34 protein-coding genes are annotated in these 43,062 nt (G+C 71.9%); 18 read left to right on the top strand and 16 right to left on the bottom strand.

Going from position 1 to position 43,062, the window contains the following annotated elements; all coding sequences use genetic code 11:
• From MKK69_RS09425 to MKK69_RS09415, 3 genes are all read right to left on the bottom strand, one after another.
• Positions 1–334, bottom strand: a 334-nt coding sequence (locus MKK69_RS09425) for a CsbD family protein (protein ID WP_243967498.1), incomplete at its 3' end; no start/stop codon positions are given.
• 67 nt (positions 335–401) lie between these two features.
• The gene (locus tag MKK69_RS09420; protein ID WP_243967497.1) at positions 402–575 is read right to left on the bottom strand and encodes a CsbD family protein; all 174 of its coding nucleotides are present in this window, start codon (positions 573–575) and stop codon (positions 402–404) included.
• 95 nt (positions 576–670) lie between these two features.
• Positions 671–2,131, bottom strand: a complete 1,461-nt coding sequence (locus MKK69_RS09415; RefSeq protein WP_243967502.1) for a PAS domain S-box protein — start codon at positions 2,129–2,131, stop codon at positions 671–673.
• Between the two features lie 259 nt (positions 2,132–2,390).
• Here MKK69_RS09415 and MKK69_RS09410 point away from each other — a divergent pair, with 259 nt between their 5' ends.
• The 3 genes from MKK69_RS09410 to MKK69_RS09400 all read left to right on the top strand — a co-directional run bounded on the left by MKK69_RS09410 (position 2,391) and on the right by MKK69_RS09400 (position 3,933).
• The gene (locus MKK69_RS09410) at positions 2,391–3,053 is read left to right on the top strand and encodes a sigma-70 family RNA polymerase sigma factor (protein WP_243967496.1); all 663 of its coding nucleotides are present in this window, start codon (positions 2,391–2,393) and stop codon (positions 3,051–3,053) included.
• Positions 3,054–3,275: 222 nt separating this feature from the next.
• Positions 3,276–3,476, top strand: a complete 201-nt coding sequence (locus MKK69_RS09405; protein ID WP_243967495.1) for a hypothetical protein — start codon at positions 3,276–3,278, stop codon at positions 3,474–3,476.
• 82 nt (positions 3,477–3,558) lie between these two features.
• Positions 3,559–3,933, top strand: a complete 375-nt coding sequence (locus tag MKK69_RS09400) for a hypothetical protein (RefSeq protein WP_243967494.1) — start codon at positions 3,559–3,561, stop codon at positions 3,931–3,933.
• Between the two features lie 48 nt (positions 3,934–3,981).
• Here MKK69_RS09400 and MKK69_RS09395 read toward each other — a convergent pair whose 3' ends face one another.
• Together MKK69_RS09395 and MKK69_RS09390 are read right to left on the bottom strand one after the other, a co-directional pair.
• Positions 3,982–5,349: an ATP-binding protein gene (locus tag MKK69_RS09395; RefSeq protein WP_243967493.1), complete on the bottom strand. Its 1,368-nt coding sequence runs from the start codon at positions 5,347–5,349 to the stop codon at positions 3,982–3,984.
• A 6-nt stretch (positions 5,350–5,355) separates the two neighbouring features.
• Positions 5,356–6,033, bottom strand: coding sequence for a response regulator transcription factor (locus MKK69_RS09390; protein WP_243967492.1), 678 nt, complete (start codon positions 6,031–6,033; stop codon positions 5,356–5,358).
• 341 nt (positions 6,034–6,374) lie between these two features.
• Between MKK69_RS09390 and MKK69_RS09385 the strand changes: the two genes are divergently transcribed.
• The 3 genes from MKK69_RS09385 to MKK69_RS09375 are packed head-to-tail and all read left to right on the top strand — an operon-like array spanning position 6,375 to position 11,159.
• The gene (locus tag MKK69_RS09385) at positions 6,375–6,572 is read left to right on the top strand and encodes a polyhydroxyalkanoate synthesis regulator DNA-binding domain-containing protein (protein ID WP_243967491.1); all 198 of its coding nucleotides are present in this window, start codon (positions 6,375–6,377) and stop codon (positions 6,570–6,572) included.
• A gap of 55 nt (positions 6,573–6,627) precedes the next feature.
• On the top strand, positions 6,628–7,974 hold the full coding sequence (locus MKK69_RS09380; protein WP_243967490.1) for an efflux RND transporter periplasmic adaptor subunit: 1,347 nt from the start codon (positions 6,628–6,630) through the stop codon (positions 7,972–7,974).
• 8 nt (positions 7,975–7,982) lie between these two features.
• On the top strand, positions 7,983–11,159 hold the full coding sequence (locus MKK69_RS09375) for an efflux RND transporter permease subunit (RefSeq protein WP_243967489.1): 3,177 nt from the start codon (positions 7,983–7,985) through the stop codon (positions 11,157–11,159).
• Here the strand turns inward: MKK69_RS09375 and MKK69_RS09370 are convergent.
• The 4 genes from MKK69_RS09370 to MKK69_RS09355 form a co-directional block, all read right to left on the bottom strand.
• Entirely contained in the window at positions 11,045–11,848 is an 804-nt protein-coding gene (locus MKK69_RS09370) for a hypothetical protein (protein WP_243967488.1), read from the bottom strand. The two genes, MKK69_RS09375 and MKK69_RS09370, sit on opposite strands and share 115 nt — an antisense overlap.
• A gap of 86 nt (positions 11,849–11,934) precedes the next feature.
• A complete protein-coding gene (locus MKK69_RS09365; protein ID WP_243967487.1) occupies positions 11,935–12,186 on the bottom strand; it encodes a DUF6894 family protein in 252 nt (83 codons plus the stop codon).
• A gap of 160 nt (positions 12,187–12,346) precedes the next feature.
• Positions 12,347–13,066 carry a Crp/Fnr family transcriptional regulator gene (locus MKK69_RS09360; protein ID WP_243967486.1) on the bottom strand — a complete coding sequence of 240 codons (720 nt, stop codon included), beginning with the start codon at positions 13,064–13,066 and terminating at the stop codon, positions 12,347–12,349.
• A gap of 679 nt (positions 13,067–13,745) precedes the next feature.
• A complete protein-coding gene (locus MKK69_RS09355) occupies positions 13,746–14,054 on the bottom strand; it encodes a hypothetical protein (RefSeq protein ID WP_243967484.1) in 309 nt (102 codons plus the stop codon).
• A gap of 93 nt (positions 14,055–14,147) precedes the next feature.
• Between MKK69_RS09355 and MKK69_RS09350 the strand changes: the two genes are divergently transcribed.
• Both MKK69_RS09350 and MKK69_RS09345 read left to right on the top strand, forming a co-directional pair.
• A complete protein-coding gene (locus tag MKK69_RS09350) occupies positions 14,148–14,408 on the top strand; it encodes a hypothetical protein (RefSeq protein WP_243967483.1) in 261 nt (86 codons plus the stop codon).
• Positions 14,409–14,500: 92 nt separating this feature from the next.
• Entirely contained in the window at positions 14,501–17,074 is a 2,574-nt protein-coding gene (locus MKK69_RS09345; RefSeq protein ID WP_243967482.1) for a CheR family methyltransferase, read from the top strand.
• 87 nt (positions 17,075–17,161) lie between these two features.
• Here the strand turns inward: MKK69_RS09345 and MKK69_RS09340 are convergent, their stop codons facing one another.
• From MKK69_RS09340 to MKK69_RS09325, 4 genes are all read right to left on the bottom strand, one after another.
• Positions 17,162–20,011: an EAL domain-containing protein gene (locus tag MKK69_RS09340; RefSeq protein ID WP_243967481.1), complete on the bottom strand. Its 2,850-nt coding sequence runs from the start codon at positions 20,009–20,011 to the stop codon at positions 17,162–17,164.
• A gap of 121 nt (positions 20,012–20,132) precedes the next feature.
• Positions 20,133–24,101, bottom strand: coding sequence for a beta strand repeat-containing protein (locus MKK69_RS09335; RefSeq protein WP_243967480.1), 3,969 nt, complete (start codon positions 24,099–24,101; stop codon positions 20,133–20,135).
• Positions 24,102–24,597: 496 nt separating this feature from the next.
• The gene (locus MKK69_RS09330; protein ID WP_243967479.1) at positions 24,598–25,527 is read right to left on the bottom strand and encodes a Brp/Blh family beta-carotene 15,15'-dioxygenase; all 930 of its coding nucleotides are present in this window, start codon (positions 25,525–25,527) and stop codon (positions 24,598–24,600) included.
• A gap of 5 nt (positions 25,528–25,532) precedes the next feature.
• On the bottom strand, positions 25,533–26,285 hold the full coding sequence (locus MKK69_RS09325) for a bacteriorhodopsin (protein ID WP_243967478.1): 753 nt from the start codon (positions 26,283–26,285) through the stop codon (positions 25,533–25,535).
• An 820-nt stretch (positions 26,286–27,105) separates the two neighbouring features.
• On the opposite strand from MKK69_RS09325, the gene MKK69_RS09320 reads away from it, so the two are divergent.
• Together MKK69_RS09320 and MKK69_RS09315 are read left to right on the top strand one after the other, a co-directional pair.
• Positions 27,106–28,203, top strand: coding sequence for a sensor histidine kinase (locus MKK69_RS09320; protein ID WP_243967477.1), 1,098 nt, complete (start codon positions 27,106–27,108; stop codon positions 28,201–28,203).
• Positions 28,204–28,284: 81 nt separating this feature from the next.
• Positions 28,285–28,713, top strand: a complete 429-nt coding sequence (locus MKK69_RS09315) for a SufE family protein (protein ID WP_243967476.1) — start codon at positions 28,285–28,287, stop codon at positions 28,711–28,713.
• A 109-nt stretch (positions 28,714–28,822) separates the two neighbouring features.
• Here MKK69_RS09315 and MKK69_RS09310 read toward each other — a convergent pair whose 3' ends face one another.
• Together MKK69_RS09310 and MKK69_RS09305 are read right to left on the bottom strand one after the other, a co-directional pair.
• Complete coding sequence (locus MKK69_RS09310; RefSeq protein ID WP_243967475.1) at positions 28,823–29,671, bottom strand: DUF6456 domain-containing protein; 849 nt, start codon at positions 29,669–29,671, stop codon at positions 28,823–28,825.
• 101 nt (positions 29,672–29,772) lie between these two features.
• The gene (locus MKK69_RS09305; protein ID WP_243967474.1) at positions 29,773–30,000 is read right to left on the bottom strand and encodes a hypothetical protein; all 228 of its coding nucleotides are present in this window, start codon (positions 29,998–30,000) and stop codon (positions 29,773–29,775) included.
• A 170-nt stretch (positions 30,001–30,170) separates the two neighbouring features.
• Between MKK69_RS09305 and MKK69_RS09300 the strand changes: the two genes are divergently transcribed.
• A complete protein-coding gene (locus MKK69_RS09300) occupies positions 30,171–32,306 on the top strand; it encodes a S9 family peptidase (RefSeq protein ID WP_243967473.1) in 2,136 nt (711 codons plus the stop codon).
• A 9-nt stretch (positions 32,307–32,315) separates the two neighbouring features.
• On the opposite strand, the gene MKK69_RS30960 is transcribed toward MKK69_RS09300, so the two are convergent.
• Positions 32,316–35,762: an AsmA-like C-terminal region-containing protein gene (locus MKK69_RS30960; RefSeq protein ID WP_279598277.1), complete on the bottom strand. Its 3,447-nt coding sequence runs from the start codon at positions 35,760–35,762 to the stop codon at positions 32,316–32,318.
• 282 nt (positions 35,763–36,044) lie between these two features.
• Here MKK69_RS30960 and MKK69_RS09290 point away from each other — a divergent pair, with 282 nt between their 5' ends.
• The 7 genes from MKK69_RS09290 (at position 36,045) to MKK69_RS09260 (ending at position 42,902) form a co-directional block, all read left to right on the top strand.
• Positions 36,045–38,420: an ATP-dependent helicase gene (locus MKK69_RS09290; protein ID WP_243967472.1), complete on the top strand. Its 2,376-nt coding sequence runs from the start codon at positions 36,045–36,047 to the stop codon at positions 38,418–38,420.
• 413 nt (positions 38,421–38,833) lie between these two features.
• Complete coding sequence (locus tag MKK69_RS09285) at positions 38,834–39,550, top strand: PhoH family protein (protein WP_243967471.1); 717 nt, start codon at positions 38,834–38,836, stop codon at positions 39,548–39,550.
• A gap of 133 nt (positions 39,551–39,683) precedes the next feature.
• The gene (locus tag MKK69_RS09280) at positions 39,684–39,905 is read left to right on the top strand and encodes a hypothetical protein (RefSeq protein WP_243967470.1); all 222 of its coding nucleotides are present in this window, start codon (positions 39,684–39,686) and stop codon (positions 39,903–39,905) included.
• Between the two features lie 150 nt (positions 39,906–40,055).
• Positions 40,056–40,340 carry an accessory factor UbiK family protein gene (locus MKK69_RS09275; RefSeq protein WP_243967469.1) on the top strand — a complete coding sequence of 95 codons (285 nt, stop codon included), beginning with the start codon at positions 40,056–40,058 and terminating at the stop codon, positions 40,338–40,340.
• Positions 40,341–40,630: 290 nt separating this feature from the next.
• On the top strand, positions 40,631–41,140 hold the full coding sequence (locus MKK69_RS09270; protein ID WP_243967468.1) for a YbjN domain-containing protein: 510 nt from the start codon (positions 40,631–40,633) through the stop codon (positions 41,138–41,140).
• A 38-nt stretch (positions 41,141–41,178) separates the two neighbouring features.
• Positions 41,179–41,982: a pyrroline-5-carboxylate reductase gene (gene proC, locus MKK69_RS09265; RefSeq protein ID WP_243967499.1), complete on the top strand. Its 804-nt coding sequence runs from the start codon at positions 41,179–41,181 to the stop codon at positions 41,980–41,982.
• A gap of 104 nt (positions 41,983–42,086) precedes the next feature.
• Positions 42,087–42,902, top strand: coding sequence for a TetR/AcrR family transcriptional regulator (locus tag MKK69_RS09260; protein WP_243967466.1), 816 nt, complete (start codon positions 42,087–42,089; stop codon positions 42,900–42,902).
• The last annotated feature ends 160 nt before the right edge of the window (positions 42,903–43,062 follow it).

The following is a 43,062-nucleotide window of genomic DNA, read 5'->3' as shown; positions in this document are numbered from 1 at the left end:
CGCATCGGGACTCGGCCGAGGGCCGCGCCCGGGAGGCGGCGGGACAGGCCGAGGGCCTGTACGGCCAGGCCAAGGACACCGTCCGCGACGCCGCCGGGCACGTCGCCGACACCGCCCGGCACATCCGCCGCAAGGGCCGGGGGTCGGGGACGTGCCCGGCGGAGTCGGGGACCGTGGCCTTGGCGTGGCCGTACAGGCCCTCGGCCTGTCCCGCGGCCTCCCGGGCGCGGCCCTCGGCCGTGTCCCGATGCGAGCCGGTCAGGTCGCCGACCGCGCCCTGCACCTTCCCGCCCAGCTCCTTCGCGGCGCCCGTGATCCGATCCGTGTCCACCATGTCGTTCTCCTGTTGTGAATGCGTCGTCTCAGGCGGCCTCTCGGGTGAGAGGCCGCGTCACCGCCCGTCAGCGCCGGCCCGGGCCCGTGGGCTCCGTTCCTTCGGCCTTCGAGGCCGAGGCATCGCGCTTGTGGCGCCGGCCCTCGGTCTCCGTCCGGGCATCGCCGGTGAGCTTGCCGATGGCCTCTTTCACCGAGCCCTTGAGGTGCTCGGCGGAAGTCGTTTTCCTGTCCTCGGTCATGGGCACCTCGTCACGGTTGAGAAAATCCCAGTCGACCCGAAGATGTGCGCGGAAGCCGTATCATCAATGGTGTATTTATACCGGTACAACGGTATTCACCCTTCAGATATGCCGAGCGGGAAACCGTTTTCCCGGCCCCAGACGACGGCCTCGCTGCGCTTGTGGATGCCGATTTTGCGGTACAGCGCGGCCCCGTGATTGCGCACGGTGTTGCGCGACAGGCCGAGCTTGCGCGCGATGGCGTCGTCGTCGAGACCCGCGCAGATCAGGTTCAGGATCTGACGCTCCCGCACCGTCAGGTTCGGGGCGGATCCGTCCGCGCTCTCCCGGCCGGGGCGGCGCAGGTTGGCGAGCTTCTCGATCAGGCCGCGGCTGAACCACGAGGTATCGGCCATCACCGCCTCGATGGCGCCGAACAATTCGCGCTCGGTGTGCTTGCGGTCCGTGATGTCCTGCAGAACCAGCAGCACGAAGTCGGCCTCGTTGATCGCGATACGCTCGGCCGAGAGCAGGCAATCGAGATTGGTGCCGCTCTCATGGCGCAGGCAGATTTCGGCGCCGAGCACGTAGCCGTGCCGTTCGAGCGCCGCCTCGACCTGCAGGCGCTGCTTGTCGGTCACCCAGAGACCGGCCTCGTGGAGGCTGCGTCCGACGATCCGATCCTCACCCAGGCCGAAGACCCGGCTGAACGCCTCGTTGACGCCGGTGACGTGGAAATTCTCCGCGCGCGCCAGCACGGTCGGGACCGGGGTGAGCCGGAACGCCTTGGCGAACCGCTCCTCGCTCTGGCGGAGCGCGGTCTCGGCTTTGCGGCGCAGTTCCAGGTCGGCGAAGGTGAACAGCATGCACGCCTCGTCGCCCATCGTGATCGGCTGGCCGGCCACGATCACGAAGCGCGAGCCGTCGTCGGGGAGGTCGAGGCAAGCCTCCATCTGCGGAATCGTGGCGCCGGCTTCGAGCCGGGATACGGCGAGGTCCCGGTTGCGGGCATTGGCGAGCACGTCGACCTCGTAGACGCTGCGCCCGATCACGGCGTCGCGGGTGTGGCCGGTCATCTCCAGGAAGCCGTGATTGACCTTGACGTGGCGCAGGTCGGACAGACGCGTGATCACCGCCGGCGCCGGGTTGGCGTTGAAGGCGGCCTCGAAGCGTGCCTCGGCCTCGAACTGGTCGGAGACGTCCTTGAGGATCAGCGCCAGGCAGCTCGGATTGCCGTCGCGGTCGGTGGCGACCAAGCTGCGCAGCGAATGCACGAAGTCCATGTCGGGCTTGTCCGCCCGCCGCACCTCGACGACGACGTCGTGGAAGCGCTCGCCCGCGACCACGCGTTCGATCGGATACTGATTGGGCGTGACGTTGTTGCGGTAGCGCAGGCGGAAGCGCTCCCGGTAGGTGTCCACGGTCTGGCCGAGTTCGTCCAGGCTCTCGGCGCCGTGCATCGCCAGGGCGGCCTCGTTGGCATAGGCGATGGTCTGGTCGGGCTCGACCAGGATCACGCCCTCGCTGAGGCCGGCGATGATCTGCCGGAGTTCATGCCTGTCGACGCCCGCCGTCACGGTCAGCCCCACCCATCCTGTCTGCGGCCACCCCATGGGCAGCGGGGCACAAACGGGTTGCGCGCAAGCCGGTTCCCGAACGCAGGCTGTTTTCCTGGTATCCCTGCATCATTGACGCGGGCCTTTTCAGCCAGAGATAAATTCTCGCCGCGCAGGGACGACTGTTCGGCAGGATAGACCTCGCCTCTGGACAGCCATGAATGCGTCTCGCGTGCATCCCATCCACGAACACCCTTCGACGCCCGCCGAACACGGGCCCGTGATCTCCGGCCAGGACGCGGCCCTGGGGATAAGTCTTCGCGAGCACTACCCGCAAGTTGCACCGATCGACCCGACCTCTCGCCTGGGCCGCGTGCTGGCGCGCCTGTCAGAGGTCCTGGACGAAGCGGACGCCGAGGTGCGGGTGGCGGGCGGGTTCAGGGCGGACCTGATCGCGGCGGCCCCGCACCTGCGCCGCTTCGCCCTGTCCCTGACGCGCGACGCGGTCGAGAGCGACGACCTCGTCCAGTTCACCCTGCTCAAGGCCTGGGAGCACCGGGCGCGGTTCGAGCCCGGGACCCGGATGATCGCGTGGCTGTTCACGATCCTGCGCAACGGCTACCTCAACGGCCGGATCAAGCACCGGCTCGAGGTTCCGGACACCGACGGGGCGCATGCGGCGCGGCTCGCCAGGCCGGCCGACCAGGAGCACACGCTCCACGTCCAGGACCTGCAGGCCGCGCTCGACCGGCTCGATCCGGTCCAGCGCGAGGCGCTGCTGCTCATCGCCCTCGACGACCTGTCCTACGAGGAGGCCGCCGAGATCCTCGGCTGCCCGAGCGGCACCGTGAAGAGCCGCGTCAGCCGGGCGCGTAGCCGGCTGGCACGCGATCTCGGGGAAGACGCGGACCCGCGCCCCGCAAATAAATCCCCGTACTGGTAGATTTTTCTCACTGAACCCGTCGGTTTTGATCCCATGTTTCGAGGACGGATGCGGTGTGCCGGCTGCACGCCCCACACGGATCCGGCTCGTTTTCCGAAGTTGTGCCGGGCGGATGGCCCTCTTGTTCGGCACGGCCGCGTGGCCGGGCGCTCGCGATACTCCGGGCGCGCGTCCGGCCCGTCGCCCTTTCCATCCCTTCCATGTCCGACGCGAGGTGCGCGAATGGCCAGCCCCAATCCTCCCGATCCGGCGCCCGGCGGTCCGGGCGACGTTCCACCCGGCCCGGGTCCGGGTCCGGACGGGCGTCCCCTCGGCCCCGACGAGCCCTCCGCGCCGATCGACGTCCCGCCGGATGTGCCCCATCCCGGCATCGGCCCGGACACGCCGCCCGGCGACCCGGCCGGTCCCGACATCCGCGCCTGAGCCCGGGACCGCGGTCCCGGGACCGACGCCGGCCGCGCCGCGCGGGACCCGAACCTGAAATCCCATCGCCACAGAGGAGATCATGACCCGACTTCGCGCTGCGACGCTCGCACCGGCCCTGTTGCTCACCCTCGCCAGCCCCTCGACGGAGGCCCTCGCGGCCAGCCGGTTCGACGGAGCCTGGGCGGTCGTGGCCACGGCGGAGAACGGCACCTGCTCCGGGCCCTACCGCTACCCGATCGTCATCCGGGACGGGGCCGTGGACGATGGCGGCGGCAACGGCGTCGACGCGTCCGGCCGCGCCGGCGCGGACGGCCGGATCAGCGGCACGATCCGCAAGGGGCTCGCCAGCGTCGCGGTCACCGGCCGTCTGCGCGGCTCCGGCGGGAGCGGCCGCTGGACGCTGACCGGGCTCGGTTCGTGCTCGGGTCGCTGGACGGCCCGACGCACGGGATGAACCGGATCGCGGCGCGGCCGCAGCCTTCGGCACCGGCGGCAGGCGGTCTCAGGCCGTCTCCGCGGGCGGGAAGACGATGTCGAACCGGCCGCCGCCTGCCGCGCGGGCGCGCGCCGTCGCGGTCGCGTTGTGGAGCTTGGCGATCGCCGCGACCAGGCTCAGCCCCAGGCCGTTGCCGGGGGTCTGGCGGGCCGTCTCCGCGCGGTAGAACCGCTGGAACACCTTGGCGTGCTCGCCCGGCGGCAGGCCCGGACCCGTGTCGTCCACGGCCGCCACGATCGCATCGCCGGCGCGGGCGACGCGCACCTCCACCCGGCCCCCGGCGGGCGTGAACTTCAGGGCGTTGTCGAGGAGGTTCGACAGGGCCTCGAAGCACAGGTCGCGGTCGCCCAGGATCACGTGGGCGCCCGGCGCGACGGCGATATCGAGGCGGATGCCCTTCTCCTCGGCCATCGGCTCGAAGAACTCCACCGCCACGGAGGCGACCTCGCCGAGGTCGACGCGGGTGAACGCGGCCCGCCGACGCCCGTCCTCCATCTCCCCGATCCGCAGGACCGCCGTCACCATGGCCAGGGTCTGGTCGATCCAGGCGAGGCCCTGATCGATCGTCTCGTGGAACTCCGCCACGGTCCGGGCCTGCACCCGGCTGCGCTCCAGCCGCGCCCGCAGCCGGGTGAGCGGCGTGCGCAGGTCGTGGGCGACCGCGTCGCCGACGCTGCGGACCTCACCCATCAGGTGCTCGATCTCGTCGAGCATCCGGTTCACGTTCCCGGCGAGGCGATCGAACTCGTCCCCGCGCGTCCCAACCGGCAGCCGCTTGCGCAGGTCGCCGCGCATCACCTCGGCCAGGGCCGCCTCGGTGGCGGCCAGCCGTCCGCGGGCGCGGCGGGCGAGCAGCAGGCCGCCCAGCCCCGAGAGCATCAGCGTCGGCACCAGCCCGAGGCCGAGGGCGCGCAGGGTCGTCACCCGCACCCGGTCGATCTCGTCGGTATCGTGGGCGATGACGACGGTGCCGCCGTCCGGCAGCGCCAGGGCGGCGGCCCAGATCTCGTCGGCGAGGGTGCGGCCCGCGACATCGACGGTGGCGCTGACCCGGTAGGCGTCGCCGTCGCGCGCCAAGCGCTCCGGCACCGCCCCGAGATTGCCGGCGCGGCGGGTGCCGCCGGGGCCGAACAGCCCGCCGTAATGGGTGGCGTGGAGGTCCATGGCGGTCCAGGTGTCGACCCGCATCGCCGCGGCCGCGGGATCTTCCGCCGCGGCGCGGACTTCGAGCCGCAGGGTCTCGGCGAGTTCCTCGCGCAGATAGGCGGCGGTCTGCCAGTAGATGAAGGCGAACATCGTCAGCGCGAGCAGGACCGACCAGAGGGCGATCCCGAGCGCCCAGCGCAGGGTGGTGGAGCGCAGAAGGTCGGTCATCAGCGGTCAATCGTCGGGCGTCAGCGTGAAACCGATGCCGCGCACGTTCTGGATCAGGGGCGTCTCGCCGCCCGCCTCGAGCTTGCGCCGCAGCCGTCCGACATGGACATCGATCAGGTTCGATTTGGGCGTGAACCGGTAGTTCCAGACCTCCTCGAACAGCATCGCCCGCGTGGCGATCTGCCCGGGGCAGCGCATCAGGTAGGCGAGGAGCTTGAGTTCGCGCGGCAGCAGGGCGAGGTCGCGGGTGCCGCGCCGGCCGGTGCCCGCGATCAGGTCGATCTCCAGGCTGCCGACGCGCAGGACCGTCTCCGGCCTGGCCACCGGACGCCGGAGCAGCGCCTCGATGCGGGCGGCGAGCTCGCCCAGGGCGAAGGGCTTGGCGAGGTAGTCGTCGCCGCCCGCCCGCAGGCCACGGATGCGCTCGTCCACGTCGCCCAGGGCGCTGAGGATCAGGGCGGGGGTCTGGTCCCCGTCCCGGCGAAGGTCCTGCAGGATGCCGAGCCCGTCCTGGCCGGGCAGCATCCGGTCCAGGATGATCGCCTCCCAGCCGCCGTCCCGGGCCGCGCGGGCGCCCGCGGGCCCGGTCGCGGCCCAGCTGACATCGTGGCCGCGACCGCGCAGGTCGTCGAGCACGTCCCCGGCCGTCTCCGCATCGTCCTCGATCAGCAGCAGCCGCGCCACGCCCGTCCATCCTTCCGGCCACAGCACCGTCTCGTTCCGAAAGCCGGCGCCCCCCGCTCGGGACGATGCTCTCTCGCCCGGCCGCGCGTCCCTTGTGTCGGAATTCGCGCCGCCGGTCCCGAACCACCACCAGTATGAACCCGAATTTAGTGGCGCCGCACGGGGTTCGTCCAACTTATTAGAATGACTCTAGCGCGTACCGGAACCCATCCCGCGGTCCGAACGCCCCTCGCCGCCCCCCCCCTCGCCGAACGCCCCTCGCCGGACCTCCTCGATGCAGACGATGTCACGCGCCGCGCCGGCGCCCCGACCGGCCATGGGCCACCGGAAACGCGCCGCGCATGCCTAGGAAGCGGCGCCCCCGGCGCCTGATCAACCGGTATGGCCGGACCCGGCTCTATGACGTGGAGACCGCGTCCTACGTGTCCCTCGTCCGGCTCAAGGAGCTGCGCAGCGAGGGCTACGAGGTCGTGGTCCGCGACGTCGAGGACGGGCGTTTCGTCACCGAGGACGTCCTCCGTCCGGGGCTCGACCGATGAGCCGGACGGTTCCCAGCATGCCGGCCTCCGGTCACAGCGCGCGGCGCTTCTGCTGATGTCCCTGCACGCCGACTTCATTCCGCCCGAGCGCGATGCCGGGACCGCCGATCCGGCGGGTCCGGACAGCCCTGCGCGCGCGGAGGATTCGCGCCCCGCCCCGGCCCCCGCCCGGCGCCGGGTGCCCGTCCGCCTGCTCCTCCTCGCCGCGGCGCTCGCCCTGCTCGCCCTCGGGGGGTGGATGTACCGGGCTCCCCTCCTCGACGCCCTCGGCCTCGCGCCGCTCCCGCCGGCCGCGGCCCCGGAGAAGGCGGACGATCCCGCGCCCGATCCCGACCTCGTCACCCTCGACGCGGCGGGACAGAAGCGGATCGGCCTCGCCTTCGGGACCGCCGAGACCCACCGGATCGTGCTGCCGGTGCGCGCCCCCGGGATTGTCGCCTTCGACGAGCGGCGGGTGACGCATCTCAAGCCGCGCACCCAGGGGCGGGTGCTGAGCCTCGCGGTCCAGCCCGGCGATCGGGTGGAGGCCGGGCAGACCCTGGCGACCCTCGACGCCGCCGGGATCCTCGACGCCCGCAACGGCCTCCTCGCCGCGCAGGCGGCGCTCGGCGAGGCGCAGGCCTCCGAGAAGGTGACGGAGCTGCAGTACAAGCGCGGCCAGGACCAGCTCAAGTTCGGCGGCGTGGCCCAGGCCGAGGTCGAGCGACGGCAGGCCGACCTGGCCAAGGCGCACGCCGCCGTCCAGTCGGCCCAGGCCAACGCCGACATGTACCGGGCGCAGTACCAGCGCCTCGCCCCCGCGGAGGGCGCGGCGCCCGGCACCAGCGCCGTGGTCACGCCGATCGGCGGCGTGGTGACGAGCGTCGGCATCACGCTGGGCGAGGTGGTCGATACCGGCCGCGACGCGATCACGGTGGCGGACCCGACCCGCGTCCTCGTGCTGGCCAGCCTCTACGGGCCGGACATCGCCCGGGTGAAGGCCGGCGACGAGGCCTCGGTGGAGAGCCCGGTGCCCGGCCACCCGCCCTTCGAGGGCCGGGTCCGCTCGGTCAACGCCGCCCTCGATCCGGCGACCAACACCGCGCCGGCCCGGATCGAGCTCGCCAATCCCGAGGACCTGCTGCGCGCCAACATGTTCGTCTCCGTCACCGTGGCGGCGGATCTCGGCCGCGACGGCGTCACCGTCCCGGCCGCTTCGGTCCAGCAGACCGAGCAGGGGCCGATCGCCTTCGTCCGCGTCGCCCCGGACCGGTTCGAGCGGCGCCCCCTGACGCTGGGTATCCAGCGCTCGGACTGGGTCGAGGTGACGCGCGGGATCGCGTCCGGCGACAGCGTGGCGACCGCGGGGAGCTTCGGCCTCAAGGCCATCCTGCTGCGCAGCCTCCTCGGCTCGACGGATTGAGGGGCTCCATGAAGACCTGGTTCGCCCTGCTCGTGCGCCGCCGGTTCCTGGTCCTGATGGTGGCGCTCGCCGCCGCGGCGGGCGGAATCGCCAACCTCGAAGGGCTCTCGATCGACGCGGTGCCGGACATCTCGCCCAATCAGGTGATGATCCTGACCCTATCACCGGGCCTCGGGCCCCTGGAGGTCGAGCGGCTCGTCACCTTCCCGGCCGAGAACGCCATGGCGGGGGCGCCGGGGCTGACCAACGTGCGCTCCACGTCGCGGGCGGGGGTCTCGGCCGTCTACGTCACCTTCGACGGGTCGATGTCGGTCACCGGCGCGCGGGCGGAGGTGTTCCAGCGGCTGCCCCAGGCCAAGGCGCTGATGCCGGCCGGCGTCGGCGACCCGCAGATGGGCCCGATGGCCACGGGGCTGGGCGAGATCTACCAGTTCGAGCTGCGCGGGCCCGCCTACACGCCGATGCAGCTCAAGCGCATCCTGCAATGGACGATCGCGCCCAAGCTGAAGCTCACGCCGGGCATCGCCGACGTGAACATCTACGGCGGCCAGATGCCGACCGACGAGGTCCGCGTCTCGGCCGCCGCCCTGCGCCGCTACGGCGTGAGCCTCGCGCAGGTCTACACGGCGCTGGCCGACAACAACGCCGCCCGGGGCGGCGCCTATATCGAGCACAACGACCAGCAGGAGGTGATCCGCGGCCTCGGCCTCGCCAAGGGACCGGCGGACATCGCCACCATCGTCGTTGCGACCGGCCCCGGCGGCTTGCCCGTGACGCTCGCGGATCTCGGGAGCGTGCAGGAGGCGCCCAAGGTCCGCCTCGGCGCCGTCACCCACGACGCCGCGGGCGAGACGGTCGTGGGCATCGCCCTGATGCGCTACGGCGAGAATGCCAGCGCGGTGGTCGAGGAGGTGAAGAAGACCGTCGCGGCGCTGCGCCCGCAGCTTCCGCCGGGGATCGAGATCGTCCCGTACTACGACCGCAGCGCGCTGGTGGAGCGCACGATCCACACGGTGGAGCACAACCTCCTGGAGGGGGCGGTGCTGGTGGTCGTCGTCCTGCTCCTGCTGCTCGGCAACCTGCGCGCGGGGCTGATCGTGGCCGCCGCGATCCCGCTCTCGATGCTCATGGCCTTCGCGGGCATGCGGCTGCTCGGCCTCTCGGGCAACCTGATGAGCCTGGGCGCCATCGATTTCGGCCTGATCGTCGACGGCGCCGTGGTGATGATCGAGAACGTGCTGCGCGCCCGGGGCGAGCACCCGGACCGGCCGCCCCACGACCTGATCCGGGACGCCGCCGCCGAGGTGGCCCGGCCGGTGATCTTCGCGGTGGCGATCATCATCATCGTCTACGTGCCGATCCTCGCCCTCCAGGGCGTGGCCGGGAAGATGTTCGTGCCCATGGCGCTGACCGTGATCCTGGCGCTCGCCAGCTCCCTGGTCGTCACCATGACCCTGATGCCGGCGCTCGCGGCGATCCTCCTCGCCGGCCGCGGCATCGGCGAGCGCGAGACTCGCCTCGTCCACGCGGTGCGGGCCGCCTACACGCCGGTGCTGCGCTGGGCCGAGCGGCACGCCGTCGCCACCGTCCTGACGACGCTCGCCCTGTTCGCCGGCTCCTGCGTGCTGGCGACCCGGCTCGGCGGCGAGTTCCTGCCCAAGCTGTCGGAGGGGTCGATCGTCATCACCTCCGAGAAGCTGCCCGGCATCAACCTGGACGCCTCCCTGGCCACGGTCGGCCGGATCGAGCGGGTGCTTAAATCCTTCCCCGAGGTGAAGCGGGTCGTCTCCCTCACCGGAAGCGCCGAGATCCCCACCGACCCGATGGGGGTCGAATCGACCGACAGCTTCATCACCCTCGCCGACCCCGCCACCTGGACGACCGCCGACACCCAGGAGGGCCTCGTGGCGGCCTTCGACAAGCGCCTCAAGGAGGAGGTGCCCGGCGTCGCCTACACCTTCTCGCAGCCGATCCAGATGCGCATGGACGACCTGCTGGAGGGCGTGCGCGGGGACGTCGCCATCAGCCTCTACGGCGACGACCTGAAGGTCCTGAAGGACACCGCCGACGCCATCGTGCGGGCGGTCTCCGGGGTCGAGGGGGCGGCGGACGTGAAGGCCGAGGCCCAGGCCGGCATGCCGGCGCTCTCGATCCAGGTCGACCGCGCCCGGGCGGCCCGCTACGGCATCAACGTCTCCGACGTGCTCGACGTGGTCGAGAGCATCGGCGGCCGCACCGCCGGCATGGTCTACGGCGACGACAACTCCATCACCGACATCGTGGTCCGCCTCGATCCGGCGGATCGCAGCGACCTCGAGCGGATCCGCGCCCTGCCGGTGAGCCGCTCGACCCGGGAGACCGGCCGGGAGGCCGGGCCCCCGCCGACGGTGCCCCTCTCGATGGTGGCCACCGTGGAGGTCGCCTCGGGACCGGCCCAGATCAGCCGGGAGCGCCTGCAGCGGCGGATCTCGGTCCAGGCGAATGTCCGGGGCCGCGACGTGCAGAGCTTCGTGGACGCCGCCAAGCAGGCCGTGTCCGACCAGGTGACGCTGCCGCCGCGCTACGCCCTGGTCTGGAGCGGCCAGTACCAGAACCTGCAGGAGGCCACCGCCCGGCTCTCCGTGGTGGTGCCGGCGGCGATGGCGGCGATCCTCGTCCTCCTCGTCGTGATGTTCGGCGACATCCGCCTCGCCGGGCTGATCTTCCTCAACGTGCCGATGGCCGCGACCGGCGGCATCCTCGCTTTGACCCTGCGCGACATGCCGTTCTCGATCTCGGCGGCGATCGGGTTCATCGCGACCTTCGGCATCGCGATCCTGAACGGCGTCGTGCTGACGAGCTACATCCGCGACCTGGAGGAATCCGGCCTTGACCCGCGGGCGGCGGCCACCCGGGCCGCCGAGATGCGGCTGCGGCCGGTGATGATGACGGCCCTCGTGGCGGCCCTCGGCTTCCTGCCGATGGCCCTGTCCACCAGCGCCGGGGCCGAGGTCCAGCGCCCGCTCGCCACCGTGGTGATCGGCGGCCTGATCTCCGCGACCTTCCTCACCCTCGTGGTCCTGCCGGCGGTCTACCCGGCGGTGACGCGGATGCGCCTCCCCTTCCGCCGCGGGGGATCCGCTTCCGGCGCAGCCGGGGCCCGGGCGCGCCCGGCCACCCGGACGCGGGCGGACGCCGACGTCTGAGCGCCGTCGGGATGGTCCCGGCCCCGCGCCCCGGCCGGCGCCGCCGCCTCCCAGTCCCGATCCTGCTCCGCCCGCAGAGCGGCGCGGCGGGCCGCGGCGTCCGGTTCCGGCGCGTCCGGGCCGGCCTCCGTAGCCCGGGGGGCGACGGTCTCGCCCGCGCCCAGGACATGGGCGAGCGCCGCGACGATGCGGTCCACCTCGCCGGGCGTCGCGCCCCCGCCGAGGAGGTCGAGGCGTGACCGGTCGGCGATCCCGGCGCAGGTGCCGCCCTCGAGGCCGAGCGCCGCGAGGGCGCCCGGGTCGAGGGGCAGGCATCCGACCGGCATGTCCCGCAGCCGGCCGAGCCTCCGCGCCCGGGTGGCGTCGGCGGCGTGCCGCGCGCGGGCGTCCGGGAGCCGGCGGGCCAGCGCGTCGAGGATGACGCTCCGGACCCGTTCGAGCCGGACCGGGCCGAACTTCCGGATCCCGGTGATCGCGTCCGGCGAGGATCGGGCGAGGTGACCGAGATCCTGGACTCCCGCCTTGCGCAGGCGGGCCCGCAGCGACGCCGTCAGGAAGCCGCGACCGAACCCGGAGGCCGAGAGATCCGCGATCGTGTCCTCAGCCAGGCCCTCGAACAGCGGAAGGCGCGCGCAGACCTCGGCGAAGAGGCAGTCCGACCGGACGGTGCGGCGTGATCGCGGAAGCATCGCCTGGGCGGATACGGCGATCTCCGGGTGTCGGCAACAGGCGGCCGGTGCGCGCCGCCCAAATCCCCCGGCCTCCGGCGCGGCGCTTAGGAGGCCGCGCGCGGGATGTGCCACTCGCCGATCAGGTCGAGCGTCGCGGTATAGATGACCGCCCCGCCCTCGTCGCGCACCTGCACCGAGAAGGTGCGCCGGTCCCCGTCCGGCAGCTTGTCGCGCGCCATGTCGGGGAGCGCGTCCACCGCAGCGACGCGGGCGGCCTCGGCGTCCGGCAATTCCATGCCCTCGTCGTCCTGTGACCGGTAATCGCCGTCGTCCGTGTCGAAGAAGTAGCGCGACATGGGGTTTCTCGCTCATCGGAGGTGGAATGCAACGCGTTCTTCCCGGTCAGCGTCCCTGGACAGCACCTGATGCAGGCAGCACAATTGCGCCCGGTTTCAATCCATATCTTTAGCTTATGTTTCTGCACGGCGTGTTTAATTTTTTTCATCGCGCGAAAATCTAATTTCTGCGCGGGACGCGATGCAGGTAGTTCGGATTGAATTCGCAGTAGGCCTTCAGCCGCGTCACGTCCGGGATCCGCAACCGGCGCTGCGCCAGCACGATCAGCCCCGTGGAGCGCAGGTCGCGCAGGACCCGGTTCACGTGCACCGGCGTCAGTCCGAGCATGTCGGCCAGGTCGACCTGGGTGAACGGGATGGCGTAGCCGTCCTCCCTGGCCAAGCCGACGGCCTGCAGGCGCAGCAGCAGCTCGCAGAACAGGTGGGCGATGCGCCGCGACGCCTCCCGCCCGGCGAGGCTGATCAGCCGTTCGCGCAGGATGGCCTCATCCACGAGGGTGGCCCACCACATCGCATGGGCGATGCGCGGGTGGTTCTCGGTCAGATCGCGGATGGTGGCCCGGGGGATCTCCACCACCATGCAGGGCGTCATCGTGGCGATCGAGTGATCCCGCTCGTTGAGGATGGCCACGTGCAGGTCGCAGAAATCACCGGGCACCATAAGGGCGGTGATGTTGCGCTTGCCCCGCGGCAGGACCTTGTAGCGGCAGGCGAACCCGGACAGGATGAGGTGGACGTTCTCGGGCCGGTCGCCTTCGCAGGTGAGATCCTGACGCGCGGGAATCTGCCGGCTGCGCAGGCTCAAATGCCGCACGGTTTGATGATCGGCCTCGGTCAGGCTGCCGGCCATGTCGAGCTTGCGGATCAGGGCATCGAACATGGCTCACGACGCGCTCTTCGGCGGTCGTTTCGCCCGGCGCGGGACGGCGTATCGCAAGGGTGCGGGATGGGCCTGAGCGCCCACCCGCGGTCAGACACGCGATCGCGGTCCGATACGCAAACATAGGTTATGTTTATCGCGTGGCGTTCGCGGAAGGCGACTTTCGTTACACCCGGCATGCAAGCGGCGCCGTCCGAGTGCGGGCGGATCGATCGTCCGACCGCTCCGCGATCCAGGCGGCGGCAGGTCGTTCCCCGCGCGGTACCGTCCCCGATTCGATCACGCCTCGTCACCATCGCAGACATCGATGTTTGCACTTCGCTCGAAGTTCGCCTTCACTATACCTATAGGCGCGCATCACCTATGTGATTTGATATATGCCAGAAATATTATGACAAAACCTTCAAGCTTTGCTTGATTTGGACATTACCAGAAGATTTTCGACGTAAAATACCCGGACGAAGCGTGATAGGTGCTGACTTTCGCATCCGTCAGGACCGATCGAGCCAGCCTCGTCCAGGCCTGATCCGCCGGTCGGTACAGATGGGCGGGGATACACTGGGGCACATCATTGCCGGCGCCGCATTTGGCCGATCCGCCCACTCGCCACCGCCAGGGAAAACCAGATTTGCCACATGTATAAATTGAGAGCATGGTCGAGTTTGCCGCGCAAGATTGATCAGCGTGCGGGCGCGCAGCGAAAGTTCGATCGCCCATGACAAACCGCCTTCACGCAGATCGGAGCCTCGAAGTCGCACGCGCGCTGCGCGCCGCGGCCGCAGAGACGCGCAGCGCGCTCGAAGCCTCGCGCAACCTCGTCCGGCGTTCGCGCGAGCAATCGCTGTTTGCCGCGGAACAGATGATGCCCCGCGACGGCGATTCCGGTCCCTCGAAGCATCTGGTCGAATGCCTCATCGAAGCCTATGAGGCCGCGGAATATGACGCCGATGCCCAGACGCGCCTGCTCCTCGATCACGTCCTCCAGCATGTCGGTCGGCGCATCGCGGGTACGATCGGACCGAGAGCGACCGGGATCGCGGTGCATTGAGCAACGCATCGGGGATCCAGACGGAGAAGCCACATGACCGGTGACGATCCGAAGGGCGACGATCTCCCCGACACGCTGGCCCGCATCGCCCGGACGCTGGGCGTCCCGGTCGCGACATTCCTCACGACCACGACCGGTTCCGGAGCCACGCCGGGTCTTGAATCGTTCGCGGAAGGAACGGATGATCCGGCCCAGGTGGTGGCGTTGCTGCGCCTGTTCGCGCGGCTGAAGAACCCCGAGGCGCGGGCCCGCTGTCTCGCCTACGTCGTGCAGGAGGCCACGCACGACGACTGATCCGCGCCGCGATCCTCGACATCAGGCGAAACCGGGCGAGGCTCGACCCCGACAGACGGCGCGGCATCGATCGTGAGGCTTGGTAGGGGGCGATGGACCACGACGACTTCCCGCAGGACGCCTTCCCGCAGGACCACGTCCCGCAGGACGACCGGCCGCAGGACCATTTCCCGATCGTCGGCATCGGTGCGTCGGCGGGCGGGATCGAGGCGATGCGCGGCTTCTTCCGCGGGCTGCCGAAGACGCTCGAGGCCGCCTTCGTCGTCGTCACGCATCTCAGCCCGGGGCGTGAGAGCCTGCTTCCGGAAGTCCTGGCCCGCTTCACCCCGCTCACCGTCGAGGCCGCCGCCGACGGCGTGGCGGTCCGGCCGGACCACGTCTACGTCATGCCCCCCGGCTGCGTCATGGGCATCGCGGACGGTCGGCTGACCTTGAAAACGCTCGGCCCGGCAACCCGCGAGACCAAGCCGATCGACATCTTCCTGACCGCCCTGGCGCTCGACCAGGGCGAGCGCGCGGTCGGCGTGATCCTGTCCGGCGGGGACGGCGACGGCGCCATCGGCGTCAAGGCGGTCAAGGAGCGCGGGGGTCTGACGCTGGCCCAGACCTCGGACGGCTACGGACCGGAAACCGCCGACATGCCGCTCAGCGCGCTGCGGACCGGCTTCGTCGATTTCGGCGAGACGACGGAACGGATGGGGGACCGGATCGCCGCGCATGTCGCGTCGGAGAGCGGCCCCGCACTGAAAACCCGGACCGCGACGGCCGTGGACGAGATCGACGCCGCCCTACTCGCCGAGACCTTCGCCATCCTGCGCCGGCAGGTCGGGCACGATTTCTCGGGCTACAAGCCCAGCACCTTCGTGCGCCGCCTGCAGCGCCGCATCAGCGTCATCGGCGCGTCCGGACCGGGGGGCTACCTCAAATTGCTGCGCGCCGATTCGGCAGAAGTCGGCGCGCTGTTTCGGGACCTGTTGATCGGCGTGACGAACTTCTTCCGCGACACCGCCGCCTTCGAGGCCCTGGCCGCCCAGGTCATCCCGAAGCTGTTCGAGGGGCGGACGGCGGACGAAGTGGTGCGGATCTGGGTACCGGCCTGCTCGACCGGCGAGGAGGTCTATTCCCTCGCCATCCTCCTGAGCGAGCACATGGCGGGCCTGAGCGACCCGCCGCGGGTGCAGATCTTCGCCACCGACATCGACGAGCGTTCGCTCACCGTCGCCCGGACCGGCCGCTACCCGAAGGCCTATCTCGACACCGTCTCGCCCGAGCGGATCGCCCAGCACTTCGTCACCGAGGGCGACGGCGCGACGATCGGGAAGGCCGTGCGCGACCTGTGCACGTTCGCCCCGCACAGCGTCCTGCGGGACCCGCCGTTCTCCCGCCTGGATCTCGTCTCCTGCCGCAACCTGCTGATCTACCTCGGCGTCGAGGCCCAGCAGCAGCTGATGCCGGTGCTGCATTTCGCCCTGCGCCCGCGCGGCTACCTGTTCATCGGGATGGCGGAGAACGTGACGCGCTTCGAGGATCTGTTCGAGACGATCGACAAGCGCCACCGGATCTTTCAGGCCCGGGACGCGATCCCGCCGGCGCGGCTGCCGACGACGATCGCGCCCGATGTGCCGACCTTCGGGAGCGCCGGACCGTATCGTCGGCGGACCGCGATCGCGCACACGGCCCTGCGGCACGCGGTCGAGTCCCAGATGCTGTCCGAGTTCACCCCGCCCCATGCGGTCGTGACCCGGACCGGGGAGGCCGTGCACTACTCGGCGCGGATCGGGGATCACCTGGAGATCGTGCCGGGTCAGCCGACGCGGGAACTGGCCGCGCTGGCGCGCAAGGGTCTGCGGCTCGAGCTCCGGACGGCCCTGCGCGAGGCGATCGAGGGCAACACGCGGGTCGTGCGCGACGGCATCGGTGTCGAACGTCAGGACGGCCGCCTCCAGACCATCTCCCTGGTCGTCAAGCCGCTGCACACCCCCAACGAGACCGAGCCGCTGTTCCTGGTGGTGTTCAACGAGGCCGCCGTGCCCGTCGAGCGGGAACGACAGCAGGCGCTGGAGGCGACCGAGCGGGACACGGTGATCCAGCGCCTCGAACGCGAGCTGAGCAATACGCGCGAGCGGCTCCAGGCCGTCATCGAGGAGTACGAGACGTCCCTCGAGGAGCTCAAGTCGTCCAACGAGGAACTCTACTCGGTCAACGAGGAGATGCAGGCCGCCAACGAGGAGCTCGAAGCCTCGAAGGAGGAGACACAGTCCCTCAATGAGGAGTTGCACACAGTCAATTCCGAACTTGCGTCCAAGATCGAGGCGCTCGATCAGGTATCCGATGACCAATCGCTGTTGTTTGACGGCATGAACGTCGCCAGCGTGCTGCTGACGCCGGATCTCCGCATCCGCATGTTCACCGGCGCGGCGGCGCAGCTGTTCGGCCTGCAGCCAAGCGACATCGGTCGCTCCCTGCGCAACTTCTCGGCCCCGATCCCCCTGACGTGGCTGCTCGACGAGATCCCGACCGTGATGGCGGAGAACCGCCCGTCCGAGCGGACGATCGAGGGGGCGGACGGCGCCCGCTACCGGGTCCGGTTGATGGCCTCGTCCCGGACGGGCAGCCGGATGCCCGGGATCGTCGCCAACTTCACGGACCTGCACGCGGAGGGATGATCGTCCCGGACGTGATCCGATCCCGTCTGCGCCCCCGCACCGGCTGCGGGCTCATCCCGAATCCCTCGATATCCCGCAGAGGCCTGCTCAGGCGGCGTCCGAGACGAGAGCCCGCGCGCGCGGTTCGAGCCGGGGGTCGTAGGCGCTGCCGGTCCAGACCGTGATCGGCTGCGGTCGCCCGATCAGGAAACCCTGGACCTCGTCGCAGGACGCATCGGCCAGGAAGCGCATCTGCGCCTCGGTCTCGACGCCTTCGGCCACCACTTTCATCCCGAGGCTGCGCCCGAGGCCCAGGACCGCCCGCACGATCACGGCCGCCTGCGCACTCTCTTCGAGACGGCCCACGAAGGACCGGTCGATCTTGATCTTGTCGAAGGGGAACGCCTGGAGTGCGGCGAGGGAGGAGTATCCGGTGCCGAAATCGTCGATCGCGATCCGGATCCCGAACTCCTTCAGGCGCCGCAGGATGGACTGCGCCCGCGCCGTATCGTCGATGATCAGCGATTCCGTCACCTCCAGCTCCAGGCGGTCGGGGGACAGGCCCGTCTCCGTCAGGATCGCCAGCACGCGTTCGGGCAGGTCGGTCTGCTGGAACTGGCGCGGCGAGAGGTTGACCGCCACCTTCAGGACTCCCGACCAGCGCGCCGCCTCGCGGCAGGCCGCGCGCAGGACCCACTCCCCCAACGGAAGGATCAGGCCGTTCTCCTCGGCGATCGGGACGAAGTCGGCCGGGGAGACGAGGCCGCGCACCGGATGCACCCAGCGCACCAGGGCCTCGAAGCCGAGGAGATCGCGCGTATCCGCCCGGAGCTGCGGCTGGTAGTACAGGGTGAGTTCGTCATGCTCGATCGCGTGCCGAAGATCGCGCTCGATCATGCGCCGCTCGGCGGCCGCGGCATCCATCATCGCGTCGAAGAACCGGAAGGTGTTCCGCCCCTCGGCCTTGGCGCAGTAGAGGGCGAGATCGGCGCATTTGAGCACGTCCTCGCCGCCGGCACCGTGATCCAGCGCGAACGCGATGCCGACGCTCAGGCCGACCTGCATCCGGTGCTCCCCGAAGGCGATCGGCACCTGGACCGCCGCGATGAGGCGCTCGACTAAACCCGCGACGTCCTCCAGCCCGCGGGTGCCGCCCAGCAGGATCGCGAACTCATCGCCCCCCAATCGGGCGACCGTGTCCTCGGCCTGCAGCGTCGACCGCAGGCGCTGGGTGATCGCCCGCAGGAACGCGTCGCCCGCCCCATGCCCGAGGGTGTCGTTGACCGCCTTGAAGCGGTCGAGGTCCAGGCACAGGACCGCGCAGCGGCCGCCGAAATGCCCGATCTCGGCGAGTCTCCGGTTGAGGCACTCGTGGAACAGGGTGCGGTTCGGCAGCCCGGTCAGGGCGTCGTGATGGGCCATGTGGGCGAGCTGCGCCTGGGCTTCCTTGCGGGCGCTGATGTCGATCTGGGTCCCGACGAAGCGCAGGGGCGTGCCGGCCGGATCGCGGGCGACGATCCGGCCGCGCGTCATCAGCCAGGCCCAGGACCCGTCCTTGCGCCGCAGGCGGTGCTCGCATTCGAACAGCGGCGTGTGCCCGCTCAGATGATCGTCGAGGGCGTGCTGGGCGCGCAGGGCATCCTCGGGATGAAGCAGCGCACGCCAGGTGCGGGCGTGGCTGTCCAGCTCGCCCGGGGCGTAGCCGAGCATGCCCCACCAGCGCTCCGACGACCACGCCGTCCCGGTCGTCAGATCGCAGTCCCAGAGACCGTCGCTGCCCGCGTCGAGTGCGAGGGCGAGCCGCTCCTCGCTCTCGGCGATGCGGCGCTCGGCCTGCTTGCGCGCGGTGATGTCGGTGTAGGTCCGGACCACCCCGCCCGCGGGGAGCGGGACGGTTCGGATCTCCAGCACGGTCCCGTTCGGCCGCTCGCGTTCATAGGTGTGGGCGGCCAGTTCGAGGCCGCTCCGCGCCACCCACTGGCGCAGGTCGGGGCCCGACTTGGCGAAATCCTGCTGCGCGAGCTGAAAGTCGCGCACCGCCGCGAAGGTCGGCTGCCCCCGCATCATCGGGGCGGGCAGGCCGAGCAGGCCGATCGCGCGCTCGTTGCAGACCCGGACCACCTTCTGCGCGTCGACCATCATCAGCCCCTGGTCCATGGTCTCCAGGATGGCGTTGAGCAGGTCCGTCTTCTCGGACAGGAGGATCTCGCGCTCGCGCAAGGCGCCGTTGCTGCGGTGCAGGCGCTCGGCGAGGAGCGCCAGCCCGCAGAACGCGACGACCACGAGCATGACCGCGGCGACGCCCAGAGCCAGCGCGCCGCGGGGGAGGCTCTCGGGGCCCGCGCCGAGGCTCGGATCGGGCACGACCCGCACGGCCCCCATGGCGAGGAAGTGGAGACCGCCGACGGCGCATGTCAGCAGGGTGGCGGCCCAGACGTGGGGCCGGCGCGTCCCAGAGTGTGCGGCCACGAACAGCGCGGCGCACGAGAACATAGCGCTGACGGCCAGGGCGGTGGCGACGACGGGAACCGACCAGACGAAGCGGCCGGGCAGGCGGATGCCCAGCATGCCGGTGAAGTGCATCGCCGCGATGCCCGCGCTGAGCACGAGACCGGCCACGATCGTGCCGACGAACCGGTCGCGATGCTGGGCCAGGGCAAGGGCGACGAAGGTCACCGTGATCGCGATCGCCAGCGAGGTGAGGGTCGTGGTCAGATCGTAACCGACGCCGATGCCGGGATCGTAGCCGAGCATCGCGATGAAATGCGTGCTCCAGATGCCGCTGCCCGCCGCGAGGCTCGCCGCGCCCAGCCAGCCGGCACGCGCGCGGCCTCTCGCTTCGCGGGCCTGCTGGAACAGGCGCAGGACGGTCTGGCAGGAGAACCAGCAGATCAGAACCGCGAGCGGAACCGTCCAGGCGGCGTGCTCATGGGCCAGGCAGGCGAAAGCTCGGTACATCGATCTTCGCCCTGTGCAGGAGAGGCGCAGGAAGCTATCGCGCAAGGGGTTAATACAGGTTATAGTTGTATTCACGCCGGCCATCGGAACCCGCGGCTCCGACGGCCGGCCCGCGGGAGCGTCACCACGCCAGGGTGATCCCGCCCCGTCCGCCGATGTTGCTCGGCCCGTTGACGGCGAAACCGATGCCCCCGGAGGCGTAGAGGTTGTCGCCGATCCGGGCCGTGCCCGCCGCGCCGAAAGCACCCTGTCCCCGATAGGTGCCGAAATTCGCCGAGACCGCATACGCCTTGCCTTCCGGCAGGACCGCTCCGGAGAGGGCCAGCGCGATGGCCGTGCCCTGGAACGCGCTGCGGACATCGCGTTGGAGTTGCAGCGTGGCGCTCTGCAGACCGGCGACGCTCGCCTCCAGAGTGCCGATCCGCCCGTTCATCGCGTCGAGGTTCGCCGGGCCGAAGCTCGACGCCGCGAGGTTCCCGCTCGCGTCCGTGGTCACGAAGCCGGTCGGCCCCGCTTGCGTGGCGAGGCTCTGGGCCGAGGCGAGCCCGGCGAGGGTGTAGGTCTGGCTGGACGCGCCGATCGCCACCTGGTTGGCCCGGGTGGTGGCCACGCCCGCGCCGAGCGCGACCGCGTTGTCGTGCGCGGCCTGGGCGCCCTGCCCGACGGCCACCGAGCCGGTCCCCTGGGCCCGTGCATCGACGCCCACCGCGGTCGCGCCGGACCCGGTCGCGCTGGCCGAACGCCCGAGGGCGGTCGCATTCTCGGCCGTCGCGCTGGCATAGGCGCCGAACGCCGAGGCCTCGTTGCCGCTGGCGGCCGCCCTGTAGCCGACGGCCGTGGTCGGGTCGGCGGTGGCCGTCGCCCCGTAGCCGATCGCGGTCGCGCCGGCATAGGTCGCCTGGGCTCCGGTCCCGATCGCGGTGGTCGCCGAGGCCGTCGCCTGGCTGCCCTGGCCGTAGGCCGCGCTGTCGCTGCCGCTGGCGGCGCTGCCGGATCCGGTCGCCGTGGCGCCGGAGCCCTGGGCCGAAGCGGATGAGCCGACCGCGACGCTCGCCGCGCCCAGGGCCGCCGCACCGTAGCCGCTCGCGTAGGAATCCGCCCCGGCCGCCACCGGCGGGGCCGCACCGCGGGCGTTGTTGGCGCGCACGGGAAAATCCTGGATCGCGGCGTCGAGCGTCTGCGCCGCGGCGTTGAGCTGGCCGAGATTCACGGCGTCGCCCGCAGCCTGCCCGTTCGCAACGCCGCTGATCGTGCGCGGGCCGTCGGTTCCGGACACGGTGAGCACACGGCTGCCGACCTGGCTGGCGACGGTCACGGCCCCGCCGGCGCTCGTCTGCTGCACGAGCCGGGCGCCGCCTCCGGCATTCTGCAGGACCGCGACTTGCTGCGTGACGGCGGCGATCTGGCCGGCGTTGCCGGTCAGGGCGGCATCGACCGCGTTCAGGGCGCTTCCGACATCGGAATAGCCGCTGCCGCGGATGGTATAGGTCGGGGCCGTCCAGCGACCGGTCTGGCCATCGACGCGGGCGCCGCCGCCGAGCGCGGCGGCCACCTGCGCGGTGGCGCCGAACAATTGGCCGCCGTTGACCGCATCCGTCGAGCCGCTCGACACGGTCCCGGCCGCCACGTTGACGATGCGCCGCTCCGCGCCGACCTGTCCCACGGACAGCGTGTCCGCCTGATCCGCGACCGAACCGCTCCCGATCGCGATGGACCGGCTCGCGGTCGCCGATGCGCCAGGGCCGATGGCGAGGGCGTCGCGCCCGGACGCGGCCGGCGCTCCGAGGCCCGCCTGGTTGCTGGCGGCCAGGGGCACGGTGGCGCCCGGCGTTCCGCCGCCGGTCAGCACCGCGTTCAGCTGGTCGAGGTTGACGGCGTCGCTGCCCGCGACGCCGGCCGCCACGCCGGTGATCCGGCGATTGCCCGCCGTGCCGCTCACGTTGAGTACGGTCCCGTCCGTGGCCGCACCGACCGTGAGAATGCGGGTCGCGGGGTTCTGCCGGACGAGGCCGACGGTGCCGTCGTCGAGGCTGCCGCGCAGCCCGGTGAGCGCGTCCGACACCGCGGTCACCCGCTGATCGACCGCGTAGAGCTGCCCGCCGTTGACGGCATCGGTCGATCCGGACGCCACGGTGCCATTGGCCACGTTGACCACCCGGCGCTCCGCTCCGACGGCCCCCACCGAGACGGTATCGGCCTCCGTCGCGACGGATCCGCTGCCGATGGCAACCGAGCGCGCGGCCGCCGCCGATGCGCCGTACCCGACCGCCACGGCGTCCGCGCCGCCCGTGGCGGGAAGCGCCGCGCCGGCCGGGTTGCTCGCCGCCAGGGCCGCCGCGCTGCCGGTCGCGACCGTCAGGGCCGCGCTCAGCTGTCCGACGTTGACCGCGTCGTTGGTGCTGGTGCCCGCTGCAACGCCGGTGAGACGCCGGTCGCCCGCCGTGCCGGCGACGTTGAGCAGGGTCCCGCCCGTGGCCGCCCCGACCGTGATCGTATGGGTGACCGGATCCTGTGCCAGGATCCCGATCGCGCTCGTGCTGAAGGCATTCTGCAGCACCGAGATGCTGGCGGTGTTGGTCGCGACCTGCTGGTTCGTGCTCTGGAGCTGACCGCCGTTCACGGCCTCGCTGGAGCCCGCCGCCAGGGATCCCGGCGCGACGCCGCGCAAGGTCACCGGGCCGAGGGCGCCGCCCTTGCTGAAGTCGACCGCGTTCGTGGCCGCCCCCGACGTGCCGGGCACGTACTGCACCGAGAGCGTGTCGAGGGCGCCGATCGCGCGGTCGACCGAGGTGTAGGACGATCCCGCGACGGTGTAGTTCGGCGCCTGATAGGCCCCCGTCGCCGGATTGAAACCGGCCCCCGCCCCCAGGGAGGCGGCGACCGTCGTGCCGGCACTGCGCAGCTGGGTCAGGTTGACGGCATCGTTGGCGCCCGTCCCGGCGCTCACGCCGGTCAGACGCCGATCCCCCGCCGAGCCCGCGATGCTGACCAAGCCGCCGTCGGCCGTCTTCCCGACGGTGATCGTGCGCGTGACCGCATCCTGCTGGACGAGGTTCGGCAGCGCGGCAACCTGGCTCTGCAGCTGCTGCAGATCGGTGGTCGCCGCGGAGATCGCCGTGCCATTCCCCGACACGCGGAGATCGAGCGCGCCGAGCGCGCCGCCGACCGTGCCGTAGGTGCTCCCCTGGATCGTGAAGCTCGGCGCCGTGAACAGGCCAGTGGCCGTGTCGAACCTGGCCCCGCCCCCGATGCCGGCCGCCAGGTTGCCGCCGACGGCCGAGAGCTGGCGCAGGTTGACGGCATCGGTGGCCTGCGTGCCACCGGCGACGTTGGTGATCTGCCGCTCGGCGCCGGCCGCCCCAACCGACACGGCGCCCGCGCTCGATCCGACGCTGAGCCCGCTGAAGGCCTCCGACCCGCCGTTCAGGCCGAGGCGGTCGGCCACCGCGCCGCTCCCCAGGGCAACGGCTCCGGCGACGCTGGCCGCGCTGCGCGCACCGAGGCTCAATCCGGCCAGAGCGGAGCTGTTCGCATCGGTCCCGATGGCGATCGCATCCGTGCCGGCGACACTCCCGCGCAGCCCGATCGCGATCGCGTTACTGCCGCTCGCCGTCGCCTGCGCGCCGAGCGCCACCGCGTTCGCGCTGCCCACCGCCGTCTGGCTCCCGTCGCCGAGGGCGATCGCCGAAACTTCGCCCGCGCGCGCGGCTTGGCCGGCGGTATCTCCGAGGCCGCCGATCCGGCCCCCGCCGAGCGACAACCCCTTGCTGCTGTCGAGCGTCAGGCTCGACGCGCTCAGGTTGCAGCCGCCGGGACTGGCGACGCTGACGAGATTGCCGTTCGCATCCAGGACGCCGACCCGGAGGGTGGTATCGGAGAGCGGGGTGACCACGCCCTGGTTGATGGTGTCGACCAATCCATTGAGCGTCGTGGTCAGTCCGGTCACGAGGCTGAACGGCGCGGTGATCGGACTCGGGCCCTGGAGGTGCGGCAGGGTCACGCCGAGCCCGGCACAGACATTGACCAGTGAGCTGGATTGCGCCCGGGCATCGCCGACACCGAAGCGGGCGGTGAGGCTGATCGACGACACGGCGAGGGCGAGGAGCCATCTGGTCCGACCACACGATCGGACGGCCGCGATGTCTCGACGGGAGGAGGGTCCAGGAGATCCGGGCATTGTCACAACCAGGGCGGCAATTACGACCCTGATTACAACTTCTGATGATTAAAAATCGGTTTTCGGCAGCAACCTGATCGCGAAAACTTCACCCGATCGGCACAACCTGCAGGACCAACCCGATGCCGACCGCCCGAGGCCGCGCTGATCGGCGCAACGGCTCCATCGAGCACGATCGGCCCTGGACGACGCGGGCGAGGCTATCGCAGGTTATAAAATTCCACAAGCCTGGGTTGCAGATAGGCCTGCTCCGCTAGGTTGTCGACCGCGCAGACGGCACCCCGCCGCCGCCCCCGAATCGGGCCCGGCTCCGGGCGGATTGCGCTTGTCCCAGGCGGATTTCCCGCGGGCACGCGCGGACGAATGGCGCCGCGGTGTTTCGGCCGCCCGGCCGAACCCAGGACCCGTCTCAGTGCCGGGCCGCGATGCGGTCGAGAAGCATGTGCGGCACGGTCAGGGCGGACAGCATCTGGAGCGTCACCGTCAGCAGGTTGGACGCCGCATCGGACGCGCCGGCGGCGTAGAGGGGCCAGAGGCCCGCGCCGAGGAGGAGGGTCAACGCGAAGACGGGCAGCGCGGCGCGGACGGCGCGCCGCATCGTATCGACGCCGGGCGCCCGCCCTGGGTCGCGCACCAGCGCTTGCATGTGCCGGGGGCCGTGGAGGCCGACGAAGTACAGGGTGAAGGCCGTCAGGGGTGGCAGCACCGCGAAGGCCGCCGCCAGGATCGTCATCTCGATGCGCACGGCCGGCACCGCCCGGTGCGTGAGGATCCAGATCGCCGCCAGGGCGAGCCAGAGCCAGGCCGCGACCGACCACCAGGCGGGCAGCTGCGGCATCGGCGTCCGTGCGACGACCGCGAAGATCCCCGCCGTCGCCGCGGGGTGCAGGAGCGCCGGCAGGGCGACCGGCAGACCGCCGCGCACGAGGGCCTCCCAGGGTCGGCCGGGGCCGGCATCCTCCGCGCCGAAATGCAGCACCGACAGAGCCAGGAACCCCGCCAGGGTAGCCAGGGGGGCGACCTGCCACGCCAGGAGGACCAAGGCCGCGAGGCCGAGATACGGGACGGCGAAGATCCCGAACCAGGCCCGCCCGTAGCGGGGGCGCAGCAGCGGCGCCGCCACCGCGCCGTCGAGGGCGCCGTGGGGAACCCCGAGGGCGATCACCACCGTCAGCGCCACGAGCCAGGAGGCCTCGCGCGGGAGGAAGGCCGAGGCGGCGAGCCCCAGCGCGACGAGCGCACCGGCGCCGTGGAGCAGCCGGGCTCCCCAGGCATGCGCGTGATGGCGGCCCGGGCTAGCCGCCTCCCCGGGGAGGAGGACGGATGACCGGGCCGCCATCCGGGTCAGGCCGCCCGGCGCAGCGGCCGGGCCTCGGCGCGCCCGTCCGTGAGATCGCGGTCGACGGCGCGGGTCGTCTCCAGGGTCGCCATGATGCCGTAGGCGACCTTGGCGGTCAGATCGAGAATGGCGATCACCGCCAGGGCGACGGTCGGCGACAGGAAGCCGAGGCCGTCCTGGCCGACGAGCAGCACGACGGGATAGGCGCACCAGACCCCGGTGAGGAATATGGCGTTGCGCAGGAAGGCGGCCCGCACGTCGGCCCGTTCGGCGGCATTCTCCTCGCGCAGCTGCACGAAGATCCCGTAGAACACGGCCACGAACGCGCCGCAGGAGATGGTGAACCACGTCCACTTCACCGCGGCGGCGTCGGACAGGCCGAAGGCCAGGGCGGTCACGATCATGATCAGGTCGGAGCCGATCAGCCCCCAGACGACGGCCGACCGGCGCATCCCGGAATGCATCGCGGTCCGCGCGAGGCCGACGAGCAGCAGGGGCGTGGTGAAGGTCCAGTCGATGTAGCGCGCGAAGTAGAACTGGCGCGCCGCCTCGGCCGCGTCGGGGCCGGCGGGGAGGACGAGGCTTCCCTGCCCTGTCGCCATGGCGAAGTAGGAGCAGGCCGCGATGATCGGCACGATCCCGTGGATGATCCCGTCGGCTTCTTCCGTCGGTGTCCGTCGCTTGGCCAGGAGCAGGATCACCGCGGCCCCCGCCGCCATGCCGGCAAAGCCCAGCCACAGCCAGAATTGAGGCGTCATCGCGATCTCGTCGGTATGGGGATGATTGGTCCGCCCACGAACGTGGCGGCACCCTGCCCAATCGGTGTCGGGGGCGATCGTTGCGTGGGGCGAATGTCGCAGCCGAACCGGCTCTGCCGAGACGCTTATTGCATCGCCCCCCCGCCGCCCCGGGCCCTGGACGGAAGGACCACGCCCGCGAAGGCACGCGCCCTCCCCCTACGGAATCGGGGGGCCCCCGAAGGAGGTCGGGCCGACGCGGGGACCGCTTTCCCGCGCAGAGGCCGGCGGCTTCACACGTCGCATTCGGGCTCATCGTCCGGTCGGCGGATATGGCATTCCTGAGCGGCCACGCGCCCTCCCTCCCCCGCAGAGGCGATTGGGGTGACCCATCGCTTCCGGCCGTTGCCGTCATCGAACGCGATCCGGGAATCCGCCCCCGCGCAGAGAAGGGACGGCGCGCGGCAGGTCCCGGCGGCTCGTCCCGTGGAACGGTCGAGTCAAGACGCCGCTGCCGGAGATGGATGGCCGTCGCCGCAAGCACGGGAGACAGGTTTCACAAGTCGTGCCGCGCGAATCCCCGACCCGAAACCTGCGGCACGACGCGGATCGTCCCGGCGGCGACCAGCGCAGCGCCCCGGCGGCCCCCGTGGGACGACGGCGTGCCCCGGTTCGAGCACCTTGATCCGGAGCGGTCGCCCCGTCGCCGTGCCCGTGCCTGTGAATGACGGCTCCAAAGGCGGCTGAAGACCGGAACGGTGCCTCGGTCGGCACGTTGACCGGCGCTATCCATACCCAGTCGTCTCCCTCACACACGTCGCCAGAGCGAATCGGACAGAGAATGGTCGGACAGCCCCCAGGGTCCGGAACGGCTGAGCCGCTGGACGATGGTCCCGCGGGGGATACTGGAACGGTTCCGGCGCAGGGCACCGCCGAGGCGGCCGCGCTGAGCGACAGCTTCAAGCGCTTCGCCGATGTCGTCCCGCTGATGATGTGGCGCTCGGACGCGCACGGGCACGCGGTCCACCACAACGAGTGCTGGCTGGAATTCACCGGGCGCCCGCTTGCGGCGGAACTCGGCCTCGGCTGGCGCGAGGGGCTGCATCCCGAGGATTTCGACCGCCACGCCCGGGTCGTCGCGGAGGCCTTCGACGCCCGGGCGCCGTTCACCGTGGAGTTCCGCCTGCGCCGGCACGACGGCGTGTACCGCTGGCTGCTCGACACCGCCCGCCCCCTCGTGGAGGACGGGCGGTTCCAGGGCTATCTCGGGTCGTGCTTCGACATCACAGACCGCAAGCACGCCGAAGAGAGTATCGAGCATGCCCTGGCCGAGAAGGAGACGCTGCTCGCTGAAGTCTATCACCGCGTCCGCAACAATTTGCAGGTGATGGTCAGCCTGATCGGCCTGTACGGCCGGGCGGCGCCGGATGCCTGCCGCGGCAGCTTCGAGGCCCTGGGCCAGCGGGTCCGGGCGATCGCGCTGGTGCAGCAGCACCTCCACGAGGCGCCGCACATCGCCTCCATCGACCTCAAGGACTACCTGCACCGCCTGGCCTCCGGGCTCGGGCAGCTCCGCCGGGCCGGGCGCATCGGCGTCCAGGTCGAGGGCTCGGGCAACGGGCTCGTGGAGCCGCGCACCGCCAACGCGCTGGGCATGATCGTGGCCGAGATCGTGGCCGAGTGCCTGGACGCCACCGCCGAGCACGTCGCCTGCTCGATCTGCATCGGCATGGAGGCCGAGGCGGGCCAGCCCCTGCGCCTGTCGATCGTCTCCGGGGTGAGCGATATGGCCGCCTCCGGCCGGCCCAACGTCCCGAAGCTCGGCCCCCGGCTCATCGCCGCCTATGCGGCGCAGGCCGAGATCGCCGTGTCGGGCGACGCCTCGCCGGTCGATCCCCTGAAGCTCATCCTCCCGCCCACCTCCGTGGCGGCGCACTGACCGCCCGCGTCGCTGGGGGCCGTCGCCACCGCCGCGCGGCCGGCCTATAGCGGCGCAGACGTTTCCCGGATCCGGACGACCATGCTTCCCCCGATCGGCACCATCATCGACAATTTCGAGATCGTCGACGACGACGACATGCGGCTGGAATACCTGATCGAGCTCGGCCGCGCCCTGCCGCCGATGCCCGACGCCCTACGGACCGAGGCCAACCGGGTCCATGGCTGCGAGAGCCAGGTCTGGATCGACACCGCCGTCGAGGACGCCGCGGCGGAACGGCGCCTCGTGCTGCAGGGCTTCAGCGATTCCTTCATCGTCCGCGGCTTCGTCGCGCTGATGGTGGCGCTCTACACCGGCAAGACCCCGCGCGAGGCCGCCGAGACCGACGGGCTCGACCTGTTCCGGCAGCTCCGCTTCGGCTCCCACGTCACCTCGAAACGGTCCAACGGCGTGCGGTCCATGGCCGAGCGGATCCACCGCGACGCCGTCCGGCTCGCCGCGGCGGGCTGAGCGGCGGACCGGATCATCCCGGACCGCGATGCGCCTAACTCATCGAGGTCCGCCCGCGCGACGGCGGCCGTCCGCCGGACCTCACGGATCGGATCCGTGACAGTCCGCATCAAGCCTGCCACAGTCGCAGGCGGGCGTGCTCCGGCCCCGTGGCCTCGCGCTCCAGGCCGTAATGCTCGGCCAGCCGCCCGAGGGCAATGCGCGCCACGACCTTGGCCGAGCGCGCCGGCCAGCGCCGCTCGACCTCGATCCGCTCCAGGCCCTTCAGGAAGCCGCAGAGATCGATCAGGAGGCCGGACAGGTCGCTCCCGACCGCGTCGAGGGCGCCGCGGACCCGCTGCCGGGCCGCGATCACGTGGTCGGCCGCGGCGGCCGGGTCGCGGGGGCCGCCGCCATCGACCCGGGGGGCACTGGGATCGCTCCCCATCCGGGGCAGCAGCGCGGCGGCGTTCATGTCCCGCCGGAGCCGCTCGCCGGCCTCGAAGGCGGCCGCATCGATCAGCGGCGCACCGTCCCGGCCGCGGCGGCGCACCATCCAGGCGAGGGGGTTCTCGGAGGCGTTGCGCAGGATCGGCTCCCCGCCCTCCGCCACCACCGTGAGGTCCTGATGCTGCGCGGCGAAGGCCCTGTCGCCCGGCATGGCCTGCCGGCGCAGGCGCGCCCGCCCGGCGGCGCTGATCGTCAGCCGCGTACCGGCCGGGTCCCATTCCGCCAGGTCGGCGGCGGCGAGGGCCCGGCCGGACGCGACCGCGAAGCGACCGCTCCCCACCGAGATGCCGTCGCCGCCGCGCCGGACCAGCAGCGCGTCCTCGACCAGGGGATCGGGCCGGGCATAGGCCCCCGCCTCGCCGAGCCGCGCCAGAAGGCGGCCCGCCTCCGGCGGCAGGTCTGCCGGCTCCGCCCGGTCCCGCTTCGGTCGGGCAGTCTCGGCACGCCGGTTCCTGGCCAGCTTGTTCATGGTTTGTTCCTAGTTGGGTACGACGAATGCAGGAGCGCTCGCACCCTGTCAGGAAAATTCATAAAGTCAAGGTTTTTTTGCCTAACCCGGACCGACCGCGGTCACGTTGTCCCGACCGGACGGGTCGGCGGCCGGCGCAGGATCTCGGCGATCTCGTCCTCCGACTTGCCGCGCACCGGGTAGCCCATCGCCTCGAAGCGCTCGACCAGCGCCTCGCTCGTGGTCGCCGAGCGCGCCGCCCAGTCCGCGAGCATCTCGTTCACCTGCTGCAGGTCCCGCTGGGGATCCTCGTCCTGCGAATCGGCCTGCGTGTCGGGGATCGCGACCATGTCGGCACCTCGGCGTCGAACCGGCGACCGTGAGCCACGCCACGGTCCGGGCTTCAACGCCCGAGGTCGGGACAGGCTCCCGCCGGCCCTGCGCCGCGCCGCCTTGCATCCCGGCGCGGGGCGGGACACATGCCCTCACCCGCACCTGACGGGACCCGACGGGAGAGACGATGACCGACATCGGCCACGGCCTGCGCGCGCAATCCACCGGGGCGCCGGTCGCCGAGATCCGGCCGCGGCGCTTCAGCGTCCACGGACAGGCGATCACCGATCCCTACGCGTGGCTGAAGGCCGAGAACTGGCAGACGGTCCTCAAGGACCCCGCCGCCCTGCCCGCGGACATCGACGCCTATCTCCGCGCCGAGAACGCCTACGCGGAGGCGGCCCTGGCCGGGACCGCGGCGCTGCGCCAGCGGCTCGTCGCCGAGATGCGCGGGCGGATCCAGGAGGACGAGAGCGGCGTCCCGGACCCCGACGGGCCGTTCGCCTATTACACGCGCCACCGGGAGGGCGGCCAGCACCCGCTGATCTGCCGGAGGCCGGCGACGGCGCCCGACGTGCCGCAGGCCGGGCCGGACCCGGCGGAGACGATCCTGATCGACGGCGACCGCGAGGGCGAAGGCCTGCCGTTCTTCGAGATCGCCGCCGCGGTGCATTCCGACGACCATGCCCGCCTCGCCTGGAGCGCCGACACGAAGGGCTCGGAACTCTACACGATCCGGATCCGCGACCTCGCCACCGGGCTGGACCTCGACGACCGGGTCGAGGCGACCTCCGGCGAGGCGGTCTGGGCCGGGGACGGCGACAGCTTCTGGTACGTGGCGCTCGACGCCAACCACCGCCCCGCCAAGGTGATGCGCCACCGCCTCGGCACCGCGCAGACACAGGACGAGACCGTCTATACGGAAGCCGATGCCGGCTATTTCGTCCATATCGGCCGGACCCAGTCCGGGGCGTTCCTCGACGTGACGGCGAGCGACCACGAGACCGCGGAGGTCCGGCTGCTCGACCGGCACGCCCCCGCCGGGCCCCTGCGCCTCGTGCAGCCGCGCGAGCCGCTGCTGATCTACGGGGTCGAGCACCGGGGCGACCGGCTGTACATCCGCACCAACGCGGACGGGGCCGAGGACTTCAAGATCGTCACGGCCCCCCTCGACGCTCCGGGCCGCGCCAACTGGACCGACCTCGTGCCGCACCGGCCGGGGGTGATGATCCGGCACCTGCACCTGCTCACGGGCCACCTGGTCCGGCTCGAGATCGAGAATGCCCGGCCGCGGATCGTCGTGCGCGACCTCGCCAGCGGCGCCGAGCACAGCGTCGCCTTCGCCGAGGAGGCCTACGCCCTGGGGCTCCGGTCCGGGCTCGCCTTCGACACGGCGACGATCCGCTTCGTCTACTCGTCCATGACGACCCCGTCGGAGACCTGGGACTACGCCTGCGACAGCCGGGACCGGACCCTGCGCAAGCGCCAGGCGGTGCCGAGCGGGCACGACCCGGCGGCCTACGTGACCCGGCGGCTCTTCGCCACCGCCCCGGACGGGGAGCAGGTGCCGATCTCGCTCCTGCACCGGCGCGACCTCGTGCTCGACGGCTCCGCACCGCTGCTGCTCTACGGCTACGGCTCCTACGGGACGCTGATGCCGGCCGGATTCCGGACGAACCTGCTGAGCCTGGTCGACCGGGGCTTCGTCTACGCCATCGCGCATATCCGGGGCGGGACCGAGAAGGGCTGGCGCTGGTATCTCGACGGCAAGCGCGCGCAGAAGCCCAACACCTTCACGGACTTCATCGCCTGCGCCCGGGCGCTGATCGGGGCCGGCTACACGGCGGAAAAACGCATCGTCGCCCATGGCGGCTCGGCCGGCGGCATGCTGATGGGGGCGGTCGCCAACATGGCGCCGGAGCTGTTTGCCGGCATCGTCGCCGACGTGCCCTTCGTCGACGTGCTTAACACCATGCTGGACGCGGAATTGCCGCTGACCCCGCCGGAATGGCCCGAATGGGGCAACCCGGGGGCGAGCGACGCCGATTTCCGGACGATCCTGTCCTACTCGCCCTACGACAATGTCGCCGCCCAGGCGTATCCGGCGATCCTGGCGCTCGGCGGGCTCACCGATCCGCGGGTCACCTACTGGGAGCCGGCCAAGTGGGTCGCGCGGCTGCGCGCCACCATGACGGGCGGCGGCCCGGTGCTGCTGCGGATCAACATGGAGGCCGGCCACGGCGGCGCCGCCGGCCGGTTCGACCGGCTGGAGGAGGTCGCGCTGATCTACGCGTTCGCGCTGATGGCGGTGGGGAAGGCCTGAGCCGCCCGTTCAGGGCCGTCCCTCGGCGGGGGAGGGTGCCGGGTCCGCCCCCTCCCCCAGGACCCGCGCCCGGCGGGCCGCCTCCTCGGCGGCGGCCCTCTCGGCCGCGGCTTTCTCCGCCGCCGCCCTGTCGGCGGCGGCCTTGAGCGCCGCGGCCCGGGCATGATCCATCTCGATCCGGGCGCGGCGGCGCTGCCGCTCGACCTGATCGGCGTCCGTCAGCTCGATCGTCTCCAGCTCGCGCTGGAGCACGAAGGCGGCGAGCCCGTTCGACAGGGCGCCGACGTCGAGGGTCCGTTCGGGGGCGGCGAGCGGCCCCGCCAGGCCGATCTGGATCGCCGGCGGTCCGGCGCTCCAGCCCCGGGGCACCGGACCGCCGGTGAGCGTCCCGCGGGCGTCGAGGCGGCCGCCGCGCAGGTCGCAGCCGACCGCGCCGGCCCAGCGGGCGGGGCCGAAATCGATGTCGAACGGACCGGCCCGCAGCACCCCGCCGACGATCGTGGCCGCGGCCCGCGCCGGCGCGCCCGCCTGCGCCGCGGCCTTGGCGAGTTCCTCCGCCACCAGGGCCTGGAGGCGGCCCTCGCGCAGGGGATCGTCGATCTCCACCGCCCGGGACAGGGCGCGCCCCGGCGCCGCCGGATCGGCCGCCGGGACGCGCAGGTCCTTGAGCACCAGCGTGCCGCTGCCCGAGAGGCCGTCGCCGAGCCCCGGGATCGTCTCCGCCGTGGTGGCGAAGCGCAGATCGGCATCCAGGCGGCCGCCGACCGGGCCGCCGGTGAGCGCGGAGAGCGCCACGTCGTCGAGGCTGCCGGTACCGGAGATCGCCGCGCCGGCCCCGGCCCGGGTGATCGTCGCCGATCCGGCGATCCGCCCGCCGCCGAGCTTGCCGGTCAGGTCGCGCAGCGTCAGGCCGGTCTCTGCGAGGCCGAGGGCCATGGTCGCATCCGTCGCCACGAGACCGCGCCCGAGGTCCAGCCTGGCGATGCGGGTGTCGAGGGTGACGGCCGGGTGGGCGGGGGACGGCCCGAACCGGCCGCCCTCCTGGACCGGGAGCAGCACGGCCTCCGCCAGGTGCGGCAGCGACAGCCGGTCGAGGGCGAGGCGCCCGTGGGGGACGCCGCCCGGCGCCCGCAGCAGCGTCCCGCTCACCCCCGATCCGGCGATCTGGCCGGCCAGGGTGGCGGCCCCCTCCCCCGCCTCCCGGGACACGGTGACGGTCAGGTCGGCCGGCCACGCGCCCGGCGGAAGGCTCGCGGCCCCGGCGAGCGTCAGGAACGGCCCGAGATCGGCCGTCTCGGCCCGGACCACGCCGCCGCTGGGCAGCGCGTCGGCGCCGATCAGGATCGGCCGGGAGGTCGCGAGCCGGAGTCCCGCCACCATCCCGTCGAGGCTGAGAGCGAGCCCGGCGCCGTCCGGTCGCTCGGCCTTCAGGTGGAGCGCGGCGGGCTGCTGGAGGCCGGCGATGTCGGTCCGCCCGAACCACGTCCCGGCCCGGGGGGTACTCAGCGTCGCGGTGCCGCCCTCGATCCCCGTCCCGCGGCTCGCCAGGGTCAGGTCGAGGCTGCCGCCGCCGGCGCTGCCCCGGGCCTGGGTGCGCAGGGCCTGGGCGGGGCCACCCTCCCGGTCGAGGCTGACGGCGAGGTCGAGGGGCGCGTCCCGCAGGAAGGCCGGCAGCAGGCGGATCTCGCCGATCCAGACCCGTTCGAGCAGGCCCAGCAGCGGCGCCGCCACCGGGGCCTTCAGGCGGCCGGAGACGCGCCCGGTCCCGTCCGCGCCGATCCGGCCGGAGAGCGTGGCGCTCGCGCCCGCGAGATCGGTCACGGCGAGGCTGTCGACCACGAGGCCGGCGCTGTCCGTCTGGATGCTCGCCGCGATGGTGCCGGTGCCGGAGCCCGTGGCCCCGAAGCGCACGTCCCGCGCCTCCAGGGTCAGGGCGAGGTCGAGGTCGCGCAGGCTCCCCAGGGCGGTGCCGAGGGGCGGCAGGCCGGCGATGTCGATGCCGTTCGCGCGGATCTGCGCCTCGAAATGGCCCCGCGCCCCGGCCTCCGCGGCGGTGTAGCGGGCGTTTCCGGTGATCCGGGCCGCGCCGAGGGCGAGGCGCAGGTTGCGCAGGGACAGGCTCCCGGGGTCCGCGGAGACATCGGCGGCCGCCTCGACCCGGCGTCCGTCGAGGAGGGCGGTCAGGGGGTTCTCCAGACCGAGGCGGCGCAGGTAGCGGCCCAGCGCGTCCGAATCGGGCGCGCTCAGCGCCACCGGGCCGGTGAGGCGGAACGGCGCGGTGTCGACCTGCCCGCTCACGCTGACGGTGGATTCCGCCGGGCCGGTGGCCGTGAGGCGCCGCAGCAGCAGGCCGCCGGCCCGCTCGAGGGTGCCGGTGAGGGCGAGGTTCGACCATTCGTCCCCCCCGAGCATGGCGCTGCCCACGGCGAGATCGAGGTCGAGCATCGCCGGCAGGTCGCCGCCCCAGCTGGGCAGGCCGCGGGCGATCAGGTTCTGGCCCTCGGTCGAGGCCAGGAAGGCGTCGAGGTCGAGGCGGCGGGCCTCCAGGCTCAGGGCGGCGCGCCACTGGCGCAGGTCGAGCCGGCCGGTGCCGCCGAGCCGCAGGGTGCGCCCCCCCGGATCGAGGGCGAGATCGACCCCCTCGAACCGCACCTGCGTGCCCTTGGCCTTGAACGTCGCGCCCATCGTGAACGGCAGGTAGGCGCCCGCGGCCTGGGTCGGCGGACCGACCACGAGGCGGGCGGAGCCCTCGGCCTCCACCTGGACCGCCCGGCCGGTCTCCAGGGGGACGAGGCCGAACCGCGCATCCGCCTCGAACCGCGGGTGGGCATCGCCGCCCCCCGAGATCTTCACGGCGAGCCGCCCGTCCGGCCCCGGCGTGCCGCTCACCGCCCGGAACGGGACGCCGCCGCTCGTGCCCTCCACGCGCCAGGGCCCGACCAGGGCCGGCGCCTGCAGGGTCAGGTCCTGCGCGTAGAACTGGTCGGTCCGGCCGGTCTCGGGCACCTGCGTGGTGACGAGGAATTGCTGGACGTGCAGCGCCTCGATGGCGAAATCGCGGGTGCCCAGGGCCTCCCCGAGACCGCCCGGCAGCTTCAGGGCGTCGGGGCCGGCCAGCGGGAGCTTGATCTCGGCCCGGCCGATCCGGGTCTCTGTGAAGCGGAACTCGCCCTTCAGGAGCGGCGCCAGGGCGACCTCGGCCTTGACGAACCGCGCATCGAGGGTCGGGCGCTCCGGATCGGCCCCGAGATGCAGGCGGTCGACGCGCAGCCTCGGCGAGGGCAGGAGCCGGACCTCGATCCGCCCGTCGGTCCGGGCGGGCACACCGAGCGACCGGGTGAGCGCCCGGTCGACCAGCGCACGGTGGGCCTGCCAATCGACGAAGGGCGGGACGGCCAGCGCCGCCACGAGAACCAGGATGACGGCGCCCGCCAGCGCGGTCAGAAGATCACGCAATGGTCCCGTTCCGCACTCGTTTCCGCGCGGGACCGTCCCGCGTGCCCCCGCGAGCAAGTGGCCATAGCACGATAAGCCCTCGGAGGCGCCAGCGGTGATGCCACGGTCCGGAGCCGCTCGCGCGGCGCTCGATGTGCCGGTTCCCGGACAGGCGCAGCGAAGCGGAACCTGATTCGGGACGGAGCATGAGACCCGGCGTGCAAGCGGCTGCGCCCACACGCTCAGGTCGCACCGCGCGCACGCGCCCTCGACGCCGTTCGCGATTTGGTCCAGGGATGCGGGATGCAGAACCGCCCGCATGCGCAGCCCGCCGGGGACGGCGCTCCCGCCTCTTCCATCGCCGCCCGCGCCATGGGCGCGCTCCGCCGCGACGCCGCCGCCTATCTCGAGGGGCTCAACCCCGAGCAGCGCCGCGCCGTCGAGACCACGGAGGGCCCGGTCCTGGTGCTGGCCGGGGCCGGCACCGGCAAGACCCGGGTGCTCACCACCCGCATCGCCCACCTGATCGCCACCAACCGGGCGCGGCCCTTCGACATCCTGTCGGTGACCTTCACCAACAAGGCCGCCCGGGAGATGAAGCACCGGATCGGCGCGCTGATCGGCCCGGCCGGCGAGGGCATGCCCTGGCTCGGCACCTTCCACGCCATCGGCACCAAGATCCTGCGCCGCCATGCCGAGCTCGTCGGGCTCAAATCCGACTTCACCATCCTCGGCACCGACGATCAGCTGCGGCTGATGAAGCAGGTGATCGCCGACCAGAACATCGACGAGAAGCGCTGGCCGGCCCGGGCGCTCGCCCACACGATCGACGGCTGGAAGAACCGCGGCCTCTCGCCCGAGCAGGTGCCGCCGGGCGAGGCCGCGTCCTTCGCCTTCGGCAAGGGCGGGGCGCTCTACACCGCCTACCAGGCCCGGCTCGCGACGCTGAACGCCGTCGATTTCGGCGATCTTCTGCTGCTGTGCCTCAAGCTCTGGCGCGAGAACCCTGATGTGCTCGCCAATTACCAGGACCGGTTCCGCTACATCCTGGTCGACGAGTATCAGGATACCAACGTCGCCCAGTACCTGTGGCTGAGGCTGCTCGCGCAGAATCGCAAGAACATCGCCTGCGTGGGCGACGACGACCAGTCGATCTACGGCTGGCGCGGGGCCGAGGTCGACAACATCCTGCGCTTCGAGCACGATTTTCCGGGCGCCGTGGTGGTCCGTCTGGAGCGCAACTACCGCTCCACCGGCCACATCCTGGCGGCCGCCTCGGGGCTGATCGCCAGGAACGAGAGCCGGCTCGGCAAGACCCTGCGCACCGAGGACGAGCCGGGCGAGCGCGTCACCGTGTCGGGGGCCTGGGATTCCGAGGAGGAGGCGCGGCTGCTCGCCGAATCGATCGAGTCGCTCCAGGTCAAGCAGCATCCCCTGTCGGAGATCGCCGTGCTGGTGCGCATCTCTGCGCAGATGCGCGAGATCGAGGACCGCTTCGTCCAGCTCGGCCTACCCTACCGGGTGATCGGCGGCCCGCGCTTCTACGAGCGGGCCGAGATCCGCGACGCCCTGGCCTATCTGCGCGCCACCGTGAATGTCAGCGACGACCTCGCCTTCGAGCGGATCGTCAACACCCCGAAACGGGGCCTGGGCGACGCGACCCTGCAGCAGCTCCACACCTACGGCCGCGCCAACCGGCTGCCCCTGCGGATCGCCGCGGAGCGCCTGTGCGAGACCGACGAGCTGAAGCCCCGGGTCCGCTCGACCCTGCGGGCGCTCACCGCGAGCTTCTCCCGCTGGGCGCGGCTGGTGGAGGCGCAGCCGCACAGCGAGGTCGCCCAGACCATCCTGGAGGAATCCGGCTACACCGAGATGTGGCAGAAGGACCGCTCGGCCGACGCCGCCGGCCGGCTGGAGAACCTCAAGGAATTCGTCCGCTCCATGGAGGAATTCCCCGACCTCGCGGCCTTCCTGGAGCACGTCTCCCTGGTGATGGAGGCCTCCGAGACGGAGGGCGCCGACCGGGTCTCCCTGATGACGCTCCACGCCGCCAAGGGGCTCGAATTCGACACCGTGTTCCTGCCCGGCTGGGAGGACGGCCTGTTCCCGAGCCAGCGGGCGCTGGACGAGAGCGGCCGGGCCGGCCTGGAGGAGGAGCGGCGCCTCGCCCATGTCGGCCTCACCCGGGCGCGCAAGCGGGCCAAGCTGTCCTTCGCGGTCAACCGGCGCATCCACGGGCTGTGGTCCTCGACCATCCCGTCCCGGTTCATCGACGAATTGCCGGAATCGGCCGTCGACGTGATCGAGGCGCCGGCCCACTTCTCCGCCGGCGCCTCGCGGTTCGACCGCAACCCCGCGCCGTTCGGATCGAGCTACGGCACGCCGGGCTGGCAGCGGGCGCAGGCCGCCACCGCGCCGCAGGCCGGCCGCGGCGGCTTCGGGTCCGCGCCGGGGGGCCGGGCCGGCGGACAGGCCGGGGGGCCGCGGCAGATCGAGGGCGAGCTGATCGCCAAGTCGACGGGCACGCCCTCGGCGTTCGAGGCTGGCCAGCGGGTCTTCCACACCAAGTTCGGCCCCGGCACCGTCGCCGAGGTCGATGGCAACAAGCTGACCGTTGACTTCGACAAGGCCGGCCGGAAGATGGTCCTCGACAGCTTCATCCAGGCTGGATCAAGCTAGTCCCGCCGATCAAGCCCGGACGGTCCAGGGCGGCAGGGTCGGCCGGCTTCGCCCGATCGGGCGCGGAGGAACGCTTTCGTGCCGGATGCCGCGTCAGCGCGTCTCCCCCCTCCCAAGCCTGATGCATCCGCGCCAGCACGGCACCTTTTCCCGGGCGGTCGCGCCGACCGTCACCCCCTGGTCACACCCCGTGCGCAATCGTCAGGTGCGAATCACGCTGGCGCGGCCGTTGCGTCACGTATTCGGCCGCGCGCGGGACGTTGTGACGCTCTCCACAGGCAGACGAGCGCGGCGCGGAACCTTCGGCAAAGGGACGGTATTAGTTCCGCAAGACGTGTAGAACCGGGAGCAGGCAGGTAAACGGCAGTTCAGAAACAGATCCAGGTTGGCAAGTCCCGTTGGAGTGTACATCCATGAAGAGACGCCGCGCACGACTTGAACTGGTTGAAGACCGCACGTCCCGTATTCACCGCACGCGCTTCGACGAAGAACGCAACCTCGCCCCGATCCAGCCCCTCACCGAACGCCAAGCCGAGTATCTCGACGCCCTCGCCCGCTCCCCGCAGGTCATCGTCCTGGGGCCCGCCGGCACCGGCAAGACCTACATCGCCGGGACCCGCGCCGCCGACCAGCTCCGCCAGCGCCGGATCTCCAAGGTGGTGATCACCCGCCCGAACGTCCCGTCGGGCCGGTCGCTGGGCTTCTTCCCCGGCACCCTCGAGGAGAAGATCGCCCCCTGGGTCGCGCCGCTGACCGAGGCCATGAAGGAGCGGATGGGCGCGGCCGCCTTCGAGATCGCCCTCAAGACCGGTGACATCGAGATCGTCCCGTTCGAGGTGATGCGCGGGCGCACCTTCAAGAACTGCCTCGTGATCCTCGACGAGGCGCAGAACACCACCACCGCCGAGATCAAGATGTTCCTGACCCGGATCGGCGACGATTGCCAGGTCATCATCAACGGCGACGTCTCCCAGACCGACCTGCGCGAGACCTCGGGGCTGCGCACCGTCATGCACTTGGTCAAGAGCCGGATGATGCCCATACCGGTGGTTGAGTTCACCCGGAACGACATCGTGCGCTCGGGCATCTGCGCCGAGTGGGTGAAGGCGTTCGAGGAAACGAATCTCTAACTCACAAGTTGACGGCGGCGGACCCTCGAAGGTCCGCCGTGCCGCCCCGCGGCGCGAGACGACTCTCCGTACCTCCCGTCCGGGAGGATGAACCGGGCATCCTACCCGGCGAACAGAGAACTGGAGTCTCTTCGTGAGGAAACTGACCTTCGCCTTCACCGTGCTGGCCTCGCTGGGCGCCGCCGCCCTGGTGCAGCCCGCCTCCGCGGCCCCGGCCATGCCCGGCGCCGTCGCGGCCCCCGACGCCGTCACCCAGGTCCGGATGAACCACATGGAGCGGCGGATGATGCGCCGGCACATGATGCATCACCGCATGCACCGTCGGATGATGCACCACCGCATGCACCGCATGTAAGGTCGCAGGGCGGAGCGGGTTCGATCCGTCCCCGCTCCGCCGCCCCGGCCGGGAGGGGCGTTGCTCCCCGCCCCGAAGATTCCTATCTCGTCGTCTCGAATCGCGCCGTCAGGCGGCCGTCGCGGCAGCCAGCCGATCCGGGAGACCAGGATGCCCCCCTCCAATCGACTGTTCGACGACCTCGCCCGCCTGATGACCGACGCGGCCGGTGCCGCCCAGGGCGTGCGCCGCGAGGCCGAGACCGTGGTCCGGGCGCAGATCGAGCGCGTCATCCGCGACCTCGACATCGCCTCGCGGGAGGAGCTCGACGTGCTCCGCGACCTCGTCACCAACCTGCAGGCGCAGAATGAGGCCCTCGCGGCCCGCGTCGCGGCCCTGGAGGCGAAATCCGGGGGCGCCGTGGCGGGCGCCGCCGGGCTGAGCGAGGTGGTTTGAGTCCGGGCGGCAACGCCGGGAGCTTTTACACAGGAAGCCGTCGCGACGATCCGGTTTCCTGTTCACTGAACGGGGCCTGCACTTTGTGTCGTGAGTCACGGCCGGTCTATAGTCGGGTATAGGGTGATTCGATCGCTGCGGGGCGATGTCCGCGGAGCTTCGACAGTCGATCGGCTCACCGCCGGCGTGGATTTGCCGGTCGTCCCAGTTCTCGGAGTGTTCTCGCGCTCCGGTTTCGCGTCACCGTCACGTCGGGCCGGATGTCGTCCGGGCCGTCCTTTTGGATCGTCATGCCGCTTCTCAACGTCGACTTCCACGACCCGGACCGGAACGAGCATCCGCTCGACGTCGTCGAGCGTCTGGCGTCCCTGCGTGACTGGATCTTCGACCGGGCCGAGACCGACGAGATGTCGGTCACGAGCCCCGGCCGGTGGACCGACTACAACGTCGCCTTCACGTGGATCGAGGACGTGGAGGCCCTGCACGTCGCCTGCGCGTTCGACCTCAAGGTCCCGGAGCGGCAGCGGACCGAGGTGATGCGCCTGATCGCGCTGATCAACGAGCAGCTCTGGGTCGGCCATTTCGACCTCTGGACGAGCGACGGCGTGGTGATGTTTCGGCACGCGCTGCTGCTGACCGGCGGGGCGGTGCCGACGCACCCGCAATGCGCCACCATGATGAAGACCGCCGTCGATGCCTGCGAACGCTACTTCCAGGCGTTCCAGTTCGTGCTCTGGGCCGGCAAGAGCGCCCGCGATGCGCTGGACGCGGTGCTGTTCGAGACCGAAGGCGAGGCGTGACCGCGCCGGGGGCCGAGCCGGAGGCCACGGCGGCGGCGATGCCCGCCTCCCTGGTCCTGGCCGGGGCCGGCAAGATGGGCGGGGCGATGCTCGCGGGCTGGCTCGCGGCGGGCCTCGACCCGCGCCGCACCACCCTCATCGACCCGATCCCGACCCGGGAGATCGTCGATCTCTGCGCCGCGCGGGGCCTCGCCCTCAACCCGCCGGACCCGGCGCCCGGCGCCGTGCTGGTTCTGGCGATCAAGCCCCAGGGACTCGACGGGGCGGCCCCCGGACTCGACCGGCTGATCGGCCGCGACACGCTCCTCGTCTCGATCCTGGCCGGCAAGACCGTGGCGGACCTGCGCGGCCGGCTGCCGCGGGCGCGGGCCCTCGTCCGGGCGATGCCGAACCTGCCGGCCAGCATCGGCCGGGGCGCCACGGGGGCCTATGCCAGCCCGGAGGTCACGGCCGGACAGCGCGGCGCCGCCGAGGCCCTGCTGACGGCCAACGGCACCGTCGCGTGGCTCGCCGACGAGGCGCAGATCAACGCGGTGACGGCGGTCTCGGGCTCCGGGCCGGCCTACGTCTTCCTCCTGGCCGAGACGCTGGCCGAGGCCGGCATCGCCGCCGGGCTCGATCCGGACGTGGCGCGCCGCCTCGCCCGGGCCACCGTGGCGGGCGCCGGCGCGCTCCTCGACGCCAGCCCGGCCGAAGCGGCGGAGCTGCGCCGCAACGTGACCTCCCCGGGGGGGACCACGGCGGCGGCCCTCGACGTGCTGATGCGCCCGGACGGCCTCGGCGCGCTGATGCGGGAGGCCGTGGCGGCGGCCCGGCGGCGGGCGGAGGCGCTCGCCGGCTGACACCCCTCGGCGCCCGTGCGGCAAGGCCGCGCGAAACCCCTGCCCTTCCGCGTCGGCCTGCCTACATCAGAGCGCAACGACCGACAGGAGCGGGCGACAGATCCATGACCGAGACCAGAGGGCCGGCGAAGCGCCCCCGCAAGACCGCGACATCCGCCACGGCACCCGGGACGGCCTCCGCCACATCGGAGGGCGCGGCGCGGGAGAGCCTGGCAGAGGCGAGCACGGCCGCGCCGAACCCGCCGAAGCTGCCGCCCCGGGAGGCCGCCGTCGAGGCCCTGATGCGGCTCGCCGCCGAGCAGCCCTGGAGCGATATCGAGATCGGCGACATCGCCCGGGAGGCGGGTCTGACGCTGGCCGAGCTGCGCGACCTGTTCCCGTCGAAGGGCGCGGTCCTGGGCGGCCTGACCCGGATCATCGACCGGAAGGTCCTGGAGGGCGACAGCGCCGGCCTCGAGGAGGAGCCGGCCCGCGAGCGCCTGTTCGACGTGCTGATGCGGCGCCTCGACGCCATGACGCCCTACAAGCCGGCCCTGCGCCGGATCGCCTACGCGCTGCGCGGCGAGCCGCTGGCGATGCTCGCGCTGAACGGCGTCATGCTGAACTCCCACCGCTACATGCTGGCGGCGGCCGGGATCGACACCGAGGGCCCGCTCGGCCAGCTCAAGCTGCAGGGCGTGGTGATCGCCTTCGCCCGGGTGACCCAGGTCTGGCTCGACGACGACGATCCGGCCCTGGCCCGGACGATGGCCCGGCTCGACAAGGAGATCCGCAGCGGCGAGCGCCTCATGGAGCGGGCCGAGGATGCACGCAGGCTCACCGCGCCGCTGCGGGCGCTGGGCCGGTCGCTGCTCGACCGACGCCCCCGCGCGCGGCGCGACCGCGACGGCGACGAGACGGATCCCGCCGCCGCCATCTGAGCGGATCCGCGGCTCACATGGCCTGGATGTCGCGGAGGAAGCCGTCGACCTCCTGCTTGACGGCCAGCGACTGCTTGGCCAGCTCGGCCGCCGCGTTCAGGACCTGCGTGGCGGCGCTGCCGGTCTCGCCCGACGCCGTCAGGACCCGGGCGACGTTGGC

It is taken from the genome of Methylobacterium sp. J-026, assembly GCF_022829585.1.
Classification (GTDB): domain Bacteria; phylum Pseudomonadota; class Alphaproteobacteria; order Rhizobiales; family Beijerinckiaceae; genus Methylobacterium.
This window is presented reverse-complemented; position numbering and strand designations above follow the sequence as displayed.

Coding starts and splice junctions, on each gene's coding strand:
- MKK69_RS09420 (WP_243967497.1), bottom strand. CDS start 575: ATGACCGAGGACAGGAAAACGACTTCCGCCGAGCACCTCAAGGGCTCG.
- MKK69_RS09405 (WP_243967495.1), top strand. CDS start 3,276: ATGGCCAGCCCCAATCCTCCCGATCCGGCGCCCGGCGGTCCGGGCGAC.
- MKK69_RS09400 (WP_243967494.1), top strand. CDS start 3,559: ATGACCCGACTTCGCGCTGCGACGCTCGCACCGGCCCTGTTGCTCACC.
- MKK69_RS09395 (WP_243967493.1), bottom strand. CDS start 5,349: ATGACCGACCTTCTGCGCTCCACCACCCTGCGCTGGGCGCTCGGGATC.
- MKK69_RS09385 (WP_243967491.1), top strand. CDS start 6,375: ATGCCTAGGAAGCGGCGCCCCCGGCGCCTGATCAACCGGTATGGCCGG.
- MKK69_RS09380 (WP_243967490.1), top strand. CDS start 6,628: ATGTCCCTGCACGCCGACTTCATTCCGCCCGAGCGCGATGCCGGGACC.
- MKK69_RS09375 (WP_243967489.1), top strand. CDS start 7,983: ATGAAGACCTGGTTCGCCCTGCTCGTGCGCCGCCGGTTCCTGGTCCTG.
- MKK69_RS09370 (WP_243967488.1), bottom strand. CDS start 11,848: ATGCTTCCGCGATCACGCCGCACCGTCCGGTCGGACTGCCTCTTCGCC.
- MKK69_RS09365 (WP_243967487.1), bottom strand. CDS start 12,186: ATGTCGCGCTACTTCTTCGACACGGACGACGGCGATTACCGGTCACAG.
- MKK69_RS09360 (WP_243967486.1), bottom strand. CDS start 13,066: ATGTTCGATGCCCTGATCCGCAAGCTCGACATGGCCGGCAGCCTGACC.
- MKK69_RS09355 (WP_243967484.1), bottom strand. CDS start 14,054: ATGCTGGAGGACGTGATCGAGGAGCAGGCGCGTCTGGGCATCGGCGTC.
- MKK69_RS09350 (WP_243967483.1), top strand. CDS start 14,148: ATGACCGGTGACGATCCGAAGGGCGACGATCTCCCCGACACGCTGGCC.
- MKK69_RS09345 (WP_243967482.1), top strand. CDS start 14,501: ATGGACCACGACGACTTCCCGCAGGACGCCTTCCCGCAGGACCACGTC.
- MKK69_RS09340 (WP_243967481.1), bottom strand. CDS start 20,011: ATGTACCGAGCTTTCGCCTGCCTGGCCCATGAGCACGCCGCCTGGACG.
- MKK69_RS09330 (WP_243967479.1), bottom strand. CDS start 25,527: ATGGCGGCCCGGTCATCCGTCCTCCTCCCCGGGGAGGCGGCTAGCCCG.
- MKK69_RS09325 (WP_243967478.1), bottom strand. CDS start 26,285: ATGACGCCTCAATTCTGGCTGTGGCTGGGCTTTGCCGGCATGGCGGCG.
- MKK69_RS09320 (WP_243967477.1), top strand. CDS start 27,106: ATGGTCGGACAGCCCCCAGGGTCCGGAACGGCTGAGCCGCTGGACGAT.
- MKK69_RS09315 (WP_243967476.1), top strand. CDS start 28,285: ATGCTTCCCCCGATCGGCACCATCATCGACAATTTCGAGATCGTCGAC.
- MKK69_RS09310 (WP_243967475.1), bottom strand. CDS start 29,671: ATGAACAAGCTGGCCAGGAACCGGCGTGCCGAGACTGCCCGACCGAAG.
- MKK69_RS09305 (WP_243967474.1), bottom strand. CDS start 30,000: ATGGTCGCGATCCCCGACACGCAGGCCGATTCGCAGGACGAGGATCCC.
- MKK69_RS09300 (WP_243967473.1), top strand. CDS start 30,171: ATGACCGACATCGGCCACGGCCTGCGCGCGCAATCCACCGGGGCGCCG.
- MKK69_RS09290 (WP_243967472.1), top strand. CDS start 36,045: ATGCAGAACCGCCCGCATGCGCAGCCCGCCGGGGACGGCGCTCCCGCC.
- MKK69_RS09285 (WP_243967471.1), top strand. CDS start 38,834: ATGAAGAGACGCCGCGCACGACTTGAACTGGTTGAAGACCGCACGTCC.
- MKK69_RS09275 (WP_243967469.1), top strand. CDS start 40,056: ATGCCCCCCTCCAATCGACTGTTCGACGACCTCGCCCGCCTGATGACC.
- MKK69_RS09270 (WP_243967468.1), top strand. CDS start 40,631: ATGCCGCTTCTCAACGTCGACTTCCACGACCCGGACCGGAACGAGCAT.
- proC (WP_243967499.1), top strand. CDS start 41,179: ATGCCCGCCTCCCTGGTCCTGGCCGGGGCCGGCAAGATGGGCGGGGCG.
- MKK69_RS09260 (WP_243967466.1), top strand. CDS start 42,087: ATGACCGAGACCAGAGGGCCGGCGAAGCGCCCCCGCAAGACCGCGACA.